Source organism: Streptomyces sp. NPDC051576 (genome assembly GCF_040681835.1).
Classification (GTDB): domain Bacteria; phylum Actinomycetota; class Actinomycetes; order Streptomycetales; family Streptomycetaceae; genus Streptomyces.
In genome coordinates this window covers 959,712-1,015,558 of sequence record NZ_JBFAZO010000001.1, presented here as the reverse complement: position 1 = coordinate 1,015,558, position 55,847 = coordinate 959,712, and the positions used below count along the sequence as shown (strand labels likewise).

Annotated in this window: 55 protein-coding genes and 1 riboswitch (1 of these 56 only partly in view); of the genes, 26 read left to right on the top strand and 29 right to left on the bottom strand. The window is 70.1% G+C overall.

Annotated elements, in window-relative coordinates:
• Positions 1-130 precede the first annotated feature (130 nt).
• Both AB0M63_RS04835 and AB0M63_RS04830 read left to right on the top strand, forming a co-directional pair.
• Positions 131-1,033, top strand: a complete 903-nt coding sequence (locus AB0M63_RS04835; RefSeq protein ID WP_366018363.1) for a hypothetical protein — start codon at positions 131-133, stop codon at positions 1,031-1,033.
• Position 1,034: 1 nt separating this feature from the next.
• Positions 1,035-2,135 carry a helix-turn-helix transcriptional regulator gene (locus AB0M63_RS04830; RefSeq protein WP_366018362.1) on the top strand — a complete coding sequence of 367 codons (1,101 nt, stop codon included), beginning with the start codon at positions 1,035-1,037 and terminating at the stop codon, positions 2,133-2,135.
• A 103-nt stretch (positions 2,136-2,238) separates the two neighbouring features.
• Here AB0M63_RS04830 and AB0M63_RS04825 read toward each other — a convergent pair whose 3' ends face one another.
• The 4 genes from AB0M63_RS04825 to AB0M63_RS04810 form a co-directional block, all read right to left on the bottom strand.
• Positions 2,239-2,808 (bottom strand): Clp protease N-terminal domain-containing protein, encoded by a 570-nt coding sequence (locus tag AB0M63_RS04825; RefSeq protein WP_366018361.1) that lies wholly within the window; start codon positions 2,806-2,808, stop codon positions 2,239-2,241.
• Positions 2,808-3,017 carry a helix-turn-helix domain-containing protein gene (locus tag AB0M63_RS04820; protein ID WP_355917422.1) on the bottom strand — a complete coding sequence of 70 codons (210 nt, stop codon included), beginning with the start codon at positions 3,015-3,017 and terminating at the stop codon, positions 2,808-2,810. Before AB0M63_RS04820 ends, AB0M63_RS04825 begins: the two co-directional genes overlap by 1 nt.
• Before the next feature lie 108 nt (positions 3,018-3,125).
• The gene (locus AB0M63_RS04815; protein ID WP_355917425.1) at positions 3,126-4,091 is read right to left on the bottom strand and encodes a zinc-binding dehydrogenase; all 966 of its coding nucleotides are present in this window, start codon (positions 4,089-4,091) and stop codon (positions 3,126-3,128) included.
• A 311-nt stretch (positions 4,092-4,402) separates the two neighbouring features.
• On the bottom strand, positions 4,403-5,626 hold the full coding sequence (locus AB0M63_RS04810; RefSeq protein ID WP_355917428.1) for an NADP-dependent malic enzyme: 1,224 nt from the start codon (positions 5,624-5,626) through the stop codon (positions 4,403-4,405).
• Positions 5,627-6,126: 500 nt separating this feature from the next.
• Here AB0M63_RS04810 and AB0M63_RS04805 point away from each other — a divergent pair, with 500 nt between their 5' ends.
• Genes AB0M63_RS04805 through AB0M63_RS04795 form a run of 3 tightly spaced genes read left to right on the top strand, consistent with a single transcriptional unit; the run spans position 6,127 to position 8,858 of the window.
• Positions 6,127-7,083, top strand: a complete 957-nt coding sequence (locus AB0M63_RS04805) for an ABC transporter substrate-binding protein (RefSeq protein ID WP_355917431.1) — start codon at positions 6,127-6,129, stop codon at positions 7,081-7,083.
• A gap of 33 nt (positions 7,084-7,116) precedes the next feature.
• Complete coding sequence (locus tag AB0M63_RS04800) at positions 7,117-8,055, top strand: amino acid ABC transporter permease (RefSeq protein ID WP_366018360.1); 939 nt, start codon at positions 7,117-7,119, stop codon at positions 8,053-8,055.
• Positions 8,052-8,858 (top strand): amino acid ABC transporter ATP-binding protein, encoded by an 807-nt coding sequence (locus tag AB0M63_RS04795; protein WP_355917437.1) that lies wholly within the window; start codon positions 8,052-8,054, stop codon positions 8,856-8,858. The genes AB0M63_RS04800 and AB0M63_RS04795 overlap by 4 nt, the downstream gene beginning before the upstream one ends.
• Before the next feature lie 103 nt (positions 8,859-8,961).
• Here AB0M63_RS04795 and AB0M63_RS04790 read toward each other — a convergent pair whose 3' ends face one another.
• Positions 8,962-9,720: a class I SAM-dependent methyltransferase gene (locus AB0M63_RS04790; protein ID WP_366018359.1), complete on the bottom strand. Its 759-nt coding sequence runs from the start codon at positions 9,718-9,720 to the stop codon at positions 8,962-8,964.
• Between the two features lie 100 nt (positions 9,721-9,820).
• Here AB0M63_RS04790 and AB0M63_RS04785 point away from each other — a divergent pair, with 100 nt between their 5' ends.
• Entirely contained in the window at positions 9,821-10,450 is a 630-nt protein-coding gene (locus AB0M63_RS04785) for a CGNR zinc finger domain-containing protein (protein ID WP_355917442.1), read from the top strand.
• On the opposite strand, the gene sodX is transcribed toward AB0M63_RS04785, so the two are convergent.
• A complete protein-coding gene (gene sodX, locus AB0M63_RS04780; protein WP_355917445.1) occupies positions 10,354-10,788 on the bottom strand; it encodes a nickel-type superoxide dismutase maturation protease in 435 nt (144 codons plus the stop codon). The genes AB0M63_RS04785 and sodX overlap by 97 nt on opposite strands.
• 145 nt (positions 10,789-10,933) lie before the next feature.
• Between sodX and sodN the strand changes: the two genes are divergently transcribed.
• Positions 10,934-11,329: a superoxide dismutase, Ni gene (sodN, locus tag AB0M63_RS04775; RefSeq protein WP_020123534.1), complete on the top strand. Its 396-nt coding sequence runs from the start codon at positions 10,934-10,936 to the stop codon at positions 11,327-11,329.
• A gap of 114 nt (positions 11,330-11,443) precedes the next feature.
• Here the strand turns inward: sodN and AB0M63_RS04770 are convergent, their stop codons facing one another.
• The 8 genes from AB0M63_RS04770 to AB0M63_RS04735 all read right to left on the bottom strand — a co-directional run bounded on the left by AB0M63_RS04770 (position 11,444) and on the right by AB0M63_RS04735 (position 19,930).
• The gene (locus AB0M63_RS04770; RefSeq protein ID WP_366018358.1) at positions 11,444-12,325 is read right to left on the bottom strand and encodes a DUF6282 family protein; all 882 of its coding nucleotides are present in this window, start codon (positions 12,323-12,325) and stop codon (positions 11,444-11,446) included.
• Positions 12,312-13,034, bottom strand: coding sequence for an RraA family protein (locus AB0M63_RS04765; RefSeq protein ID WP_366018357.1), 723 nt, complete (start codon positions 13,032-13,034; stop codon positions 12,312-12,314). Before AB0M63_RS04765 ends, AB0M63_RS04770 begins: the two co-directional genes overlap by 14 nt.
• Positions 13,031-15,232 (bottom strand): isocitrate/isopropylmalate family dehydrogenase, encoded by a 2,202-nt coding sequence (locus AB0M63_RS04760; protein ID WP_366018356.1) that lies wholly within the window; start codon positions 15,230-15,232, stop codon positions 13,031-13,033. The genes AB0M63_RS04765 and AB0M63_RS04760 overlap by 4 nt, the downstream gene beginning before the upstream one ends.
• On the bottom strand, positions 15,229-16,020 hold the full coding sequence (locus AB0M63_RS04755) for a hypothetical protein (RefSeq protein WP_366018355.1): 792 nt from the start codon (positions 16,018-16,020) through the stop codon (positions 15,229-15,231). The genes AB0M63_RS04760 and AB0M63_RS04755 overlap by 4 nt, the downstream gene beginning before the upstream one ends.
• The gene (locus AB0M63_RS04750; RefSeq protein WP_366018354.1) at positions 16,017-16,952 is read right to left on the bottom strand and encodes a hypothetical protein; all 936 of its coding nucleotides are present in this window, start codon (positions 16,950-16,952) and stop codon (positions 16,017-16,019) included. The genes AB0M63_RS04755 and AB0M63_RS04750 overlap by 4 nt, the downstream gene beginning before the upstream one ends.
• Before the next feature lie 350 nt (positions 16,953-17,302).
• The gene (locus AB0M63_RS04745; RefSeq protein ID WP_355917463.1) at positions 17,303-18,229 is read right to left on the bottom strand and encodes a LysR family transcriptional regulator; all 927 of its coding nucleotides are present in this window, start codon (positions 18,227-18,229) and stop codon (positions 17,303-17,305) included.
• A 110-nt stretch (positions 18,230-18,339) separates the two neighbouring features.
• On the bottom strand, positions 18,340-19,608 hold the full coding sequence (locus AB0M63_RS04740; RefSeq protein WP_366018353.1) for a multidrug effflux MFS transporter: 1,269 nt from the start codon (positions 19,606-19,608) through the stop codon (positions 18,340-18,342).
• Positions 19,609-19,732: 124 nt separating this feature from the next.
• Entirely contained in the window at positions 19,733-19,930 is a 198-nt protein-coding gene (locus tag AB0M63_RS04735) for a 4-oxalocrotonate tautomerase family protein (protein WP_355917468.1), read from the bottom strand.
• Positions 19,931-20,138: 208 nt separating this feature from the next.
• Here AB0M63_RS04735 and AB0M63_RS04730 point away from each other — a divergent pair, with 208 nt between their 5' ends.
• The 3 genes from AB0M63_RS04730 to AB0M63_RS04720 are packed head-to-tail and all read left to right on the top strand — an operon-like array spanning position 20,139 to position 21,772.
• Positions 20,139-20,549, top strand: coding sequence for a helix-turn-helix transcriptional regulator (locus AB0M63_RS04730; protein WP_200687222.1), 411 nt, complete (start codon positions 20,139-20,141; stop codon positions 20,547-20,549).
• Between the two features lie 10 nt (positions 20,550-20,559).
• Positions 20,560-20,976, top strand: coding sequence for a VOC family protein (locus AB0M63_RS04725; RefSeq protein ID WP_355917472.1), 417 nt, complete (start codon positions 20,560-20,562; stop codon positions 20,974-20,976).
• Positions 20,977-21,019: 43 nt separating this feature from the next.
• The gene (locus tag AB0M63_RS04720) at positions 21,020-21,772 is read left to right on the top strand and encodes a VOC family protein (RefSeq protein ID WP_366018352.1); all 753 of its coding nucleotides are present in this window, start codon (positions 21,020-21,022) and stop codon (positions 21,770-21,772) included.
• Here AB0M63_RS04720 and AB0M63_RS04715 read toward each other — a convergent pair.
• The 6 genes from AB0M63_RS04715 to AB0M63_RS04690 all read right to left on the bottom strand — a co-directional run bounded on the left by AB0M63_RS04715 (position 21,759) and on the right by AB0M63_RS04690 (position 25,927).
• Complete coding sequence (locus AB0M63_RS04715) at positions 21,759-21,974, bottom strand: hypothetical protein (protein WP_355917478.1); 216 nt, start codon at positions 21,972-21,974, stop codon at positions 21,759-21,761. The two genes, AB0M63_RS04720 and AB0M63_RS04715, sit on opposite strands and share 14 nt — an antisense overlap.
• Entirely contained in the window at positions 21,971-22,312 is a 342-nt protein-coding gene (locus AB0M63_RS04710) for a DUF952 domain-containing protein (RefSeq protein ID WP_355917481.1), read from the bottom strand. The genes AB0M63_RS04715 and AB0M63_RS04710 overlap by 4 nt, the downstream gene beginning before the upstream one ends.
• 9 nt (positions 22,313-22,321) lie before the next feature.
• Entirely contained in the window at positions 22,322-22,519 is a 198-nt protein-coding gene (locus AB0M63_RS04705; RefSeq protein WP_355917484.1) for a hypothetical protein, read from the bottom strand.
• Between the two features lie 4 nt (positions 22,520-22,523).
• Entirely contained in the window at positions 22,524-23,129 is a 606-nt protein-coding gene (locus AB0M63_RS04700; RefSeq protein ID WP_366018351.1) for a GNAT family N-acetyltransferase, read from the bottom strand.
• A gap of 171 nt (positions 23,130-23,300) precedes the next feature.
• A complete protein-coding gene (locus AB0M63_RS04695; protein ID WP_366018350.1) occupies positions 23,301-24,407 on the bottom strand; it encodes a family 2 encapsulin nanocompartment cargo protein polyprenyl transferase in 1,107 nt (368 codons plus the stop codon).
• A 113-nt stretch (positions 24,408-24,520) separates the two neighbouring features.
• Complete coding sequence (locus AB0M63_RS04690) at positions 24,521-25,927, bottom strand: family 2B encapsulin nanocompartment shell protein (RefSeq protein WP_366018349.1); 1,407 nt, start codon at positions 25,925-25,927, stop codon at positions 24,521-24,523.
• 300 nt (positions 25,928-26,227) lie between these two features.
• Here AB0M63_RS04690 and AB0M63_RS04685 point away from each other — a divergent pair, with 300 nt between their 5' ends.
• Positions 26,228-26,818, top strand: coding sequence for an N-acetylmuramoyl-L-alanine amidase (locus tag AB0M63_RS04685; protein ID WP_355917495.1), 591 nt, complete (start codon positions 26,228-26,230; stop codon positions 26,816-26,818).
• A gap of 31 nt (positions 26,819-26,849) precedes the next feature.
• Positions 26,850-27,749 carry a pyridoxal-phosphate dependent enzyme gene (locus AB0M63_RS04680; protein ID WP_366018348.1) on the top strand — a complete coding sequence of 300 codons (900 nt, stop codon included), beginning with the start codon at positions 26,850-26,852 and terminating at the stop codon, positions 27,747-27,749.
• A gap of 4 nt (positions 27,750-27,753) precedes the next feature.
• On the opposite strand, the gene AB0M63_RS04675 is transcribed toward AB0M63_RS04680, so the two are convergent.
• Complete coding sequence (locus tag AB0M63_RS04675) at positions 27,754-29,349, bottom strand: Na+/H+ antiporter (RefSeq protein WP_355917500.1); 1,596 nt, start codon at positions 29,347-29,349, stop codon at positions 27,754-27,756.
• Between the two features lie 62 nt (positions 29,350-29,411).
• Between AB0M63_RS04675 and AB0M63_RS04670 the strand changes: the two genes are divergently transcribed.
• The 3 genes from AB0M63_RS04670 to AB0M63_RS04660 all read left to right on the top strand — a co-directional run bounded on the left by AB0M63_RS04670 (position 29,412) and on the right by AB0M63_RS04660 (position 31,484).
• Positions 29,412-29,672: a UBP-type zinc finger domain-containing protein gene (locus AB0M63_RS04670; RefSeq protein WP_355917503.1), complete on the top strand. Its 261-nt coding sequence runs from the start codon at positions 29,412-29,414 to the stop codon at positions 29,670-29,672.
• Between the two features lie 265 nt (positions 29,673-29,937).
• A complete protein-coding gene (locus AB0M63_RS04665; RefSeq protein WP_004925829.1) occupies positions 29,938-30,351 on the top strand; it encodes an anti-sigma regulatory factor in 414 nt (137 codons plus the stop codon).
• Positions 30,352-30,368: 17 nt separating this feature from the next.
• A complete protein-coding gene (locus tag AB0M63_RS04660; RefSeq protein ID WP_366018347.1) occupies positions 30,369-31,484 on the top strand; it encodes an RNA polymerase sigma factor SigF in 1,116 nt (371 codons plus the stop codon).
• A gap of 20 nt (positions 31,485-31,504) precedes the next feature.
• On the opposite strand, the gene AB0M63_RS04655 is transcribed toward AB0M63_RS04660, so the two are convergent.
• Positions 31,505-31,963 (bottom strand): hypothetical protein, encoded by a 459-nt coding sequence (locus AB0M63_RS04655; protein ID WP_366018346.1) that lies wholly within the window; start codon positions 31,961-31,963, stop codon positions 31,505-31,507.
• A gap of 116 nt (positions 31,964-32,079) precedes the next feature.
• Here AB0M63_RS04655 and AB0M63_RS04650 point away from each other — a divergent pair, with 116 nt between their 5' ends.
• Positions 32,080-33,048 (top strand): diacylglycerol kinase family protein, encoded by a 969-nt coding sequence (locus AB0M63_RS04650; protein WP_355917512.1) that lies wholly within the window; start codon positions 32,080-32,082, stop codon positions 33,046-33,048.
• A gap of 320 nt (positions 33,049-33,368) precedes the next feature.
• Positions 33,369-33,626 carry a WhiB family transcriptional regulator gene (locus tag AB0M63_RS04645; protein ID WP_006142322.1) on the top strand — a complete coding sequence of 86 codons (258 nt, stop codon included), beginning with the start codon at positions 33,369-33,371 and terminating at the stop codon, positions 33,624-33,626.
• Positions 33,627-33,783: 157 nt separating this feature from the next.
• Here AB0M63_RS04645 and AB0M63_RS04640 read toward each other — a convergent pair whose 3' ends face one another.
• Complete coding sequence (locus AB0M63_RS04640; protein WP_355917709.1) at positions 33,784-35,250, bottom strand: PAS domain-containing sensor histidine kinase; 1,467 nt, start codon at positions 35,248-35,250, stop codon at positions 33,784-33,786.
• A 350-nt stretch (positions 35,251-35,600) separates the two neighbouring features.
• On the bottom strand, positions 35,601-36,671 hold the full coding sequence (locus AB0M63_RS04635) for an SIS domain-containing protein (protein ID WP_366018345.1): 1,071 nt from the start codon (positions 36,669-36,671) through the stop codon (positions 35,601-35,603).
• Between the two features lie 206 nt (positions 36,672-36,877).
• On the opposite strand from AB0M63_RS04635, the gene nagB reads away from it, so the two are divergent.
• Positions 36,878-37,663: a glucosamine-6-phosphate deaminase gene (gene nagB, locus AB0M63_RS04630; protein ID WP_366018344.1), complete on the top strand. Its 786-nt coding sequence runs from the start codon at positions 36,878-36,880 to the stop codon at positions 37,661-37,663.
• Between the two features lie 75 nt (positions 37,664-37,738).
• On the opposite strand, the gene AB0M63_RS04625 is transcribed toward nagB, so the two are convergent.
• The 4 genes from AB0M63_RS04625 to AB0M63_RS04610 all read right to left on the bottom strand — a co-directional run bounded on the left by AB0M63_RS04625 (position 37,739) and on the right by AB0M63_RS04610 (position 42,927).
• Positions 37,739-39,688, bottom strand: coding sequence for a glycoside hydrolase family 3 N-terminal domain-containing protein (locus AB0M63_RS04625; RefSeq protein WP_366018343.1), 1,950 nt, complete (start codon positions 39,686-39,688; stop codon positions 37,739-37,741).
• 9 nt (positions 39,689-39,697) lie between these two features.
• The gene (locus AB0M63_RS04620; protein WP_355917524.1) at positions 39,698-40,561 is read right to left on the bottom strand and encodes a carbohydrate ABC transporter permease; all 864 of its coding nucleotides are present in this window, start codon (positions 40,559-40,561) and stop codon (positions 39,698-39,700) included.
• Positions 40,558-41,541, bottom strand: a complete 984-nt coding sequence (locus AB0M63_RS04615) for a sugar ABC transporter permease (RefSeq protein WP_355917527.1) — start codon at positions 41,539-41,541, stop codon at positions 40,558-40,560. Before AB0M63_RS04615 ends, AB0M63_RS04620 begins: the two co-directional genes overlap by 4 nt.
• Positions 41,542-41,640: 99 nt before the next feature.
• Entirely contained in the window at positions 41,641-42,927 is a 1,287-nt protein-coding gene (locus AB0M63_RS04610; RefSeq protein WP_355917530.1) for an extracellular solute-binding protein, read from the bottom strand.
• A gap of 332 nt (positions 42,928-43,259) precedes the next feature.
• Here AB0M63_RS04610 and AB0M63_RS04605 point away from each other — a divergent pair, with 332 nt between their 5' ends.
• The 5 genes from AB0M63_RS04605 (at position 43,260) to mctP (ending at position 48,429) form a co-directional block, all read left to right on the top strand.
• Positions 43,260-44,024, top strand: coding sequence for a GntR family transcriptional regulator (locus tag AB0M63_RS04605; RefSeq protein ID WP_355917532.1), 765 nt, complete (start codon positions 43,260-43,262; stop codon positions 44,022-44,024).
• Positions 44,025-44,112: 88 nt separating this feature from the next.
• Positions 44,113-46,260 carry a carbon starvation CstA family protein gene (locus AB0M63_RS04600; RefSeq protein ID WP_366018342.1) on the top strand — a complete coding sequence of 716 codons (2,148 nt, stop codon included), beginning with the start codon at positions 44,113-44,115 and terminating at the stop codon, positions 46,258-46,260.
• A gap of 4 nt (positions 46,261-46,264) precedes the next feature.
• A complete protein-coding gene (locus AB0M63_RS04595) occupies positions 46,265-46,432 on the top strand; it encodes a YbdD/YjiX family protein (RefSeq protein WP_366018341.1) in 168 nt (55 codons plus the stop codon).
• A 138-nt stretch (positions 46,433-46,570) separates the two neighbouring features.
• Entirely contained in the window at positions 46,571-46,822 is a 252-nt protein-coding gene (locus AB0M63_RS04590) for a DUF3311 domain-containing protein (protein WP_355917540.1), read from the top strand.
• Positions 46,819-48,429, top strand: coding sequence for a monocarboxylate uptake permease MctP (gene mctP / locus AB0M63_RS04585; protein WP_355917543.1), 1,611 nt, complete (start codon positions 46,819-46,821; stop codon positions 48,427-48,429). Before AB0M63_RS04590 ends, mctP begins: the two co-directional genes overlap by 4 nt.
• Here the strand turns inward: mctP and AB0M63_RS04580 are convergent, their stop codons facing one another.
• Positions 48,430-52,065 carry an NACHT domain-containing protein gene (locus tag AB0M63_RS04580; protein ID WP_355917546.1) on the bottom strand — a complete coding sequence of 1,212 codons (3,636 nt, stop codon included), beginning with the start codon at positions 52,063-52,065 and terminating at the stop codon, positions 48,430-48,432.
• A 117-nt stretch (positions 52,066-52,182) separates the two neighbouring features.
• On the opposite strand from AB0M63_RS04580, the gene AB0M63_RS04575 reads away from it, so the two are divergent.
• The 3 genes from AB0M63_RS04575 to AB0M63_RS04565 all read left to right on the top strand — a co-directional run.
• Positions 52,183-52,689 carry a GNAT family N-acetyltransferase gene (locus tag AB0M63_RS04575; protein ID WP_355917549.1) on the top strand — a complete coding sequence of 169 codons (507 nt, stop codon included), beginning with the start codon at positions 52,183-52,185 and terminating at the stop codon, positions 52,687-52,689.
• Between the two features lie 77 nt (positions 52,690-52,766).
• Positions 52,767-52,844, top strand: a riboswitch (cobalamin riboswitch).
• A gap of 144 nt (positions 52,845-52,988) precedes the next feature.
• Entirely contained in the window at positions 52,989-55,379 is a 2,391-nt protein-coding gene (locus tag AB0M63_RS04570; protein ID WP_366018340.1) for a ribonucleoside-diphosphate reductase subunit alpha, read from the top strand.
• Positions 55,379-55,847, top strand: partial view of a ribonucleotide-diphosphate reductase subunit beta gene (locus AB0M63_RS04565; protein ID WP_366018339.1) — the 5' end (the start) only. The gene runs 551 nt beyond the window's last position; only the first 469 of its 1,020 coding nucleotides appear in the window; it begins with the start codon at positions 55,379-55,381; the stop codon falls past the right edge of the window. Before AB0M63_RS04570 ends, AB0M63_RS04565 begins: the two co-directional genes overlap by 1 nt.

Sequence of the window (55,847 nt, the reverse complement as noted above, 5' to 3'; positions counted from 1 at the left end):
GGTGCCGTTGCCATGTCGGGACCACCTGATCGGGTGTCTTGACTTTCCGGATCCACGATATATCGTGTTTCACGGGAGACGCGATATGGCGCGTCGTGTCCCGCCCGGTTCGGTCGAGGAGGTCTGCATCATGTCCGAGTGGTCCGTCGCAGAGCCCAGGAAGCTCACGTTCGACGAGCCCGTGAGCGATCTCCACGTGCGCATCGTCAACGGAACGGTGAACGTCGTGGGGACCGACGAGGGTTCCGCCCGTCTCGAAGTCTCCGAGATCGACGGGCCGCCCCTGGTGGTGACCCAGGAGCGCGGCACGCTGACGGTGGCGTACGAGGACCTGCCCTGGAAGGGCTTCCTCAAGTGGCTCGATCGCAAGGGCTGGCGGCGCAGTGCGGTGGTCTCCCTGGCCGTTCCCGCGGGCACCCGGGTCGAGGTCGGGGTGGTCGGCGCCGCCGCCGTCGTCTCCGGGATCAGCGGCCCCTCGCTGGTGCGCGGGGTGACGGGCGACACGACGCTCGTCAGCCTCTCCGGCCCGGTCCGCGCCGAGACGGTCTCGGGAAACCTGGAGGCCCAGGCCGTCACCGGCGACCTCCGGTTCAACTCCGTCTCCGGCGACCTCACCGTCGTCGAGGGCTCGGGGCCCTCCGTGCGCGCCGAGTCGGTGAGCGGCTCCATGATCGTGGACCTCGACCCGGACGGCCCGACCGATGTCCGGCTCAGCAATGTCTCGGGCGAGATCGCCATCCGGCTGCCGCACCCGGCGGACGCGGACATCGAGGCGAACACGGCGAGCGGTTCGATCTCCAACGCCTTCGAAGGACTGCGGGTGCACGGCCAGTGGGGCGCCCACAAGATCACCGGCCGCCTGGGCGCGGGCACCGGGAAGCTGAGGGCCACCACCGTCTCCGGCTCCATCGCCCTGCTGCGCCGCCCGGCGGCGGAGGACGAGGACGGGCCGTGGGAGGCGGACACCCCTGGGGACGGGGTTCAGGGCGAGTCGGGGGACAATTCCGTTTCGACCGACAAGAAGGTGCTCTGACATGCCCCCCGTCTTCGCCCACGGCCGCCTCCGCCTGTACCTGCTGAAGCTGCTGGACGAGGCCCCACGCCACGGCTACGAGGTCATCCGCCTCCTGGAGGAGCGCTTCCAGGGGCTGTACGCGCCGTCGGCGGGCACGGTCTACCCGCGCCTGTCCAAGCTGGAGGCCGAGGGCCTGGTCACCCACACCACCGAGGGCGGCCGCAAGGTGTACGCCATCACGGACGCCGGCCGCGCCGAACTGGCCGACCGCAGCGGCGAGTTGGCCGACCTGGAGCTGGAGATCCGCGAGTCCGTCGCCGAACTGGCCGCCGAGATCCGGGCCGATGTCCGAGGCGCGGCGGGCGATCTGCGGCGCGAGATGCGCGCGGCGGCCACCGAGGCACAGCGGGGAGCCAGGACCGGGCGGGGCCGGACGGGCGAACACGACAGCCCCGCAGGGGACTTCACGGACTTCGGCGACAAGGAATCGTGGCGCGCCGCCAAGGAGGAGATGCGCCGCGCCAAGCAGGAGTGGAAGGAGCAGGCCCGGCGCGCCAAGGACGAGAGCCGGCGGGCCCGCGAGGAGGCCCAGCAGGCCCGGCGTCAGGCCAAGGAGGCGCAGGCCCGGGCGTGGGCGCAGGCCCAGGAGGAGATGCAGCGCATCGGCCGTCAGGTCCAGGAGCACGCGCAGGACCACTTCGCGCGCGGCGACTGGCCCACGGGGGTGCGGGAGAGCCTGACCGAACTGGCCAAGGAGTTCGGCGACTTCGGGAAGGGGTTCGGCAAGGACTTCGGGTTCGGCCGGCCGGGGACGGGGGCCGGGACGGGCAAGTCGACCTCGACACCGGCACCGGCACCGGCACCGGGCGCATCGGCGCCCGAGTACAGCCAGACCCCGGAGGACTTCCCCGCGGAGTACGAACCGGCCTGGGCCCACGAGGACTCCACCGGCGACCCGGCCCGCGACCTGGACCGGCTCCTCGACCGCTTCCGGGACGACATCCGGGACGCGGCCCGCGACCGCGGCGTCACAGAGGACCAACTCCGCGACACCCGCCGCCACTTGTCGGCGGCGGCGGCGCACATCGGGGCGGTGCTGCGGGCCGGTCGCACATCCTGAGCCGACGCCGACACCGACGCCGAGGACCGGAACAGACCGGGCCGGCTCGCAGGCGGTGCGCCGGGACATCACCCCGAGTCGCACCGCCCCGGCGCCGCGCTCCTCAGCCCGCCTTCGCCTCTCCCCCGCCGTACAGCACACGCGTCGCCGCCTCGTGGGTCACCCCGTGATCGGCGAGCACCTCGCCCGGCACGCCGGGGAGGATGGTCAGGGCGAGGAGCAGATGCTCGTCTCCGATGTGCCGGTCGCGGTGGGCCACGGCGATGCGCAGGGACTTCTCCAGGACGTTCTTGGCGCCGCGGCCGAAGGTGCGCCGGCCCGACCACCACTCCTTGTCCTTGCGGTCGCCGGACATCGCCCCGGCGCCGTGCGCCTCCTCGACCCGGGCGACGATCTCCGAGACGTCGATACCGAGCCCCGCGAGGGCGTCGGCCTCGGACTGGGAGAGCCCGGCCCGTCGGCGCGCGTCACCCAGAGCCTGGCGTACGGACTCCGTGCGTTCCTCGGCGGCGAGGCCGAGGGCGGTCAGAGCGAAGGAGGCCCGGCTGCCCCGGCGGTCGAGGAGGGCCAGCAGCAGGTGTTCGGCCTCGACGGACCCCGCCCCCGTCCGCTCGCAGTGCTCCACCGCGCCCCGCACCACGGCCCGGGCGTCCTTCGTGAACCGTTCGAACATCACTGCCTCCCGTACTTCTTGTGGACGGCCTGCCTGCTGACACCGAGTTCCGCGGCGATCTCCTGCCACGACCAGCCCTGGTTGCGCGCGCTGCGCACCTGCACCGCCTCCAACTGCTCCAGCAGTCGGCGCAGCGCGGACACGGCGCGCAGGCCGACCCGTGGATCACGGTCACCGGCGCGTTGGGCGAGATCCGTTGCTTCGGTCATGACGTCAACTTACGTTGACATACCCTCATCTGTCAATCGAAGTTGACATACGCAGACGGCCGACCCGTAAACCGGGCCGGCCGTGAGTCAGGCAGAGAGGATGAGTTGCTAGCCGTTCGTGAGCACGATCTTGCCGAACTGGTCGCCGGAGTCGAGCCGTTCGAAGCCCTCGCGGGCGCGGTCCAGCGGGAACACCTCGTCGATCACCGGGCGGACACCCGTCGCGGCGCAGAAGGCGAGCAGGTCCTCCAACTCGTCCTTGGTGCCCATGGTCGAGCCGACGACCTTGAGTTCGAGGAAGAAGATGCGGGTCAGTTCGGCGTGCGAGGGGCGGTCGCCGCTCGTGGCCCCGGAGATGACGAGCGTGCCGCCGGGCTTCAGCGACTTGACCGAGTGGGACCAGGTGGCGGCGCCGACGGTCTCGATGACGGCGTCCACCCGCTGCGGCAGCCGCGCACCCGGCTCGACCGCCTCCACGGCGCCCAGTTCCACCGCCCGCTTCCGCTTGGCCTCGTCGCGGCTGGTCGCGAAGACCCGCAGCCCGGCCGCCTTGGCGAGCACGATGGCGGCCGTGGCGACACCGCCGCCGGCGCCCTGCACGAGGACCGAGTCGCCGGGCCGTACACCGGAGTTGGTGAAGAGCATGCGGTACGCCGTCAGCCAGGCCGTGGGCAGACAGGCGGCCTCCGCGAAGGACAGCTCCTTCGGCTTCGGCAGCACGTTCCACGTCGGTACGGCTACCTGCTCGGCGAAGGTGCCCTGGTAGTGCTCGGTGAGGATGGAACGGGGTTCCCTGGGGCCGACGCCGTGACCGGTCTGGCCGATGACGGAGTGCAGGACGACCTCGTTGCCGTCCGCGTCGACGCCGGCGGCGTCGCAGCCGAGGATCATCGGCAGCTTGTCCTCGGCGAGGCCTACGCCGCGCAGGGACCACAGGTCATGGTGGTTGAGGGAGGCGGCCCTGACGTCGATCGTGCTCCAGCCCGGCCGGGCCTCGGGGGCGGGACGCTCCCCCAACTCAAGGCCGGAGAGCGGCTGGTCGCGGTCGATTCGGGCGGCGTAGACGGCGAACATGACCTTGACGATAGGCTCCGCCGGTTGCGCGGGGAACTACCTTGCGGTGTGACACATGCCCTCTTGTCAGGGGCGGGGGTGTTGGGGCGACCGTCTGCCGGGGGCCGCGCCCCCAGACCCCCGCTTCGGCTGAACGGCCTCGTCCTCAAGCGCCGGACGGGCTGCGATCGCCGACCGGCGCCGATATGGTCCCGGCAGCCGCCGACGGGACCCAGCCCCCCACGTACAACGCCCACCCCTCAATCACCCGAACGGGCGGGCGGGTGGGCAAAGAAAATGGCCCCGCCCAAAACAGGCGGGGCCAATTCGACTCAGCGCCGGGCAACACCCTCCGCCCGCGCCGCCGCGGCCACCGCCGCCGTGACCGCGGGCGCGACCCGCTCGTCGAAGGGCGACGGGATGACATAGTCCGCGGCGAGATCGTCGCCGACGACACCCGCCAGCGCCTCCGCCGCCGCGATCTTCATGCCCTCGGTGATCCGCGACGCCCGCACCTGGAGCGCGCCCGCGAAGATGCCCGGGAACGCCAGCACGTTGTTGATCTGGTTCGGGAAGTCGGACCGGCCCGTCGCGACGACCGCCGCGTACTTGTGCGCCACGTCGGGGTGCACCTCGGGGTTCGGGTTGGCCATGGCGAAGACGAACGCGCCCTCGGCCATCGAGGCCACCGCCGGCTCCGGGACCGTACCGCCGGAGACGCCGATGAAGACGTCCGCGCCGGCCAGGGCGTCCTCCAGGGAGCCCGTGAGACCCGCCTTGTTCGTCAGCTCGGCCAGTTCGCGCTTGACCGGCGTGAGGTCCTCGCGGTCGCGGGAGACGATGCCCTTGCGGTCCGCGACGGCCACGTCGCCGAGACCCGCCTCCAGCAGGAACTTGGCGATGGCCACCCCGGCCGCGCCCGCGCCGGAGATGACGGCCCGCAGGTCGCCCAGCTCCCGCCCGGTCAGCCTCGCCGCGTTGCGCAGCGCCGCCAGCGTCACGATCGCCGTACCGTGCTGGTCGTCGTGGAAGACGGGGATGTCGAGCCGCTCCTGGAGCCTGCGCTCGATCTCGAAGCAGCGCGGCGCCGAGATGTCCTCCAGGTTGACACCCCCGAAGGAGGGCGCGAGGCGTGCCACGGTCTCGATGATCTCGTCGACGCCGGTGCAGTCCAGCGCGATCGGCACCGCGTCCACGCCGCCGAACTGCTTGAACAGGATCGCCTTGCCCTCCATCACGGGGAGGGAGGCCTCGGGACCGATGTCGCCGAGTCCGAGCACGGCCGTACCGTCCGTCACGACGGCGACGACGGACGACTTCCAGGTGTAGTCGTGGACGAGTTCCGGCTGCTCCGCGATCGCGGTGCACACGCGCGCGACGCCGGGTGTGTACGCGAGGGACAGGTCGTCCTTGTCGCGGATCGGCACGGTGGCCTGCACGGCCATCTTGCCGCCGCGGTGCAGCGCGAACGCCGGATCGAAGGAATCGAGGGGCTCGGCCCCGCCGTCCTGATCCGTACTGCTGTCGCTGCGAGGATTGACGATCTCCGCTGCCACTTTGTCTTACCCCTTAGGTCTTCATTGATTTGAGGGTGGCCACTCCCTGGTGAGGGGTGGGCGGGCACCGCGCAGAGCCCTGAGAGTTGATGCGTACGAGCACCTGCGCGACGGGCGCGCCGCACACGCGCCCTGAGCCCCGGATGAGGGGTGTAAAGAACCTTCTTACCGGACGGACGGCACCGAGGACGAGTCCAATAGGCGCAAGGTCACATCCCGTCCGCCGAAGGCGGAACGATGATCGATCACATGGCGAGACATGCTGAAGATCTTCCGGCCGGAGGGAGTGATTCCCGTAGATGGTCCGGGCCGAGGCCGTCCTGATGTACCGACCTGATGCGATTCGGGGGTCACCCGTTATCCGATTTTGACATAGCGGGTCCCCTGAATGGTTCAGTCCGAATGGCAAGATGCCCTAATCACACGAGGTCGCGACACCCGAAGGTGTGTGTTCTCGTCGACCCGTCGGCACCGCCATCCATCCGCCGGAGGAATCCACCATGACCGCAAGCTTCACCCGTCGTACGACCGCCGCGCACACCCGGCTCACAGCGGTCGGTGCGATCGCGGTCGCCGGCGCCCTGCTGCTCACCGGCTGCGGTGACCAGACCAAGAAGGACAGCGACTCCAGCAGCGCGTCCACCAGCTCGGCGCCCCTGGCGAGCAAGCTCCCCGCCTCGATCCGCAGCGCCGGGGTCGTCAAGGTCGGCTCGGACATCGCGTACGCGCCGGTCGAGTTCAAGGACAACTCCGGCAACGTCGTGGGCATCGACCCGGACCTCGCGGCCGCGATGGGCAAGCAGCTCGGCGTGAAGTTCCAGTTCGAGAACGGCACCTTCGACGCGCTGCTCACCGGTCTGCGGTCCAACCGCTACGACATCGCCATGTCCGCGATGACCGACAACAAGAACCGCCAGGAGGGCGTCGACCCCGACACCGGCAAGAAGGTCGGCGAGGGCGTCGACTTCGTCGACTACCTGACCGCCGGTGTCTCGATCTACACGCGCAAGGGCGACACCGGGAACATCACCACCTGGGCCGACCTGTGCGGCAAGAAGCTCGCGGTCGAGCGCGGCACGGTCTCCGAGGACCTCGCCAAGACCGAGACGAAGAAGTGCACGGGCGGCAAGAAGATCACCATCGAGGCCTTCGACGACGACCAGCAGGCCCAGACCCGGCTGCGCTCGGGCGGCGCGGACGCGGCCTCCTCCGACTTCCCGGTCGCGGCCTACGCGGTGAAGACCTCCGGCGGCGGCAAGGACTTCCAGCTCGTCGGCGACCAGGTCGAGGCGGCACCGTACGGTATCGCGGTCGCCAAGAGCGACACCCAGCTCCGGGACGCGCTGCAGGCCGCGATGGACGCCGTGATCAAGAGCGGCGAGTACGAGAAGATCCTGACCAAGTGGGGCGCCGAGGACGGCGCGGTCAAGTCGTCGGTCATCAACGGCGGCAAGTGACCGCGGTTCCGCAGTCGCTGAGAGGCAACATCCGTGACTTCTGACATCGACAAGACGGCGGGGCCGAAGGACACACCCCCGGCCGGCCCGAAGGCCATCAAGGCCATTCCGGTCCGGCACTACGGGCGCTACGTCTCCGCCGTCATCGCGATCGCCGTGCTGGTCGCGATCGTGTACGCGTTCGGCCAGGGCAAGATCAACTGGCATGCCGTACCGGACTACTTCTTCGACCACCGGATCATGACCGGTGTCTACAAGACCCTCCTGCTGACGGTCCTGTCGATGCTGATCGGCATCGTCGGCGGCATCGGCCTCGCGGTCATGCGGCTGTCGAAGAACCCGGTGACCTCGTCGATCGCCTGGTTCTACATCTGGTTCTTCCGCGGCACCCCGGTCCTGGTCCAGCTCTTCCTCTGGTTCAACCTGGGCCTGGTCTTCGAGTACATCAACCTCGGTCCGATCTACAAGAACTACTGGTCGGACTTCATGACGCCGCTGCTGACGGCGCTGCTCGGCCTGGGTCTCAACGAGGCCGCGTACATGGCGGAGATCTGCCGCGCCGGCCTGCTCGCGGTCGACGAGGGCCAGACCGAGGCCTCGCACGCGCTGGGCATGAGCCACGCCAAGACGCTGCGCCGGATCGTGATCCCGCAGGCGATGCGGGTGATCGTGCCGCCCACCGGCAACGAAGTGATCAACATGCTGAAGACGACCTCGCTCGTGGCGGCCGTCCAGTATCCGGAACTCTTCCGCTACGCCCAGGACATCGGCCAGAACTCCGGTGCCCCGGTGGAGATGTACTTCCTCGCCGCCGCCTGGTACCTGATCATGACCTCCGTCCTGAGCGTCGGGCAGTACTACGTCGAGCGGTACTACGCCCGCGGCTCCAGCCGTGCGCTGCCGCCGACCCCGCTGCAGAAGATCCGGGCGAACCTGCTGTCCATCGGCCGTCCGAAGGGAGCAGCGGCATGACCGACAAGCTCACCAAGTCCGAGTCCGCGACGACCGACCCGTCGGTCGCCATGGTCAAGTCCGAGGGCGTTCACAAGTCGTTCGGGCCGGTCGAGGTCCTCAAGGGCATCGACCTGGAGGTGAAGTCCGGCGAGGTGTTCTGCCTCATCGGCCCCTCGGGCTCCGGCAAGTCGACCTTCCTGCGGTGCATCAACCACCTGGAGAAGATCAACGCCGGGCGGCTCTACGTCGACGGCGAACTCGTCGGCTACCGCCAACAGGGCGACAAGCTCTACGAGTTGCGGGACCGCGAGGTCGCGGTGAAGCGCCGGGACATCGGCATGGTCTTCCAGCGCTTCAACCTGTTCCCGCACATGACGGCCGCCGAGAACATCATCGAGGCGCCCGTGCAGGTCAGGGGCGTCAACAAGGGCCAGGCCAAGGAGCGCGCGATGCAGCTCCTGGAGCGGGTCGGGCTGGCCGACAAGGCGCAGAGCTACCCCTCGCAGCTCTCCGGCGGCCAGCAGCAACGGGTCGCCATCGCCCGCGCGTTGGCGATGGACCCCAAGCTGATGCTGTTCGACGAGCCGACCTCGGCCCTCGACCCGGAGCTGGTCGGCGACGTCCTCGACGTCATGCGCGACCTCGCCGAGTCCGGCATGACGATGATCGTCGTCACCCACGAGATGGGCTTCGCCCGCGAGGTCGGCGACAGCCTCGTCTTCATGGACGGCGGCGTGGTGGTCGAATCCGGCCACCCGCGCGACGTCCTGACGAACCCTCAGCACGAGCGCACCCAGGGCTTCCTGTCCAAGGTGCTCTAGCGCTACGGCAGTTGAAGTAGGGACATTGAAGGGGCGGTACGAGATCCTCGTACCGCCCCTTCACCGTCCGGTCCTTCCGGTGCCCTTCAAGAAGCCCAAGGGCCTACTTCACCGCGAGCAGGAGGGTGTCCGAGGGCGAGCACCACACCGGCCGGGCCTCCCCGAACCCTGCCGCGCGCAACGTCTCCGCATGCCACCCCGGCGAGGGCATGTCGCCGTCCGCGTGCTCGCCGTAGATCTCGAAGCGCCTGGCGGTCGGTCCGGCGAGGACCGGGTCCTGGGCGGCGAGTTGCCACCACTCGGCCCAGTCGAGAGCGCCGTTCCGCTTGGCCTGATCCATCTGTGCGTGCCGCTGGGCGCGCTCCGCCGCGTTGATCCTGGGCGTCGACTCGTCGATCATGTGGTCCGCGTTCATGAAGACACCGCCGTCGCGGACGAGCCCCGCGACCTGACCGTAGAGAGCCGCGAGGGGTTCGCTGTGCAGCCAGTGGAGGGCCGTGGCGGTCAGGACGGCGTCGTACGAGTCGTACGGCAGCCTCGTCGTCCACTCCGGGTCCTTGAGGTCGGCGGTCACGAAGGTGACCCGGCCGTCCTCCGCGAAGGTGCCCTCGGCGATGGCGAGGAGGGCCGGGTCGAGGTCGACGCCGGTGCTGGTGGCGTCGGGGAGACGGGCGAGCAGCCGGGCGGTGATGCTGCCGGTGCCGCAGGCGAGGTCGAGCACGCGGGGTGCGGGGCCGGTGAGGGCCTCGACCATGTCGAGCATGATCCGGAAGCGGTCCTCCCGGTCGGGCATGTACCACTCCTGCTGCCGGTCCCAGCTCTCCTGCCAGGTCTGCCAGTCGGTTCCGACACCGGTCGTCATGAGGACCCCCTGTCCACTCGCTGTCGTAATACCCTGGAAGCACGATCAGGTGTTACCCGACCGCAACCACGACCATAGAGCGCCTCCGTAAGGACTACAAGTGGAACTGGCCTATTACTCGGACTACGCCGTCCGCCTCGTCAACACCGAGGAACCGGCCCGGGGCAAGGACGTCCTGACCTCGGTCGAGGCCGTGCGGGACCTGTTCGCCGCCAACAAGGAGGCGGCCCGCCGCGCCACCGAAGCCGACGTCACGCGCTTCCGCTCGGTCCGGGCCCGGCTGCGGGCGGTCTTCGAAGCAGCCGACGGCGGCGACGAGACCCTCTCGGTGAACCTGCTGAACTCGCTCCTCCTGGAGTTCCCGGTGAGCCCGCAGATCTCCGGGCACAACCACCGGGACGCGGACGGCCGCCCGCTGTGGCACATGCACCTCGCGGACCACCCGTCGAACGCCACCTCCGGCTACGCGGCGATCGCGGCGATGGGCCTCGCCTTCCATCTCACCGAGTACGGCGTCGACCGCCTGGGCCTGTGCGAGGCGGCGCCGTGCCGCAACGCCTATCTGGACACCTCGACCAACCGCTCCCGGCGCTACTGCTCGGACCGCTGCGCGACCCGCGCCAACGTGGCCGCCTACCGGGCCCGGAAACGCCTGGAGGCCGACCGGTCGGGGAAGACGGGCCTGGCGGCCGAGAGCGCCCAGCGCACAAGCGCGAACGGCGAGCGCTGACCGGCTTTCGGCGGCCGGTACCGGAAGCGCACCCTGCCCAGCACCAGATCCTCGGGCACGGCGCCGTAGTCGGTGCTGTCACCACCCGCGAACGCGTTGTCCCCCAGCACCCACCACCCCCCGTCACGGCGCTCCGCGGCCCGCTTCACGACCAGCAGGTCCTGCTGGAACGGATGCCGCAGCACCACGATGTCGCCGGGCCTGATCCGCGCGCCGTACTGCACCACGAGCAGATCCCCGTGCAGCAGCGTCGGCACCATGGACGGCCCGGTCACCTCGGCCGTCCCGAAGGGCAGTACGGCCCTCCCGCGCTCGGTCTCCTGCGACAGCTCCGGCATCCCCGGCACCTCCCCGGTCCTATCCTCCACCAGTCTGAGTCCGACCCTGGACTTTTGTCCTAAGCCCATGGGGGCACTCGCGAAATCAGGTTCCCCAGGGAGTAATGTCCCACCTGAGAAGACGATCACGAGGAAGGAACGCTCCATGCTTTCCCGCCTGTTTGCCCCCAAGGTGAAGGTCAGCGCGCACTGCGACCTGCCCTGCGGTGTGTACGACCCGGCCCAGGCCCGCATCGAGGCGGAGTCGGTGAAGGCCGTCCAGGAGAAGATGGCCGCCAACGACGACCCGCACTTCCAGGCGCGTGCCACCGTCATCAAGGAGCAGCGCGCCGAGCTCGCCAAGCACCACGTCTCGGTGCTCTGGAGCGACTACTTCAAGCCCCCGCACTTCGAGAAGTACCCCGAGCTGCACCAGCTGGTCAACGACGCCCTGAAGGCCCTCTCGGCCGCCAAGGCGTCCACCGACCCGGCGACGGGCCAGAAGGCGCTCGACTACATCGCCCAGATCGACAAGATCTTCTGGGAGACCAAGAAGGCCTGACGATCCGTCAGGCCTGGGTGACCGGCGATCGGTGCACCATCGCGGGTCAGTTGGCAAGGTGAAGGGGTCCGGCCGATTCTTCGGCCGGACCCCTTCAGCGCGTTCCCGGGTGGTTCACGCTCCGAGCATCCGCAGCGGAGCGTCCCGGGTGATCTCCGTGATCCTTGCCTCGTCCAGGCCCGCCTTGGTGAACCAGCTCTCCGTGTTCGTCTGCCACTCCTCGATGTCCATCTGGGAGGTCTGCCCCAGGTCGGAGCTGTAGACCAGCCTCGGGACACGGGCGAGGACCGCGGAGAAGTCGTCCCAGTCCTGGTAGCCGAGGAGGTGGGTGAGCGCCGTCTGCTCGGTGTAGACCTGCCGCGCCGACGCGAGGTCGAGCAGGTCGGCGCAGGTCAGACCGGTCAGCGGGTTGGCCGGCTGGTTGAGCATCAGGCGGGGGGTGTCCAGCCGTACCGCCTCCTCGACGAGCAGGCGCACCTCACGGCCGTCGGCGTGGCCGGTGGAGATCACGATCGGCAGGTCGCGGGCCATGCGCAGCAGTTCGCGCACCTCTGTCCGCAGGGTGCCGTCCTCGCCCGTGACGGTGAGCGGGCGCAGACCGTCCGCCAGCAGCAGGTGGGAAGGGGTGCGGGCCAGCCGGCTCCTGTGGGCGCGTCCGGTCACCGTCGGGAGGTGGACGATGAGCCGCAGGCCGCTGTCCTCTCCGTGCTGGACGACCGCCTGCCGCACCGCCCGGAGGTCCAGGCCGCCCGCGATGTCGTTGAGCACGACCGACCCCGACACCGGCAGGCCCTGCCGACGGGCCTCCCAGGCCTGGGCCGCCGTGGAGCCCAGGTGGTTCTTCAGCACCACCCAGCCGCCGAGCCGCGCGTAGCGTTCACCGGCCTCGGACGCCGTCCAGCGCCGGACGTAGGCGTCCGGGCCGGAGTGGTAGTGGACATCGATGAACCGGGCCCGGGCGGCGGAAGGCGCCGGGCGTACGTCAGTCGACGTCATCGTGGCCCCGGTCCTCCCACGGTCGCGCGTAGCCGAAGCGGGAGCGGGCCTCGTCCAGCCGGGTGCCGTCCGTCGCCGCCTCGCGGATACGGCGTTCCGTGCGCTCTACGGCCTCTGCCCTGCGGACGACCTCCTCGACCAGGTCGGCGGGGACGCGCAGCGCTCCGTTGTCGTCCGCGAAGACCAGGTCGCCCGGGGTGACGAGGGTGCCGGCGAGGTCCAGGGCGACGCCGGTGCGGTCCAGCACGACCCGGTTCTTGCCGCTCACCATGCTGACGGCGGTGCTGAAGAGCGGGTAGCCGGCCTCGCGGCTCTCCCGTACGTCCCGGACGGATCCGTGCACGACGGTGCCCGCGACCTCGCGACGCAGCGCCACCGAGGTGAGCAGGGAACCCCAGTTGGTGCAGGCGTGGCTGCCGCCGTTGTCGACGACGACCACGGAGCCGGGCGGGACGTCGTCGATGTAGTTGGCCGCGTTGTGGAAGGCCCCGTCGTTCTCGACCGGCCGGTAGCGGACGGTGAACGCCGGGCCGAAGGCGACGGTGCCCGGAGTGCGCGGCCGGATGCCGGGCAGCACGCACGGCGCGGCGCGCAGGCTGTCGACGGCGTCGGACAGGGCGGCCGTGTCCAGCCGCGCGAGCCGTGCGCGCAGCGCGCTGTCCAGGGAGTCCGGGATCTCCGGGAAAGTGACGGCGGGCGCGGTGGTCATACGGTCTCCTCCGTGAGCCGGCGGGCGATGGTCCAAGCGGCGAACTGGGCGGCGTAGTCGGCGACTTCGGGGCCCCGGTTGGGGACGGTCAGCTCGCCGGTCCGCTCCCCCGACCCGTCGCGCACGGTGCAGCGGAGCCGGACCGTGCCGGTGTGGTGCTCCCGGCTTCCGGTGTCCCAGGTCGCGTCGAGCAGCGCGGCGAGCGTCCCGCCGGACTCGGCCTCGAACTGCCCTTGTACGGCGGCCAGTTCGGCCCCGAGTCGGCCGCCGGTGACCCGGTCCTCCAGGTCGAGTGCCAGCGCGCGGGCCGCGAGCAACCCGGCGAGTTCCTCCACGGCGGTCCGCTCGCGGTCGGTGACGACGTGTCCGGCGAGGACGGCGTCCAGCCGCTTGGCCAGTTCCCCGGCGTCCTCGGCCGGGCAGTCGACGCGGATGTCCACGTACGGGTAGTGCCAGCGGTAGGCGGGCTTGACCCTGAGCCCCTGGTCGCGGACCACGGCATCGACCGCGGCGGCGGCGTCCGCCTCGATGAGACCCAGGGTGCGGCGGAACACGGCGCTCACGGCCACCGGTTCGGGCAGGTGGCCGAGGCCGTCGCGGAGCACGGTGTCGAGCATGGGCAGGCACTCGCGGGGCGGGCCGGGAAGCATCACCACGGTGGTGCCTTCGACATCGACGCGGCAACCCCACGCCGTACCACCGGAGTTGGGCAGCAGGAGCGCGCTCTGCGGGAAGAGGGCCTGGCGGCGGTTGTCCTCGTGGACGGCGACCCCGAAACGGGTGAGCCGCTCGACGACGCCCTGCCAGGCCTCCTCGCGGTGTTCCAGCGGGCGGCCCAGGGCGCGGGCGACGGCGACCCGGGTCACGTCGTCCGAGGTGGGGCCGAGCCCGCCGATGACGACGACCACGTCGTCCCGGCCCAGACCGGCCCGCACGGCGTCGGCGATCGCCGCCTCGTCGTCGCCGACGGTGTGCCGGATCCGCACGGGCAGCCCCCGGGCGGCGAGCCTGCGGGAGGCCTCGGAGGCGTTGGTGTCCTCCAGAGCGGCGCGCAGCAGTTCGTCCCCGACGGTGACGACGGCGGCGGTGTGCGCGCCCGGTGCCGTACCGAGGGCGTCGAGCACGGACGCGGCGCACTCTCCCGTGGTGGCCGTGCCGCCGAGGTCGTACGTCACCCGGTCGCGGCGGCGTGCGACATGGGCGACCGCACCCCGTACCTCGTCCGCGGCCCCGGTGAACCCGAGGTGCTCCAGGAGGAGCCCGACGGTGAGGAAAGCGGCGAGCGGGTTGACGCGGCCGGTGCCGGCCAGGGCCGGGGCGCTGCCGTGCACCGGCTCGAAGTAGTTCCCGTGCTCGCCGATGTTGGCGCTGGGTGCGAGGCCCAGCCCGCCCATGACTCCGCCGCCGAGGTCGGACAGGATGTCGCCGAACATGTTCTCGGCGACGATCACGCCGAAGCGCTCCGGGCGCCGTGCCATCCACAGGGCCACGGCGTCCACGTTGAGGATCTCGTACGCGATCCCGGGGTACCCGGCGGCGATCTCCTCCAGCCGCTCACGGGCGAACGCACTGCTGTGCCGCAGGACGTTCGGTTTGTCGGCGAGCGTGACCAGGGGGTGGCCGTGGGCGCGGGCGTGCTCGAAGGCGAAGCGCAGGATGCGGTCGAGGCCGTGCCGGGTGAGCATCCGCACGCTCGCCGCGGTGCCGTCCGGGCCGCTGCGTCGGGCGTTGGGGTGCTCGGCGACGAGCGGCCACATCGGCTCGGGCACCCGGCTCCAGTCGAGGCCGGCGTAGAGGCCCTCGGTGTTCTCCCGCACGACGCAGAAGCGGTACGGGGTGCCGCCGAGGTGGTTCTCGACGGGGCGGAGGTTGGCGAACAGGTCCAGCCGCTGGCGGAGTTGGATGATGGGCGACACATAGCGCGGCGCCCGCTCGCGCAGGTGCGGTTCGAGGTCGTCGAGGGCCTCGCGGCCCGGCTTGCTGGTGGTCGCGCCGAGCAGTACGGCGTCGCTGCGGCCGATCAGGTCCCAGGTGCGCGGTGGCACCGGGTCGCCCTCGGTGCGCCAGAACTCCCAGCCGATGTCGCCGTGTTCGAGGTCGACGGGCAGACCGAGGGCGTCGATCACCGGGAGCGCCGCGTCGAGGACTTCGGGGCCGATGCCGTCGCCGGGCAGCACCGCCACGGTCTTCCTGCTCATATGTCCTTCTCCGTCAGGGGGTGGCCGAGGAACTCCGTGATGGCCCGGCGGGTGGCTTCCGGCTGGTCGGCGTGGGGGCGCATGCCGGCCCGCGGGATGCCGACGCGGGTGTGCCCGGGGCCGGTGGCGAGGTGGTGACCTCGTACGAGGCGGGACTCGGTGCCGTAGAGGTGCAGCAGTTGCCCGGGGAACGCCTCGACGTACCGGCGGGCGTCGGCGCCGCGCAGCAGTCGCAGCCCGGCGGCCAGCCTCCGTCCGGCCGCCGGATCGTCTTCGAGAGGCACGGAGCCTTCCGGGGATTCCGGGCCGCGGACCACCTGGTGGAGCAGGCGCAGCGCGGTGGCCATGCCGTGCGAGGACACGGCGGCGGCGACGCGTTCCAGTGCCGCGTCGAGCGGGCCGTCGGCCACGGTGGGCGCGGAGAGCAGGACGACGCGGGCCCGCCGGGTGCACGGCCGGCCGAGGAGGTGCTGGACGACCGCGCCTCCTAGGGCGTTGCCCGCCAGCAGGTCGGGATCCTCGGCGTCGAGGACCTCCGCCCAGCGGGCGGCGAGCGCGGTGAGGTCGTCGCCGTCCCGCAGCAGGGACAGGGTGTCGTACACCGTCACCCGGTGACCCGCCGTCAGCGCCCCCGCGACGGGGGCGAGGAAGGCGCCCCGGTCCCAGGTCGGCATGACGGGGGCGAAGACGGCCGCGGTACGCGGGGCCCGCTCGTCGCCGAGTCGTACGGCGACCGGCGCCGGCGCGGTGGAGTACGCCGGCAGCGGTGTCGCGAGGTGCGAGGTCACGCCGCGACCGCCGCGGAGGTGAGTTCGCGGGCGGCGCTGAAGGCGGCGCCGATGTGGTGGTCGGGCAGTTTGCCGCGCTCCTCGACGGACAGGTCGAAGTGGCCGAGGACCAGGTCGGGCAGCGGCAGCGAGGGCGTGGCCTCGGGGATCTCGGTCTCCATGCGGTGGGCGAGGGTGAGGATCCGGCCGAGGTCGTAGCGCTCGGCGCCCTCGGCCCGCGCCAGGTAGGCCAGCCACTGCTCGGTGATCAGGTTCCCCGGCCCCTTGCCCATGCCCAGGACCGACGAGTCGATCCAGGTGGCGCCGGCCTCGACCGCCGCGATGGAGTTGGCCAGGGCGAGGCCGAGGTTGTTGTGGGCGTGCAGACCGATGGCCGAGCCGGTCACCGAGCGCACCAGGGTGACCAGTCTGGAGACCTCGTCCGGCAGGAGGCTGCCGTTGGAGTCCGCCAGGTAGATCACGTCCGCCCCGGCGTCCTCGGAGAGCGCGGCGAGTTCGACCAGCCGCCGGCGGTCGAGCTGGCTGACCCGGGTGAGGTTGACGGTGGTGGTGAAGCCGAGGTCGGCGGCCTTGCGGAGCATGGCCAGCCCGGGCTCGGGGGTCTTCGACGGCAGGCAGAACCGGACGAGCCGCACACCCGCCTCGTACATCAGCGTGAGGTCGTCGTCCTCGATGTTCTTCGGGTGCAGGATCATGCAGATGCGCTCGGGCGGGATGACCTCGGCGACGGCCCGTATGTAGTCGTCGGCGCCGACGCCGGTCGGTCCCACGCCCGGCTTGGGTTGGAAGGACCCGTTCCGGTAGCCGATCTCGACCCATTCGACGCCGGCCGCCACACTCTCGCGGGCGTGGTGCAGCGCGTAGTCGAGCGGGAAGTCGAAGTTGTTGCGATAGCCCCCGTCGCGCAGCGTCACATCAAGGTTGGTGACCATGTGTCTCCTCCATTGGCTGTCCGTGGTAGCGGTGATGAGCACGGGAGGGCTCGTCGTTGAGCCTGCGGTCGCGGTCGATGGGTCGCATCGTGAACCGCGACGGAATATCAGCAGCACGGCGCCGATATACTTTTCCCCCGTTACCGTTTCACACTGCAACGGGCCCGTATTACGGATCGGCGGATTCGCGGAAGGAATCACTGCCGAGCGGGCCCGGAGTTCTCTGCGGTGCAGTTTCTGCCTTTTCGTATCACTGAACGTGACCCCCCAAAGGCATCACGAACGTTAGCATCGCCGTTATCGGCGGAGCAAGCGCTGCCAGTTTACGGCCGCATGAAATCCAAGCGCACTCAGTACAGTCCTCCGAGAATGACCGAATTCTCCTCGGCGACCTGACGGCGAACCCGGGAACAGGCCTCGGAAAGCATCGAGGACCACCTCTGGTCGCTGTCCGGGCGCAGCGCCAATGACATTCGCATGGTGATGGGAAAATTGACGAGCCTTTTAAGCGCGATACGTCGTGAGGACACCGCGCTCACCGCCGTCGGGTACATCAGGGTCCAGCCGGTCGAACCGGCGCCGATCTCGGCCAGGGTGTCCTGGAGGCCGGTGAAGGGCGGCCCGATCACCGGCTGGAAACCGGCCTCCCGGCAGGCCTGCACCACCGAGTCGTAGAGCACCTCGTTCTGCGCCCGCTCGGCGATGCGCAGCGGGACCTCGGCGAGATCGCGCAGGTCGAGGGCGGGTTTTTCGGCCAGCGGGTGCGCTGCGGGGAGGGCCACCATCAGCGGGTCGTACCAGAGGGTGAGCAGGGTCAGACCGGGCACGCTCTCGACGCCGCGGACGAAGGCGGCGTCCAGCGCGCCGGCCCGCAGTTCCTCCAGACGCTCCTGCACGCCGAGTGTCTGGAATTCGAAACGGGTGCTCGACCCGTGCCGGGGCAGGGCGTCCAGAAAATAGTCGAGACGCCGCCCGAGCGCCGAACTGATACCGAGCCGGAATGTGTCGCTCTCGCGCGCCACTACTTTTCTGGCCTTGGCCGAAAAAGAATCCACCGCACGCAGAATCTCTTTCCCTTCGGCCAGGAGTTCCCGGCCGACGGGAGTGAGCTGAACAGTGCGACGGGATCGGTCGAAAAGGTCTGTTCGCAGTTCTCTTTCCAGCCGCCGGATCTGCTGGCTCACGGCCGGCTGCCCGATGTTCAGCCGCTCGGCGGCCCGGCCGAAATGCAACTCTTCGGCCACCGCCACGAAGTACTGGATCTGACGCAATTCCACTGGGCCCCCGTACCCCCCTGCCAAGCAGGGTCGCTGTCACGGAGGTGATCTTCTCATGGCTCACAGGATTCGCGGCAGAAATTTACTATCCATATACGTGGCCTGGCCCACTACCTGCTCCCGCCCACCATCTGCGGGCCCGCTCCCGCCGGAGCGGGCTCCCCGGCCGGTGCCGGGGTCCGCCGTGCGGCCAGCGTCAGGAAGAGGCGGAAGGCCGCGATTCCCAGCAGCGAAGCGATGACGACGTACCAGCCGAGGCTGAACAGGTCCCCCGCGGGGAGCCGGCTGACCGTGAAGATGCCGAGCGAGGCGCCGAGCAGTTGGAGCGCGCCCATCAGCCCGGAGGCAGAGCCCGCCGTGGAGCGGAAGGTGGTCACACCGGCGCTCATGGACAGCGGCAGCAGGAATCCGTTGCCGAAGGTCATCACCGGCATGAGGACCAGGACCAGCAGCCCCCACCGGCCGCCCGCGCCGCTGAATCCGAGCGTCAGCATCATCAGGGCGCCGGCGAAGAAGAATCCGTGCCCCCACCACAGCAGCCGGTCGATCGCCCGGGTGCGCACCAGGGCGCGCGAGGTCAGATTCCCCGCCACATAGGCGACCGAGACGGTGATGTAGCAGTAGCTGGTGGTCACGGTGGCCAGACCCATCCGCTCGAAGATCAGCGGGGAGGCGGCCAGGTAACCGAAGTAACCGCCGTACGCCACCACCAGGTTGAGGGTGTAGGCCCAGAACAGGGGACGGGTGAGCAGCCGCGGGTAGCCGCGCAGGGTGGCGCCCAGGTGCCGGCTGCGCCGCTCGGGCGGCAGGCTCTCGGGCACCCAGCCGACCATGACGACCAGGGTCAGGGCGCCGATCAGCGCGGTCACCACGAACGGCGCCCGCCAGCTCACGTACGTGGTCAGATAGCCGCCGACCAGGGGGGCGACCGAAGGGGAGACGCCCACGATCGGCATGACCGTGGCGAACATCCGGGCCGCGTCCTTCTCCTCGTACAGATCGCTGATGACCGCGCGGCCGATCACCATGCCCGATCCGGCGCCCAGCGCCTGGAGCAGCCGGCCGGCGCCGAAGAACCCGATGGTGGGCGCGGCCGCGCAGACCAGGGAGGCGACGACGAAGAGGCCCAGGCCGGAGACGATGACGCGCTTGCGGCCGTAGGCGTCCGACAGCGGCCCGTACACCGCCTGGGACACGGCGATGCCGATCATGAAGGCGCTGAAGGTCCACTGGACCGACGAGACGGGGGCGTCGAAGGCGTGCGCGGTGGCGGGAACGCCAGGGAGGTTGATGTCGGAGGCGAACAGGCCGCCTGCGTTGAGCGAACACAGCACGGCGAGGAGCAGCGCGTACGGCGTGCGGGCCGGGATGGTCGTCATGTACGGCTTCCCTGAGGTGTGGGGTCAAGAGGCAGGCGGGCGGCCGGTGTTCGGCCGTGGTCCCGGAGCCGGTCCGGACCGGAACGGGGGAGATCGGGTCCGGACCGGCGGTCCGCGGAAGGTGTCAGCTCCGGGCGGCGCGAGCCGCGAGGGTCTCCCCGGCGATCGACCAACTGTCGGTGGCGATCTCCTGCACGGTGACCCAGACGCTCTCCGGCTTCGCGCCGGTCGCCCGCACATAGGCCTCGGTCAGCTCGCGCACGAGCTCGCTCTTCTGCTCGGTGGTCTTGCCGGGGGTCTGCGACACGTGGATGAGGGGCATGGAGATCTCCGATCGGGCCTGGCGGGGAGTACGACGGGGTCCTCGCCACGCACCTGGGCGGCGGCGCTCCGTCATGGATCAAGTCCAGCACCGACGGGCGGCCCGTCCCAGACGCGATCCCGTCCGACGACGATCACGATTCGTGATGACCGGCCACCGAGCCTCACGCCCCTCTACCTCGGCTCCCCGACGTGCCATCCTGGACCCCGTGAACCGCGACGACCTCGTACGGCTGCGCCAGGCCCGCGACCGGATGAACCGCGAGTACGCCGAACCGCTCGACATGGCGTCGATCGCGCGGACCGCGCTGATGTCACCGGGCCACTTCCAGCGCAGCTTCCGCGCCGCGTACGGGGAGACGCCGTACAGCTACCTCATGACCCGGCGGATCGAGCGCGCCAAGGCGCTGCTGCGGCGCGGCGACCTGAGCGTGACCGAGGTGTGCATGGCCGTGGGCTGTACGTCCCTCGGTTCCTTCAGCTCCCGCTTCACCGAGCTGGTCGGCGAGACCCCGAGCGCCTACCGGGCCCGCTCCCACGAGGCCGGCGCGGTGATCCCGTCCTGCGTGGCCCGCACTTTTACCCGGCCCAACAGGGCGGGACCGCCGCCACGGCCCTAGCCTTTCCCGTATGGATCTCAAACTCCGCCAGTGCTTCATCGCCGTCGACGACCACGACAAGGCGCTCGCCTTCTACTGCGACGTCCTGGAGCTGGAAATCCGTAACGACGTCGGTTTCGAGGGCATGCGGTGGGTGACCGTGGGGTCGCCTGCGCAGCCGGACGTGGAGATCGTCCTGGAGCCGCCGGCCGCGAACCCGGACGCCTCCCCCGCCGACAAGCAGGCCATGGCCGAGCTGCTCGCCAAGGGCACCCTGCGCGGGGTCAACTTCACCACCACCGACTGCGACGCCCTGTTCGCCCGCGTCCGGGAGTCCGGCGCCGAGGTGATCTCGGAGCCGACGGACCAGCCGTACGGCGTCCGCGACTGCGCGTTCCGCGACCCGGCCGGGAACATGCTGCGGTTCATGCAGCGCGGCGAGGACTGAAAACCGCGCGGCCGGGGTGGGGCGTCCCGCTTACGATCACGCGATGAGCATCCCCGCCGGCATCCGCTGGACCCACGCCTTCGTCGACCGTCCGCTCGGTGACTTCGACTCCGCCTGCGCATTCTGGACGGCTGTCACGGACACCCGGCTGTCCGAACCGCGCGGTGAGCAGGGGGAGTTCGTCACCCTGCTGGCGGAGGGGGCGGACGCCTGCGTGAAGGTCCAGGGGGTCGAGTCGGGTCCGGGCGGCGCGCATCTCGACTTCTCGGTGGAGGACGTGCCGGCGTTCGTGGCGTCCGCGCTGCGGCTCGGCGCGGACACCGTCGCCGAGCACGACGGTTGGGCCGTACTCCGGTCCCCCGCAGGGCAGTTGTTCTGCGCGGTCCCCTGGCACGGCGAGTCCGTACGGCCGCCCGTCGTGGCCGGCAGCCGCCTCGACCAGGTGTGCCTGGACATCGGGCCCGGCTCCTACGACGCCGAAGTCGCCTTCTGGAGCGCCCTGTTGCCCGACTGGGCCTCGCTGTCGGGTTCGCTCCCCGAGTTCCATGTGCTCAAGCCGCCGCCCGGGCTGCCGATCCGCGTCCTGCTCCAGCGCCTCGGCGAGGAACGCCCCGCCTCCGCCCATCTCGACCTGGCCTGCGCGGACATCGAGGCGACCAGGACCCGGTACGAGGGGCTCGGCGCGAGTGTCGTCTCCCACGGCAGGCACTGGACGGTGATGCGGGACCCGGCGGGCGGCACGTACTGCCTGACGGGCCGCGACCCGGAGACGGGCGGACTGCCTAGCCGTCCTTGACGCAGACGACGATCCGCCGGGGGTCGTCGTACCGCGAGTCCGTGGGCGTGGGACAAGCGGCGGCGTCCTGCCTCAGCGACGGCGTCGGTGTCACCCCGGGCTCGCGCGCATCACCGGAGTCCCGCAACCACAGCGTCAGCCCGCCCCCGACGACCACGGCGACCGTCCACGCGACGAGGGCCCGGCGCCATAACCGGTTCACGCCGTCCACGCCTCCACATCCACCACCGCGTCCACCGGGATCGGCCCGTACACGTGCGGGAACTCCTCGCCGCCCGGCTCGGGCGCCTCGTACTTCAGCGGTGCCGTGAGCCGTGCCGGGTCCACGACCAGGACCACCAGGTCGTCGGGGCCGTCGTAGGAACCGTACAAAAAGGCTGCCACGCGCGGGAGTTGGGCACGGGTCGAGCAGTGGATGAAGCCCTCCTCCTGGAGGGTGCGGCCGCGGGTCGACCACTCGAAGGCGCCGCGCTCGCGGGCCGCGTCCCAGAGGGCTCGCTCGGTGATGTGGAGGATGGTGGTGGGTTCGTTGTCAGGCATGGGATCACGCTACGACGTCGGCCCGGCCGAGGTGCGCGCCCCCGGCTCATCGGGCTCTGCGCCCTCGGGGACGTACGCCTCGCACTCGGGGTTCCGGCATGGGCCGTCCACCCACTTCGGTACCCATGCGCCGAGCGTCTTGTACCGCCGGACGACCGTGCTCACGTGCTGTCCGCAGACGGGACAGGTGTGTTCTTCGCTGCCCATGTCCTCAGCGTAGAGCCGTGCGGGGCTCGCGCCACATCGGATACATGCGCGGGCCGTCCGGGAGGTCGAGGGTGCGGTCGGTGAACGCGTAGCCGAGCCGTTGGTACAGCTTGGTGCTGCGCTCGCTGCTCGCCTCCAGATACGCGGGCAGGCCCTCGCGGTCGCAGCGGTCCAGGACGTGCCGGATGAGCGCGGCGCCGAGGCCCTCGCCCTGGCGGGCGGGTTTCACGGCGATCATCCACAGGTACTCGTGGGCCCGGTCGGCGGGATGCCCGGCCTCCATCAGCCGGGCGATCGTCTCGACCCGCTCGTTGCCCGGGTCGACCGCCTCGCGCAGTTGTACGGCTTCGTCCGGGCCGTCCTGCGGATGCGCCTCGCCCGGTACCGACAGCCACAGCGCGCAGGCCGCGCCGTCCTCGGCGAGGTCGATGCGGCCGTCGGCGAGGACGGCGTCGGTGAAGGCGGCCATCAGCTTGGGGTGGGTGGTGCGGCGGTACTCGGCGTCGGGGAAGATCCAGCCGCTCACCGGATCGTCCTGGAAGGCCTCGTCCAACAGCCGGACGACCAGCTCCCGGTCGCCCTCGCCCGCTGCCCGTATCGCCACGCCCATGTCCCGCCCCCACGTCTCAACAGTCGTATTCCGTACGGGTGTTGAGCCTATCGGGATTTCGCCGGACGGGAACGGGCCCCGCGCACCGTGGGGATGCGCGGGACCCTTCCGTCCGGGGCCCGGTGGTCGCGCGGAGTCAGGGCCGCGCGGCCTTCGAAGGCCCCGGAGTCATCAACTGCTGCGCCGGGTCACGAACTCGGCCAGCGCGAGCAGACCGCCCGCGTCCTGCGGATCCGGGATCGCCCGGGCCAGCTCGTGCACGGCCCGCGCCATCCGGTCGGCCGCCTGGGCCTGCGCCCAGTCCCGGCCGCCCGCCCGCTCGACGGCGAGCGCGGTGCGCTCCAACTCCCCTTCCCCCCCTTCCCGGTATGGCGCTCCGTACAGCTCCGCGAGCTCGGCGGCCGCCGGTGTGCCCGAGGTGAGGGCGGCGACCACGGGCAGGGACTTCTTGCGTACGGCGAGGTCGGCGCCGGCCGGTTTGCCGGTGCGGCCGGGGTCGCCCCATATGCCGATGACGTCGTCGATCAACTGGAAGGCGAGCCCGGCCTGGCGGCCGAACGCGTCCAGCGCCTCGACGTCCTCGGCGGACGCCCCCGCGTACAGCGCGCCCACCGCGCAGGCGCAGCCGAGCAGCGCGCCGGTCTTGGCCTCGGCCATGGCGAGCACCTCGTCGAGGGTGACCTCGCCGGGGCCGAGTTTCTCCATGGCCGTGTCCGCGTGCTGGCCCGCGCACAGTTCGACGACGCAGTCCGCGAGCCGGGCGGCGGCGGCCGAGTGCGCGGGGTGCGGGTCCTCGGCGAGCAGCCTCAGGGCCAGCGCCTGGAGCGCGTCCCCGGCGAGGATCGCGTCGGGGTCGCCGAACACGGTCCACGCGGTGGGCCGGTGGCGGCGGGTGGTGTCCCGGTCCATCACGTCGTCGTGCAGCAACGTGAAGTTGTGGACCAGCTCCACCGCCGCCGCGGCCCGCAGCGCGCCCGCCCGGGCCCGCTCGCCGCCGAGCGCGGTGGCCGCGGCCAGGACGAGGGCGGGGCGGATCGCCTTGCCTGCGTTGCCCGCCGCCGGTGTGCCGTCCGCGTGCTCCCACCCGAAGTGGTAGAGCGCGATCCGGCGCATCGAGCCGGGCAGCGAGTCGATCGCCGAGCGCAGCTCGGGGTCGACGGACGCCCGGGCCCCCTCCAGGATCACCGCCGCCTCGTGCCCGTCGAGCGGCCGTGTCCCGTCCGTGTGCTGTGGTGTCCCCGTCCCGAACTCGGCGGTCTCCGTCCTGAACTCGGCCATCGGGTCCCCCTCGGAGAGTCCGCGCACGGCGGCGTCCGTGCCACGGCCGCCGGCATACGACCGGGGTGTACCCGCCCCGACGGGCGGGGACACGGTGTCCAGCTGGTGAAACGTCACCTCCAGCGGCCGATCTCGACGTTCTCCAGAACGCCGAGGGCGTCCGGCACGAGGACGGCCGCCGAGTAGTAGGCCGTCACCAGGTATTTGATGATGGCCTGTTCGTTGATGCCCATGAAGCGCACCGACAGGCTCGGCTCGATCTCGTCCGGGATGCCGGCCTGCTGGAGGCCGATGACGCCTTGGTCGGCCTCGCCGGTACGCATGGCGATGATCGAGGTGGTCCGGCGGTCGCTGACCGGGATCTTGTTGCACGGGTAGATCGGCACCCCGCGCCAGGTCGGGATGCGGTTGCCGCCGATGTCGATGGACTCCGGGACCAGTCCGCGCTTGTTGAGTTCGCGGCCGAACGCGGAGATCGCGCGCGGGTGGGCGAGGAGCATCCTGGTGCCGCGCCGCCTGCTGAGCAGTTCGTCGAGGTCGTCCGGGCTGGGGACGCCGTCGTGGGGCTGGAGCCGCTGGTCGTACTCGCAGTTGTTGAGCAGCCCGAACTCGCGGTTGTTGATCAGCTCGTGCTCCTGGCGCTCCTTCAACGCCTCGACGGTGAGCCTCAGTTGCTGCTCGGTCTGGTTCATCGGCTGGTTGTAGAGATCGGCCACGCGCGAGTGGATGCGCAGCACGGTCTGGGCGACGCTCAGTTCGTACTCGCGCGGCCGGGCGTCGTAGTCCACGAACGTGTGCGGGATGTCCGGCTCGCCGGAGTGGCCCGCGGCGAGGTCGATCGCTTTCTCGCCGTACTTGTTGGTGCGCTGCTCGGGGATCGCGCGCAGCCGCGTGAGGTGGTCGCGCAGGGTGTCGGAGCGCTCCGCGACCTGCTCGACGTCCCCGCGGGCCAGCACGAGCACCGTGCAGGCGGTGTCCGCGCGGGCCGTGTACTCCCAGATGGCCTCCGGGTCGAGCAGTGCCTGGTCGCCGAAGTAGGCGCCGTCGGCGAGGACTCCGAGGACCGTGTCGTCGCCGTACGGGCCGGTGCCGACCTTCTCCACCCTGCCGTGTGCCAGCAGGTACACCTCGTCGGCCTGGCTGCCGAACGACGCGATCGCCTCCCCCGGGGCGAACTCGCGCTGGCGGCAGCGGGTGGCCAGCTCCGAGAGGACCTCCTCGTCCTCGTAGTCCCGCAGCGCGGGCAGTTCGCCCAGTTCCGCCGGGATGACCTCGACGCGGTCGCCGGTCTTCACGAATGTCACCCGGCCGTCGCCGACGGAGTAGCTCAGCCGTCGGTTCACCCGGTATGTGCCACCCTGCACGTTCACCCACGGCAGTGTGCGCAGGAGCCAGCGGGAGCTGATCTCCTGCATCTGCGGCGCGGACTTGGTGGTCGTGGCCAGGTTCCGCGCAGCCGCCGTGCCAAGGCTCTGCTGCGGCTTGTTCTGCTCCGCGCGGACCTCTTCGCCTACCGACATAGAGAAATGCCCTCCCCATTGCATGCCCGGCACCTGTGCGCCCGGCATCGTTCTCGCGCACCAGCCTTCCTCACGGAACGTGCCGGTGGTATTACCCGAAAGAGCGGGAATGGATCATCATCCCGCTGGGCACGGGGCCTGTTTACGTCGAATGTTGTTCGAGTTGCCGCCGGGGCCGCTGGTGTCCGGATCGGCTCGCACGCCGTACGAACAAGTCGTCCGTACCGGAGTTTTTCGGTACAAGCAGCGATAACAGGCGGCCGTGCACGTCGGCCGTCGCACAGCGCGAAGGAGGCGTTCATGGCCTCACCCATGTCCGCGGGCGGCTTTCTGGCCGGTCTGAAGGCGGAGGGCGTCACGGTCGTCGAGGTCGGCGACTGGGAGCACCACAACCGCAACCACAAGGGTCCGTGGGGCCCCGTCCACGGCGTGATGATCCACCACACGGTCACCAAGGGCAGCGCCCACACGGTGGACCTGTGCCGCGAGGGCCGCCCCGACCTGCCCGGCCCGCTGTGCCACGGCGTCATCACCAAGGACGGCCGTCTCCACCTGGTCGGCTACGGCCGCGCCAACCACGCGGGGCTCGGCGACGACGACGTGCTGCGCGCGGTGATCGCCGAGAAGGCGCTGCCGCACGACAACGAGGCCAACACCGACGGCAACCGGCACTTCTACGGCTTCGAGTGCGAGAACCTCGGCGACGGCGAGGACCCGTGGCCCGAGGCCCAGTTGGCGACGATCGAGAAGGTCGCCGCGGCGATCTGCCGCCACCACGGCTGGTCGGAGCGGTCGGTGATCGGGCACCTGGAGTGGCAGCCCGGGAAGGTGGACCCGCGCGGGTTCACGATGGCGTGGCTGCGCGAGCGGGTCCGCGACCGGCTGAAGTAGCCCCCAGCGGGACCCGGGCGACAATGGTGCCGTGACCAGCCCCGACCCCGCCGCCTTGCGGCCCCGGCTCCCGTCACCGGTGGAGGAGATCGCGGACGGGCGCTTCGGCCGGCACGGCATCCGGCTGCTGCTCAAGCGGGACGACCTGATCCACCCCGAGCTGATCGGCAACAAGTGGCGCAAGCTGGCGCCGAACCTCGCGGCGGCGGCCGGACGTACGGTCGTCACGTTCGGCGGCGCCTACTCCAACCACCTGCGCGCCACCGCCGCCGCGGGCCGCCTCCTGGGTCTGCGCACGGTCGGTGTGGTCCGCGGCCAGGAGCTCGCGGACCGCCCGCTCAACCCGTCGCTGGCCCGGTGCGCGGCCGACGGGATGCGCCTCCGCTTCGTCGACAGGTCGACGTACCGGCGCAAGACCGAACCGGAGACCCTGGCCGCCCTCCTGCGCGCGGCGGACGCGCAGGACGCGTACGTGGTGCCCGAGGGCGGCAGCAACTCCCTCGCGGTACGCGGCTGCCGGGCCCTCGGCGAGGAACTGCGCGCGCGTGCCGACGTCGTCGCCCTCGCCTGCGGAACCGGCGGCACACTGGCCGGCCTGGCCGCCGGCCTGGCTCCCGACCAGCGCGCCCTGGGGATACCAGTGCTCAAGGGGGGCTTTCTGACCGCCGACATCGAGAGCCTTCAGGAGCGCGCCTTCGGCGGCAGCCGGGGCGACTGGTCGCTCGACGACCGCTTCCACTTCGGGGGCTACGCGCGCGTGCCGGCCGAACTCGATGCCTTCGCAGAGGACTTCGAGCAGCGCCACGGGCTGCCGGTCGAGCGTCTCTATGTCGCCAAGTTGCTCTACGGACTTGTGGTCCTGGCGGAGGAGGGCGCGTTCCCGCGCGGGACGACGATCGCGGCGGTCGTCACCGGCCGGCCGTTCCCGTGAGTTCCTACGCCGCCTCCCGATAGGCCGCCGCCTCCTCCAGGTCGAGGCGGCGGAGCAGGGTGCGGAGCATCTCGTCGTCGATGTAGCGGCCGTCGCGCAGGCGCACGAACATCGAGCGCTCGGCGCTGATCATCTCCCGGGAGAGGCGGCGGTAGGTGTCGTCGACGGTCTCGCCGGTCACGGGGTTGGTGGCGCCCAGGCGCTCCCAGACGGCGTTGCGGCGGCGCTCCAGGACCTCGCGGAGGCGGTCGGCGAGCGGAGGGGGCAGGGCGTTGCGTTCGTCCTCCAGGAGGGCCTCCAGGCGTTTCTCGGCCACTCTGGAGGCCTGTGCCTGGGCGTTGGCCTCGGCGAGCGTCTCGGCCTGGGCGTCGCGGCCGGGGAAGTTCAGCAGGCGGATGATCGGCGGCAGGCTCAGCCCCTGCACCACCAGCGTCCCGATGACCGTCGTGAAGGTCAGGAACAGGATGATGTTGCGCTGCGGGAAGGGGTCGCCGCCGTGCACCGTGAGCGGGATCGAGAAGGCGATGGCGAGCGAGACCACGCCCCGCATCCCGGCCCACCCGGTGGTCATCGCCCCCTTCCAGGTGGGGTTCTCCTCCCGCTCCCTGATCCGCCGCGACAGCATCCGGGGCAGGAAGGCCGCCGGGAACACCCACACGAACCGGGTCGCGACGACCACCGCGAAGACCGCGATCGCGTACCAGGCGGCGTCCACGCCCTCGTACTCCCCAAGGCCCTTGAGAACGACCGGCAGTTGCAGCCCGATCAGGGCGAACACCGCGGACTCCAGCACGAAGGCGACCATCTTCCACACGGCCTCCTCCTGGAGGCGGGTCGCGAAATCGACCTCCCACGCGCGGTGCCCCAGATAGAGCGCCACGACCACGACGGCCAGCACCCCGGAGGCGTGCACCTGCTCGGCCACCGCGTAGGCCACGAACGGGATCAGCAGGGACAGCGTGTTCTGGAGCAGCGCCTCCTTGAGGTGCGTGCGCAGCCAGTGGATCGGCACCATCATGATGAGCCCGACCCCGACCCCGCCGACGGCCGCGAGCAGGAACTCCCCGATACCGCCGGCCCAGGTGGCACCCTCGCCGACCGCGGCCGCGAGGGCCACCTTGTAGGCGGTGATCGCGGTGGCGTCGTTCAGCAGGGACTCGCCCTGGAGGATCGTCGTGATCCGCGAGGGCAGTCCGACCCGGCGGGCCACCGCCGTCGCGGCGACCGCGTCCGGTGGCGCCACCACCGCGCCCAGCACCAGCGCCGCGGTCAGCGGCAGCCCCGGCACGATCTCGTACGCGGCCCACCCGACCACGAAGGTCGCGAACAGCACGTATCCCACCGACAGCAGCGCCACGGGCCGCACTTGGGCGCGCAGATCGAGATACGAGCTGTCGGTGGCCGACGTGTACAGCAGCGGGGGCAGCAGCAACGGCAGTACGACCTCGGGGTCGAGGGTGTAGTCGGGCACCCCCGGGACGTACGAGACGACCAGCCCGACCGCGACCAGCAGCAGCGGTGCCGGCACCGGGGTGCGCCGGGCCGCCGCGGCCACCACGGCGCTCCCCGCCACCAGCAACAGCAGTGGCATCACGTCCATCGTCCTCGCCCGCCCTCGTTTTTCCGCGCGGCCAACCGCACACCCGTCGTAATCTGGCAATCATGAAACAGTGCACGCACGCCGACGCGCTGCCGCTCCCCGAGCCGGGACCCCAGAGCGAGACCTGTCTGGAGTGTCTGGCGGCCGGCACCCACCCCGTGCAGTTGCGACTCTGCCTCTTCTGCGGCCATGTCGCCTGCTGCGACTCCTCGCCCGCCCGCCACGCGACAGCACATCACAAGGAGTCCGGACATCCGGTGATGCGGACGTTCGAGCCCGGGGAGAGCTGGCGCTGGTGCTTCGTGGACCACGTACTCCTGTGACTCGTCATCCGACCGCCGGTTTCGACGGTTCGACCGTCTGACGTCTGGGTACGTCAACCCGGCGCGCGCTCTTCCCAATTGGGCCCGCAGGACCCCTAGCCACGGAGCGTATCCGTAGGTTTACTATGAGTGACAGCATGGGGTTGGGGTCCCGGGGACAGAAAAGTTCGGAGCGCGGTAGCGTCACCGCTGAACCAAGTATCGCGTTACCCCGGGGGGCGACCCCTGGGCCCCCGAAAGAGCTTGTACCACCTTGGAGGTGAGGGTGTCCCAGATCGCAGGCGAGCCCGCGACCCAGGACTTCGTGGAAGTCCGGCTGCCGGCTGCGGGTGCCTACCTGTCGGTGCTGCGTACGGCCACGGCCGGTCTCGCGGCCCGTTTGGACTTCACCCTCGACGAGATCGAGGACCTTCGCATCGCGGTGGACGAGGCGTGCGCGATCCTGCTCCAGCAGGCCGTGCCGGGCTCGGTGCTCAGCTGTGTCTTCCGCCTCGTGGACGACTCGCTGGAAGTCACCGTCTCCGCCCCGACGACGGACGGTCACGCCCCCTCGCGCGACACCTTCGCCTGGACCGTGCTCTCGGCCCTCGCGGGCAAGGTCTCATCGGCAGTCGACGAGGACAAGACCGTTTCGATCAGCCTCTACAAACAGCGCGGCGCGGGACCCGGGCCGGCGTGAGGAACGGGGACGGGCCGGTGCGGGACGAAGAGCGCGGCACACGGGAGCTGCCGGCCGAGGGCGGCTCAGACGGATCCCGCCGCACGGCGGACAGCGGTTCCCTCGTGCCCCGCGGCGGAATTCCCGAGCAGGCCCGGCCGCACCCGGAGGAAGAACCCTCGGAGGCCGGTTTGATGGACGACGGTCAACGTGAGCAGGACGGTGCTGTGCGTATTGGTGGGGCCTCCCCCGCACCCGGGGGTCCCCCCGCTCAGGCCGGTTCGAGCGTGGGGGAGGAGGCGAGAGCGCGGGGAAGGGCGACAGGCGGGACGATGAGCGAGCACGAGCGGAACGCCGAGGACAGCGTGCAGAGCACACCGAGCGTGCACAGCACGCGGCACGAGGACCGCAGCGGGGCGCGCGCACTCTTCATCGAGCTGCGCACCCTCAAGGACGGCAGCGTCGAGTACGCGGAGCTGCGCAACCGGCTGGTCCGTATGCACCTGCCGCTCGTCGAGCATCTCGCGCGTCGCTTCCGCAACCGCGGCGAGCCGCTGGACGACCTGACCCAGGTCGCCACCATCGGCCTGATCAAGTCGGTCGACCGCTTCGATCCGGAGCGCGGCGTCGAGTTCTCGACCTACGCGACCCCGACGGTCGTCGGCGAGATCAAGCGGCACTTCCGCGACAAGGGCTGGGCGGTGCGGGTCCCGCGCAGGCTCCAGGAGCTGCGCCTCTCGCTGACCACGGCGACGGCGGAGCTCTCGCAGCGCCATGGCCGCTCCCCCACGGTCCACGAGCTGGCCGAGAAGCTGGGCATCTCCGAGGAGGAGGTCCTGGAGGGCCTGGAGTCGGCCAACGCCTACTCCACGCTGTCCCTGGACGTTCCCGACACGGACGACGAGTCCCCGGCGGTCGCGGACACACTGGGCGCGTACGACGAGGCGCTGGAGGGCGTCGAGTACCGGGAGTCGCTCAAGCCGCTCCTGGAGGACCTGCCGCCCCGGGAGAAGCGGATCCTGCTGCTCCGGTTCTTCGGCAACATGACGCAGTCGCAGATCGCGCAGGAGGTCGGCATCTCGCAGATGCATGTGTCCCGGCTGCTGGCCAGGACTCTGGCCCAGCTCCGGGAGAAGCTCCTCGTGGAGGAGTAGGCCGAGGAGCAGGCCGGGGTCTAGCCCTTCGGCTCTTCGGTACGACGACCGGGCCCTCGGATTCCGAGGGCCTGTGTCGTCGCCGGGTTCACCAGCAGTACCAGCGAGGCCACCGCGACCACCGCGAGCGCGATACCGGCCGGGATGGCCACACTGTCGGCCTGGAGCAGGTTGTAGGCCACGGGCAGCGCCATGACCTGCGTGATGACGGCCGGGCCCCGGCTCCAGCCGCGTCGGCCGAGCAGCCCGCGCGCGGCGAGCAGCGGCAGCAGCGCGAGCACCACCAGGGTCACCCCGCCGGTCACCGCCTGCTGCCGGTCGTCCGGTTCGCCGGTGATGCCCAGGACGAGCATCCACACCCCGGCGACGGCGAGCGCGAGCCCCTCCAGCGCGACGAGGGCCGCCGCGTAGGTCAGCCGGCGCGGACGGGGTCCGTCGGGGCCTGCGGTCTCCGGGGCGGGGGTCTGCTGAGCGCTCACCCCAGAAGGGTAGCCCTCGTGAAACGGCCCCTGGTGTTCAGGCTCACGCCGTCTCCTCTTACCCAACCCCTACCTCGGTATGGGCCGAGTACCACCCAGTAGGTACGCTGCAACCCATGCGTGCACTTCTCGTGGTCAATCCGGCGGCAACCACCACAAGCGCACGTACGCGCGACGTATTGCTCCACGCGCTCGCGAGCGAGATGAAGCTCGAGGCGGTCACCACCGAGTACAGAGGCCACGCGCGCGACCTCGGCCGGCAGGCCGCGGAGAGCGGGAACGTGGACCTGGTCGTGGCCCTCGGCGGCGACGGCACGGTCAACGAGGTCGTCAACGGTCTGCTGCACACCGGTCCCGACCCGGAGCGCCTGCCCGGTCTCGCCGTGGTCCCCGGCGGCTCCACCAACGTCTTCGCCCGCGCCCTGGGCCTGCCCAACGACGCCGTCGAGGCCACCGGCGCCATCCTCGACGCCCTGCGCGAGGGCAGCGAGCGCACGGTCGGCCTCGGGCTGACCTCCGGCACACCCGGCACCGAGGACGAGGCGGTGCCGTCCCGCTGGTTCACCTTCAACGCCGGGCTCGGGTTCGACGCGGGGGTCGTCGGGCGGGTCGAACAGCAGCGGGAGCAGGGCAAGAAGTCCACGCACGCGCTGTATGTACGCCAGGTGGTCCGGCAGTTCCTCGGTGAGCAGCACCGCAGGCACGGGACGATCACCCTGGAGCAGCCCGGCGAGGACCCGGTCACCGATCTGGTGGTGGCCATAGTCTCGAACACGTCGCCCTGGACGTACCTGGGTAATCGCCCGATGTACACGTCACCTAAGGCGTCGTTCGATAAAGGCCTCGACGTACTCGGACTCAGCCGCCTGTCCAGCGCCGCGGTTGCCCGGTATGGCACCCAGTTGCTCACTTCGTCCCCCGAGCGCGGACCCCATGGCAAGCACGCTGCGGCTCTGCACGACCTGAGCGAGTTCACCTTGCATTCGAAGGTCCCCCTGCCCCTCCAGATGGACGGCGACCACCTCGGACTGCGTACGAGCGTGACGTTCACAGGCGTACGCCGTGCACTGCGTGTGATTGTGTGAGCAGAAAGGGCTGAAGTCCTTTCACTCGAACGTTTAGACCAGGGTCCACCCCATGGAAGTACGGCTGTGACCTAGTCGACACCGAGGAATCAAAAAAAACTTTCCAGAAGGGGTTGTATCCGCCGCTGAGGTTTGCGAGTCTCTACGTGGCGGTCGGGACAGCCCGCAACACCGGCGTCCTCGGATCACCAGAACCCCTCTTCAACTCACAGGACCACATCAGGGAAACCTGATGGGCGGCCCTTCACTTGTTGAGGGATTCGTGAAAGCGTTCACATTCACAAGCAACCCGCACGTAATACCAAGGAGAGGTAGCAGCCATGGACTGGCGTCACAACGCCGTTTGCCGCGAGGAAGACCCCGAGCTCTTCTTCCCCATCGGCAACACCGGTCCTGCGCTGCTGCAGATCGAGGAAGCCAAGGCCGTCTGCCGTCGCTGTCCCGTCATGGACCAGTGTCTGCAGTGGGCGCTTGAGTCCGGCCAGGACTCCGGCGTCTGGGGTGGTCTCAGCGAGGACGAGCGCCGCGCCATGAAGCGCCGCGCCGCTCGCAACCGGGCCCGTCAGGCCTCCGCCTGACACGCACCCCGTTCGACAGCCTGAGCTTGGCGGCGCGTACAGCGCGTACGCATCTCCCGCCCCCGAGCCGCAGCGCGCAGTACCCCCGATGCGCATAGCAACGAGCGACTGGCCCCGGATCACCCAGTGATCCGGGGCTCTTTGCTTGTCTGACCGCTTACTTGTGCGCCTGCACCGGCACATCCAGGATCACCCTGGTCCCCCGCTCCGGCGCCGCCACCATGTCGAAGGTGCCGCCCAACTCGCCTTCCACCAGCGTCCGTACGATCTGCAGGCCCAGGTTGCCCGAGCGGTGCGGGTCGAACCCTTCGGGGAGTCCTACGCCGTCGTCCTGCACGGTGACCAGCAAGCGGGCGTCCTTCGCGCTGCCGCCGCGCACGGCCGATACCTCCACCGTGCCGGTCTCGCCCTCACGGAAGCCGTGTTCCAGCGCGTTCTGCAGGATCTCGGTGAGCACCATGGAGAGCGGGGTCGCGACCTCGGCGTCCAGTATCCCGAAGCGACCGCTGCGCCGGCCGGTGACCTTGCCCGGGGAGATCTCGGCGACCATCGCGAGCACCCGGTCGGCGATCTCGTCGAACTCCACCCGCTCGTCCAGGTTCTGAGACAGCGTCTCATGCACGATCGCGATCGACCCGACCCGTCGTACGGCCTCCTCCAGCGCCTCCCGGCCGCGCTCGGAGTCGATCCGGCGGGCCTGGAGGCGGAGCAGGGCGGCGACCGTCTGGAGGTTGTTCTTCACCCGGTGGTGGATCTCCCGGATGGTCGCGTCCTTGGTGATCAACTCCCGCTCGCGGCGACGCAGTTCGGTGACGTCCCGGAGCAGCACCAGTGAACCGACGCGGGTGCCCTTGGGTTTGAGGGGGATCGCCCGGAACTGGATCACACCGTCGTGCGCCTCGATCTCGAACTCCCGTGGCGCCCAGCCGCTGGCGAGCTTGGCGAGCGCCTCGTCCACCGGGCCCCGGGTCGGGGCGAGTTCGGCGGTGGTCACGCCCAGGGGCTGGCCGACGAGGTCGGTGGCGAGACCCATGCGGTGGTACGCCGACAGCGCGTTCGGTGAGGCGTACTGCACGATGCCGTCGCCGTCGAGGCGGATCAGTCCGTCGCCGACGCGCGGCGAGGCGTCCATGTCGACCTGCTGGTTCGGGAACGGGAAGGAACCGGCCGCGATCATCTGGGCGAGGTCCGACGCGCTCTGCAGATAGGTCAGTTCGAGTCGGCTCGGGGTGCGCACGGTGAGCAGGTTGGTGTTGCGCGCGATGACACCCAGGACGCGCCCGTCCCGTCGTACCGGAATCGACTCGACCCTGACCGGGACCTCCTCGCGCCACTCCGGGTCGCCCTCGCGCACGATCCGGCCCTCGTCGAGGGCGACGTCCAGCATGGGGCGGCGGCCGCGCGGGACGAGGTGGCCGACCATGTCGTCCTGGTACGAGGTGGGGCCGGTGTTCGGCCGCATCTGGGCGACGGAGACATAGCGGGTGCCGTCGCGCGTGGGAACCCACAGGACCAGGTCGGCGAAGGAGAGGTCGGAGAGCAACTGCCACTCCGAGACCAGCAGGTGGAGCCACTCGAGGTCGGAGTCGTCGAGTGCGGTGTGCTGGCGTACGAGTTCGTTCATGGAGGGCACGTCTGCGAGCGTACCCGCCGGTCTGTACCTGTCCTAAAAACACCCGCGGGCCGCGGCGCCTGGGAGGGACCCTCAACCCTCCCGGCACCGCAGCCCGGAGCAGCAACGGCCACGGGGTGTGCGGTCCCGATCGGCCGATGGATGAGGAGCCGGGGCAGTCAGGGCAGAGAGCCTCGGTTCCTCGGTCCGTCCTCCTGTGCGGGGAAGACGGGGGCTTGCGCCTTTAACACATACACATTCTGGACTAGACCACTATCCGTGTCCATGCGTTGAAGGATGTTCGTTGGAAGCCTAACGGTGTTGAGTCCTGTGCGGGGCTGGATGGTCTTGGCATTTTTCCATCAGCGGGTCTCCGTCACCTTGGCCAGGGCGCGAGGCGCGTCGGGGTCCTGGCCCCGGGCGATGGTGACCTCGTAGGCGAGGAGCTGGAGCGGGAGGATCTCCAGGATGGGCTGGAGTTCCTCGGGGACGCCCTCAACGGGCAGGACGAAGCCGGCCGAGGCCTGTTCGACCTGGCCGGCCGGGCCGATGACGACGAGGTCGGCGCCCCGGCCGCGGAGTCGGTCGAGCACGGGCTGGAGGGCTGCGCCGCCCTTGCCGTCGGTCACGACCGCGATCACCGGGGAGACGTTGTCGACCATGGCCAGGGGGCCGTGCAGGAGATCGGCGCCGGAGTAGGCGAGGGCGGGGATGTAGCTGGTCTCCATCAGCTTGAGGGCGGCCTCCTTGGCGGTGGGGTAGCCGTAGCCGCGCGAGGTGATCACCATGCGTTCGGCGAAGCGGTAGCGGGAGGCGAGGGCGCGGACCTCGTCCTGCCGGGCGAGCAGCTGCGCGGCGAGGTCGGGCAGGGCCTTGGCCGACGCGCCGTCGCCGCCGCGCAGGCCCTCGACGAAGAGGTAGAGCGCGAGGAGCGAGGCCGTGTACGTCTTGGTCGCGGGGAGGGCCTTCTCCGGCCCGGCCATGATGTCGATGTGGTACTCGGACACGGCGGCCAGCGGTGAGTCCGGGTTGTTGGTCACGGCGACCGTGATCGCGCCGGCCTCGCGGGCGGCCCGGGTCGAGGCCACCAGGTCAGGGGAGCCGCCGGACTGACTGACGGTGACGACCAGGACGTCGGTCAGGTCGGGGCGGGCGCCGTAGGCCGTGGTGGTCGACATCGAGGTGAGTCCGCAGGGCAGGCCGAGGCGGATCTCCAGGAGGTACTTGGCGTAGAGGGCGGCGTTGTCGGAGGTGCCGCGGGCGGTGAGCAGGACGAAGCGGGGTTTGCGGGCGGCCACGTCCTGGGCGACCTGGCGGATGCGCGGGGCGCCCTCGTCCAGGATGCGGCGCAGGACGGCGGGCTGTTCGGCGGTTTCGCGGGCCATGATCCGGCCCGGTACGTCGTTCTGGGGGGTCGGGGTCGTGGCGGTCATGCGGGTTCCTCCGGAGGTGGGCGCGGGGATGTCCGAGGGGCCGGTCAAGTGTCCGTCGGGTCCATTGGACTCCCCCGTCGGTGGCCGCGCCCGCGCGGGGTGCGGGAGCCCCGGCCACCTGGGCGGCCGGAACCGATTCTGTTAGATTGAGCCTCGATCACGATTGGTCTAAACCACATGGCTCACTTCAGATCGGCAGGCCCAGCGTGGAAGTTGTCATCGTTCCGGACGCCAAGTCGGGCGGCGAGCTGATCGCCGAGGCCATGGCACAACTGCTTCGGGGCAAGCCGGACGCTCTCCTCGGCGTGGCCACCGGGTCGACGCCGCTGCCCATCTACGAGGCACTCGCGGCCAAGGTCCGGGCCGGGGCCGTGGGCACCTCGCGGGCCCGGATCGCGCAGCTGGACGAGTACGTAGGACTGCCCGCCGAGCACCCGGAGTCGTACCGCTCGGTGTTGCGCCGCGAGGTGCTGGAACCGCTCGGGATCGGGATGGAGGCGTTCCTCGGGCCGGACGGGACCGCCGAGGACGTGCAGGGGGCGTGCGAGGCGTACGACCGGGCGCTGGGTGAGGCCGGCGGAGTGGATCTGCAGGTGCTGGGGATCGGGACCGACGGGCACATCGGGTTCAACGAGCCGTGCTCGTCGCTGGCCTCGCGGACCCGGATCAAGACGCTGACCGAGCAGACGCGGGTGGACAACGCGCGGTTCTTCGACGGCGACATCGAGCAGGTGCCGCATCACGTCATCACGCAGGGCATCGGCACCATCCTGGAGGCCCGGCACCTGGTGCTGCTCGCCACCGGTGAGGGCAAGGCGGACGCGGTCGCCGCGACGGTGGAGGGGCCGGTCGCCGCGGTGTGCCCGGCGTCGGCGCTGCAGTTGCACCGGCATGCGACGGTCGTGGTCGACGAGGGCGCCGCGTCCAAGCTGAAGCTCGCGGACTACTTCCGGCACACGTTCGTCAACAAGCCCGACTGGCAAGGGATCTGAGGCGCGGGTTCCTTCGGCCTACGTGCCGGTGCCGGGCGATCCTCGTGGGGTCGCCCGGCACCGGTGTTCTCGGGGTCACTCCCCTGCGATGACCTCCGCCGCCGCACGACCGCAGACCCGGGCCGCGCCGTGCGTCGCGATGTGGAGGGCGCCCCGGGGCGGTGCCTGGGGCACGCCCATCTCCACCACGATGGTGTCGGGGCGGGCTGCCAGCAGGGTGTCGAGGGCGGCCGCCATCCAGGGGTGCCGATGTTCGTCCCGGACCACGACCACGACCCGCCGCCCCTCGGCCGCCTTCAGCACCGCACTCCCCGCACCCTCGCCACCGAAGCCGCCCGTCTCCGTACCGGGCAGGAGCCGACCGAGTTCCGCGGCCACACCCCAGGGGGTCTCGTCACCGACGGCGATGTTGGCGACGGGGGTGAGGAGGGCGACGTAGGGCGGTTCGGTGAGCGGGGTGAAGTCGCCGGCGCCGGTGACCGCGAGGGCGCGGCGGGCGGCGACGAGGCCGATGTCGACGCGCGTCATCTCTGCGGCGGGCGTGGGGTTCTCGCCGGCGGAGTGCGGGTCCGGTGCTGGGCGCTCGTCCGGTGCGAGGCGCCTGCCCGAAGCCGGGCTCCCGTCCGAGTCCCTGCCTGCTTCCGACGCCGAGCCCGGGTGCGCGGCGGAGCCCGCTTCCGACCCCGAGCGCGCGCCCGAAGCAGACCCTGCGGGCGGACCCGAGGCCCCGCCGGAAGCTCGATCCGCATTCGGCGCCGAGCCCGCGTGCGCGACAGAGCCCGTGTGCGAAACCCGGCCCCGGCCCGAAACCCGATCCGCCTCCGAAGCAGGACCCGCTTCCGTGGCGGAGCCGGTGAGCGATGCCGAGCCCGCGTCAGACCCCGCGCCTGCGGCGGAGCCCGCGCGCGAAACCGCGCCCACGTCAGAAGCGAAGCCCGCGCCCACAGCCGATCCCGCCTCCGAGGCTGAGCCCGCCCCCGAAGCCGACACCGACGCCGGTCCTGACACCGGCGCCGAAGCCGCCCACCGCGCCAACCCCCGCACCCGCTCCGCCGCTTCGGCCAGCCGTTCCTCCGGCAGCTCCCCCGCGCGCACCGCCCCCACCAACGCGTCCCGCAGTCGTCGTACCGTCTCGTCGTCCGCGAGGCCGCCGCCCACGCAGAGCGCGTCGGCGCCGGCGGCGATCGCGATGACGCTGCCGCGTTCGATGCCGTAGGTGGCGGCGATGGCCTGCATTTCCATGGCGTCGGTGACGATGAGGCCGTCGTAGCCGAGTCGGCCGCGGAGGAGGTCGGTGAGGATGCGGAGGGAGAGCGTGGCGGGGTGGTCCGGGTCCAGGGACGGGACCAGGATGTGGGCGCTCATCACCGCGCGGGTGCCGGCGGCGATGGCCGCGCGGAAGGGGAGCAGTTCCCGGTGCTCCAGGACCGACGCCTCCGCGTCGATGCGGGGCAGCGCGTGGTGGGAGTCGACCGCCGTGTCGCCGTGGCCCGGGAAGTGTTTCGTGCAGGCGGCGACGCCCGCCGACTGGAGGCCCTTGACGTAGGCCGCGGTGTGGCGGGCGACCAGTTCCGGGTCGGCGCCGAAGGAGCGGACGCCGATGACCGGGTTGGCGGGGTTGGAGTTCACGTCCGCGGACGGGGCCCAGTTCAGGTTTACGCCGCACTCGGCCAGGCGGCGGCCCAGCTCCTGGGCCACCGCCCTCGTCAGGTCCACGTCGTCGACCGCGCCCAGTGCGTGGTTGCCGGGGAAGGACGAGCCCGTCCGCACCTCCAGGCGCGTGACGTCTCCGCCCTCCTCGTCGATCGCGACCAGGACGTCGTCCCGTTCGGACCTCAACTGGGCGGTCAGGGAGGACAGTTGTTCGGGTGAGGCGATGTTGCGGCCGAACAGGCCCACCGAGGCCAGGCCCTCGCCGAGGCGGCGGAGCAGCCAGTCGGGGGCCGTGGTGCCGGGGAAGCCGGGTTGCAGGACGGTGAGGGCGTCGCGCGTCAAGGTGTCTGTACCGCTGGCGAGTGTCGTCATCGGTGGGCGTTATCCCTTCACGGCGCCGGCGGTCAGACCCGCGGCCATCTTGCGCTGGACGATGAGGAAGAGGACGACGATCGGCACGGCCATCATCGTGGCGCCGGCCATCATCGGGGCGTACTCGGTGCCGTGCTTGGTGGTGAAGTTGCCGAGCCACACGGTCGCCGTCTGGTGCTCCTGGCTGAGCAGCATGAGGGCGTACAGGTACTCGTTCCAGGCCTGGATGAAGCCGTAGACCGAGGTCGCGACCATGCCGGGGGCGAGGAGGGGGAAGACCACTCGGATGAAGGCGCCGGTGCGGGAGCAGCCGTCGACCATGGCCGCCTCCTCCAGTTCCTTCGGGATGTTGACGATGAAGCCGCGCAGGGTCCACACCGTGAACGGGAGGATGAAGGTCAGATACGTGATGACCAGGCCGGAGAGCTTGTCGTACTGGTCGAGGTCGTTGAGGAGCAGGAAGACCGGGATGATCATCGAGACCAGCGGGACCATCTGGACCGCGAGGATGCCGACGATCACGATCTTGCGGCCGCGGAAGGCGAAGCGGGAGATGGCGAGCGCTGCGAGCAGGCCTACGACCACTCCGATCACGACCACCGAGAGGGACACGATGAGGCTGCGGCCCACCGGGCCCCAGAAGTCGGCGATGTCCAGTGCCCGGCGGAAGTTGTCGAGGGTGATGCCGGTGGGCAGCAGGCTCGGGTCCGGGTCGATGGCGTCCTTGGCCGGTTTGAACGCCGTGTCGAGCATCCAGTAGAGAGGGAAGCCGACGACGACGAAGACGAGCAGGCCGACGAGGTTCCAGCCGAGCTTGGACTTCTTGCGCCCGCCGGTCGGCCTGCGGGGCGCATCGGTCGTGAGCGCGCTCATTCGACCTCTCCGATCTGAAGCATCTGACGCATGTACACGGCGACGACACCGAGCAGCAGCACCACGGTGACCAGGGCGATCGCCGAGCCCTGCCCGTAGTCGTTGACGACGAACGCGCGGTCGTACGAGTAGGTGCTCAGCAGCTGGAACTCGGCCTCGGGGTGGCCGCCGCGCATCACGAACACCTGGGGGAAGACGCCCATGTCCCAGATCACCGACAGGGTCGTGAGCATCACGATGATCGGCTTGAGGATGGGCAGGGTGACGTACCGGAAGACGCCCCAGGCGCCGGCGCCGTCGAGGCGGGCGGCCTCCTCCAACTCCTGGGGGACCTGGGTGAGTCCGGCGCTGAGGGTGATCACCACGAAGGGCACCGCGCCCCACACCACCAGCAGCATGATGACGAGGAGGCCCTGGGGTCCGCTGGCGAACCAGTTGTGGCCGATCATGTCGACCCCGGGGAGCTTGCTGAGCAGGGCGTTGAAGATGCCGTAGTCCGAGTCGAAGAGCCACTTGAAGACCGTGGTCGCGACGATGACCGGCATGCCCCAACTGGCCACCAGGACAATGTTGATGAGGGTCTTCATCCAGCCGGAGACCCGCTGCTGGAGCAGGGCGAGAGCCATGCCGGCGACCATCGTGAAGACGACCGAGCCGCCCGCGAAGACAATCGTGCGGACGACGACGCCCCAGAACTCGCCGTCGCCGAGGACGCCGGAGAAGTTGTCGAAGCCGACCCACTCGGCGGGCTTGAAGCCCCAGAGCTGGGACTGCCCGAAGGACTGGAAGGACAGCGTGACCAGCCGGACCAGCGGATAGCCCATGACCAGGGCCAGGATCAGCAGGCAGGGGGCGAGCAGCAGCCACGGGATCCCGGCGCCGTTCGATGGACGCCGTCTGCGGGTCGCGCCGGATACGCGCGGTGGGGGCGCCTGCCGCGGTGGCGGCACCTTGGCGGGGGTGGTCGTGTCGGCACTCATCGCGCGCTCCTCAGCGGTCCCTCTGGTCGTACGGCCGTACGAGAAGCAGGGCCCTGTCCCGAAGAAGTCCCCGGGGGTCCAACAGGGCCCTGCCTCAGGTCACTTGGTGTTGATGACCTTGTCGATCGCGGTGTCCGCGGCCTTCGCGGCGTCCTCGACCGACTGCTTGCCGGTGCCGATGTTCTGCAGCATGGTCTGCAGGATCTGGGCCTTCTCGACCTGGCCCCAGCCCGGTGCCATCGGGACGAACCAGTTGGACTCGGCCGCGGTGGCCGGGACCGCCGTCGCGGGGTCGCTCTTCAGCGTCGCGAGGTCGGTCTTGTTGTTCGGCAGGTTGCCCTTGGCCATCAGGCCCTTCTGGCCGGACGGGCCGGTGAAGGCGTTGATCCACTCGGCGGCGAGCGCCTGCGCCTTGGACTTCACCGGGATCGCGAGGTCCGAACCGCCCAGGAACACGGGCATGTTCTTGCCGGACGGGCCGGGCATCACGAAGTTGACGAGATCGGTCTTCAGCTTGCCGCCGGTCTTGTCGTTCTTCGGGTCGGCGGCGGTCGCGCCCTCCCACGCGGCGGCGAAGATCATGGACGCCTTGCCCTGGCCGTAGACGATGTAACGGTCGGACTCGTCCTTGGTCTTGTCGCCGTGCATGTACTTGTCGATGACCGACTTCCACTCGTTGAGCCCCTTGATGGACTCCGGCGAGGAGAAGTTGGCCTTCCAGGTGCCGCCCGAGTCGACGGCGATGGAGCCGCCGGCGTCGTAGACGAAGGACATGGCCGCGTACCAGTCACGGGTGGGCTGGTACCAGGCGCTGAACTTGTCGCCTTCCTTCTTCTGGATCTTGTCCAGGTCGGCGGTCAGCTCGGTGTACGTGGTCGGCGGGGCCTTGATGCCGACCGAAGCGGCGATGTCCTTGCGCCAGTTGGCGACGCGGCCACCGGCGTAGTAGGGGACGCCGTAGGTCTTGCCGTCGTAGGTCACGGAGGCCTTGAGGCCGTCCAGCCAGGCGGAGGAGTTGGTGAACTTCGCGGGGTCGACGGGTGCGAAGGCGCCCTTGACCATGTAGCCCAGCATCTCGGTGTTGCCCATCTCGACCACGTCGGGGGCCTTGTCGGTGGCGAGGACCGCGTCGAGCTTGGTGTTCTTGTCCGGCCAGCCGTAGTACTCGTGCTTGATCTTGACGCCGGGGTGCGCCTTCTGCACGGCCGCGTCGGCTGCCTTCACCAGTTGGGGCCAGTTGTTCTGCGCGTCGACGGTGAGCCAGACGGTCAGCTCCTTGGCGTCGGCGCCGCTGTTCGAAGAGCTCTTGTCGTCGTTGCCCCCGCACGCCGCGATGGAGACCATCATGCCCGCGATACCGATCGCGGCTATGAGCTTGCGCTTCACGCCACCCTCCTCAGGGATGCCTGCCACACCTCCCGCCCATGGGCCGGGACCTGAACCAATGGTGTAGACCAGTACCGGGAGCTTGGACCAGACCAGAGGGCCTGTCAAGGGTCCCCGAAACCCCCCTGACCAGCCGTTATGGGACCTACATATGCAGGAACCTTTAAGTAAGAAGGCAGCGAAAACAGCCGTGCCGGAGTACTCTCGTCCGCTAGACCACTTGGCGCTGTGGACTAGACCAAAAGCGGCTCGCGACGGTATACAGAAGGGATCACCAAGTGAGTCGCGAGCGAGTCGCGAGTGACCCTCATCCGGAGCCGGGAAGGCAGAGCATGAGCACCGACGTCAGCAGTGCGGAGAACGAGGGTGGGGCCACCGTCCGCACCGCGCGTGTGCCCAAGTACTACCGCCTGAAGAAACACCTGCTCGACATGACGGACACGCTGCCGCCCGGCACACCGGTCCCGCCCGAGCGCACCCTGGCCGCCGAGTTCGACACCTCGCGCACCACCGTCCGCCAGGCCCTTCAGGAACTGGTCGTCGAGGGCCGCCTGGAGCGCATCCAGGGCAAGGGCACGTTCGTCGCCAAGCCGAAGGTCTCGCAGGCTCTCCAACTCACCTCGTACACCGAGGACATGCGCGCCCAGGGCCTGGAGCCGACCTCGCAGCTCCTGGACATCGGCTACATCACCGCCGACGACACCCTCGCCGACCTGCTCGACATCACCGCGGGCGGCCGGGTCCTGCGCATCGAGCGACTGCGCATGGCCAACGCCGAGCCGATGGCGATCGAGACCACCCACCTCAGCGCGAAGCGCTTCCCCGCGCTGCGCAGGTCCCTGGTCAAGTACACGTCCCTCTATACGGCGTTGGCCGAGGTCTACGACGTCCATCTCGCCGAGGCCGAGGAGACCATCGAGACCTCGCTGGCCACCCCGCGCGAGGCCGGCCTGCTCAGCACCGACGTCGGCCTGCCGATGCTGATGCTCTCCCGCCACTCCCTCGACAAGGAGGGCAAGCCGGTGGAGTGGGTGCGGTCGGTGTACCGGGGGGACCGGTACAAGTTCGTGGCGCGCCTCAAGCGACCGCAGGACTGAGCCGGTCGAGGTGATGCACGCGGTGTAGCGCAACTCCCGCTCCTGCTCTACGTTCCTCCCGTCGCCGCATGGACGGGAGGACACCCCGGTGCGTACCGCGAACGTCCGAACCATCGTCGTCTGGACCCTCGTCGCGCTCGTCGCCGCGGCGGGCTGGTCCGTCCTCGCGCTGGCGCGGGGCGAGAACGTGTCGGCCGCCTGGATGGTCGCCGCCGCGCTCGGCTCGTACGCCATCGCCTACCGCTTCTACGCCAAGTTCATCGTGTACAAGGTCCTGAAGGTGGACGCCACCCGGGCCACCCCGGCCGAACGCCTCGACAACGGCATCGACTTCCACCCCACCGACCGCCGCGTCCTGCTGGGCCACCACTTCGCCGCGATCGCCGGCGCCGGACCGCTCGTCGGACCCGTACTCGCCGCGCAGATGGGCTACCTGCCCGGCACGATCTGGATCATCGCCGGTGTCGTCTTCGTGGGCGCGGTCCAGGACATGGTGGTGCTGTTCTTCTCGACCCGGCGCAACGGCAGGTCACTCGGTCAGATGGCCCGCGAGGAGATCGGCCCGTTCGGCGGCGCGGCAGCCCTGATCGCCACCTTCGTCATCATGATCATCCTGCTCGGGGTGCTGGCCCTGGTCATCGTGAACGCGCTGGCCTCCTCCCCCTGGGGCACCTTCTCCATCGGCATGACCATCCCGATCGCCCTGCTGATGGGCTTCTATCTCCGGGTCCTGCGCCCCGGCCGGGTCTCCGAAGTCTCCCTGATCGGCGTGGCGTTGCTGCTGCTCGCGCTGGTCGCGGGCCGCTGGGTCGCCGAGTCGTCCTGGGCCGGCGCCTTCACCCTCGCGCCCTCGACGCTGGTGATCTGGCTGGTGGCGTACGGCTTCATCGCCTCGATCCTGCCGGTGTGGACGCTGCTCGCCCCGCGCGACTACCTCTCCACCTTCATGAAGATCGGCACCATCGCCCTGCTGGCGATCGGGGTCGTGGTCGCCCTGCCCGCCCTGAAGATGCCCGCCGTCACCGACTTCGCCAAGCACGGCAACGGCCCGGTGTTCGCGGGCTCGCTCTTCCCGTTCGTCTTCATCACCATCGCCTGCGGTGCCCTGTCCGGCTTCCACGCGCTCATATCGAGCGGTACGACGCCGAAGATGATCCAGAAGGAGACCCAGATCCGGATGATCGGCTACGGCTCCATGCTGATGGAGTCGTCCGTCGCCGTGATGGCCCTGGTCGCCGCGAGCATCATCGACCCCGGTCTGTACTTCGCGATGAACGCCCCCTCGGGCGCGATCGGCACGACGGTGCAGAACGCCTCGCAGGTGGTGAGCAGTTGGGGCTACCACATCTCCCCCGCCGACCTCGCGCAGGCCGCGAAGAACGTCGACGAGTCGAGTCTGCTGTCCCGCACCGGCGGTGCGCCCACCCTCGCGGTCGGGGTCTCGGAGATCTTCGCCAAGGTCACCGGCGGGAGTCTGCGCGCCTTCTGGTACCACTTCGCGATCATGTTCGAGGCATTGTTCATCCTGACCGCGCTGGACGCGGGCACGCGGGTGGGCCGGTTCATGCTCCAGGACATGCTGGGGAACGTCTACCGGCCTTTCAGGAACGTGAGTTGGCGGCCGGGCCTGGCGCTGACCAGCGCGATCGTGTGCGCGCTGTGGGGCTACTTCCTCTGGGTCGGCGTGCACGAACCCCTCGGCGGGATCAACCAGCTCTTCCCGATCTTCGGCATCTCCAACCAGCTGCTCGCCGCCGTCGCCCTCGCCGTCTGCACCACGCTCCTGGTGAAGTCGGGGCGTCTCAAGTGGGCCTGGATCACCGGGATCCCACTCGCCTGGGACGCGACGGTCACCCTGACCGCGAGCTGGCAGAAGGTGTTCTCCGGCGACCCGAAGGTCGGCTTCTTCAAGCAACGGTCCGTGTTCCAGGACGCGATCGACGCGGGCAAGGTCCTGCCGCCCGCCAAGAACATGGACGACATGCACACCGTGGTCATCAACTCCACGGTGGACGGGGTACTTTCGGCCATTCTCGCGGTGCTGGTCGTGGTGGTGATCGCCGACGCGCTCCGAGTCTGTCTGCGCCACCTCCGCCGTCCCGCGCTCTCCACGCTGAGCGAGGCGCCGTACGTCGAGTCGAAGATCGTGGCACCGGCCGGGCTGATCCCCACCCGGGAGGAGAAGGAAGAGGAGGCGGCGGCGCGTGACGCGGTCGGCGTTCAGGCGGGCGGTTAGCGGAGTGCGGTGGTACGTCCGGGAGTTGACCGACGAGTCGGCGTACGAGCGGTATGTGGCGCACGTACGCCGGGACCATCCCGAGGCGGAGGTGCCCGGCCGCCGCGAGTTCGAACGGATGCGGACGGAACGCCAGGAGAACGACCCCAGGCAGGGTTTCCGCTGCTGCTGACACCGATGTCAGACCCGATGTCGGACTTTCACGGAATCGACATGCCGATATGCGGACGAGGCCTTTCGCTCCGGTGACCCCGTGACCTACATTGCCTGCGCATTACACCGGTGATCAGCAAGGAGACGGAGCCGCGACATGTCAGATGCGCCCGAAGTGAGACAGCCGGTGGTCACGCCGGTACGCGTGATCATCGCCGTCTGCCTGCTCGCGCCCTTCGTGGCGCTGCTCTGGGTCGGCTCCTACACCAAGACGGACCCGACGTTCATCGGCATCCCGTTCTTCTACTGGTACCAGATGCTGTGGGTGCTGATCTCGACGGCACTCACGATGACCGCCTACAAGCTCTGGCAGCACGACCAGCGGACCCGCCACGGAGGCACCCGGTGAACGACGGCGTGAACGGCGTCGCCCTCGGCGTCTTCATCTTCTTCTTCCTGGCCGTCACGGTCCTGGGCTTCCTGGCCGCCCGCTGGCGCCGGGCCGACAACGAGCACAGCCTCGACGAATGGGGCCTGGGCGGACGGTCGTTCGGCACCTGGGTCACCTGGTTCCTGCTCGGCGGCGACCTCTACACCGCCTACACCTTCGTGGCCGTCCCCGCGGCGATCTACGCGGCGGGCGCGGCCGGCTTCTTCGCGGTGCCGTACACGATCCTGGTGTACCCGCTCATCTTCACGTTCCTGCCCCGCCTCTGGTCGGTGTCGCACCGGCACGGCTATGTGACGACCTCGGACTTCGTGCGCGGCCGCTTCGGCTCGAAGAGCCTGTCGCTGGCGGTGGCGGTCACCGGCATCCTCGCGACGATGCCGTACATCGCGCTCCAACTGGTCGGCATCCAGGCCGTGCTGGACGTCATGGGGGTGGGCGGCAGCGCGAACTCCAACTGGTTCGTGAAGGACCTGCCCCTGCTGATCGCCTTCGCCGTGCTGGCCGCGTACACCTACTCGTCCGGGTTGCGGGCGCCCGCGCTGATCGCGTTCGTCAAGGACGGGCTGATCTACATCGTCATCGCGGTGGCGATCATCTACATCCCGATCAAGCTCGGCGGCTTCGACGACATCTTCAGCGCGGCGGGCGCCAAGTTCAAGGCGGCCGGAGCGGGCGGTATCGTGCCGGCCCCGGCAGGCCAATGGACGTACGCCACCCTGGCGTTGGGCTCGGCGCTGGCGTTGTTCATGTACCCGCACTCGATCACGGCCACGCTCTCCTCCCGGAGCCGCAACGTGATCCGTCGCAACACCACGATCCTGCCGCTGTATTCACTGATGCTGGGGCTGCTCGCGCTGCTCGGCTTCATGGCGATCGCGGCCGGAGTCAAGGTCGACAACGGGCAGTTGGCGATCCCGCAGCTCTTCGAGAACATGTTCCCGGACTGGTTCGCGGGCGTGGCCTTCGCGGCGATCGGCATCGGCGCGCTCGTCCCCGCGGCCATCATGTCCATCGCGGCCGCGAACCTCTTCACCCGCAACATCTACAAGGACTTCATCAAGCCGGACGCGACCCCGGCCCAGGAGACGAAGGTCTCCAAGATCGTCTCGCTGTTGGTGAAGGTGGGCGCACTGGTCTTCGTCCTCACCATGGACAAGACGGTCGCCATCAACTTCCAGCTCCTGGGCGGCATCTGGATCCTCCAGACCTTCCCGGCCCTGGTCGGCGGCCTCTTCACCCGCTGGTTCCACCGCTGGGCCCTGCTCGCCGGCTGGGCGGTCGGCATGATCTACGGCACCCTCGCCGCATACGGGGTCGCCTCGCCGACACAGGCCCACTTCGGCGGCTCCTCCAAGGAGATCCCGGGAATCGGCGAGATCGGCTACATCGGCCTGACCGCGTTCGTCCTCAACGTCGTCGTCACGGTGGTCCTCACCTTCGCCCTGAAGGCGCTGAAGGCCCCGGAGGGCATCGACGAGACAAGCCCGTCCGACTACACGGCGGATGCGGGGGACCCCGGGGTGGAGGTGGAGTTGCCGCCGGCGACGGCGGGAGCGGCCCACTAGTCAGTCGCGCGTGCGCCCGGCCATCGCTTCCCAGAAGCGGTCCAGCTCCCGGACGCGCATGCTGACCCAGTGCGGCGTCTTCCGGCGCAGGACCCTGGGCAGACAACGACGCACGCGTCCCGGCAACAGTGCCTGTTGCTGGCGGCAGAACGGCTCGCGGATCTCACCCCGGGGCACACAGCCCCGGGGCGGGTACGGGCAGAGCTGGAACTTGCAGTCGGGCAGACAGCTGCTGCCCGGTGCGGGCGGGACCGAGGTACCGGCCCGCAGGTCCGGCCGCAGCGGCTCACGGTTCGTACGGATGCACGGCGGGAGCGGCATGCCGGGCTGCTCCATGCGGGCCAGCCGCTCCTCGACCTCGTCCGGATGCCCGTCGCGCTCGATGAGGTTCAGCATGACCAGGACGTCGGCGACGAGGTGCTGGGCCCGGGCGTCCAGGGTGCTCCAGCCGACCGACGGCGGAATCCACAGGTTGTGCCGGCGATATCCCCCGGGGTACCGGGTGCGGGAGCCGATGGTGTCCGTGGCGCCCTTCTCGTCGATCCACAGATACCGCTCGGGCTGCCCGGTCTCCAGCGCGAGGGCCACCAGATCGGCCGCCTCGGCGACGAAGGGATGCAGGGACCGTCGGGCCGGGGCACCGTTCGCGTCCGACCGTCCGGGCGCCCCGTTCACGGTGCCCGTCATCGACAGCCAGCGCTCCACGGTCTGTACGGCGGTCATCCCGCCGATCGCCTCGGAGAGTTCGTGCACCACGTGGCCGTCGCCTTCCGGGCCCGTCGCGGTGTCGTCGTGGTTCGCGTGGTCATGGTGGTGGCCCGCCCTGTCCGGCAGCTCCCACAGGCACAGCGCCTGGAGCAGGCTCACCTGCGCGTACCAGCAACGGGACTGCTGCAACACCTTCTCCGCCTGCCGGATGAGATCGGCGCGACCGCGCGGGTACGCGTGCGGGTGGCGTTTGCGCCGGTTGGCCGCGTACTTGAAGCCCTGGGCCAGCGCGGCCTCAAGGGCCAGCGGCAGGTCGGGGGCGCCGCCCGTGAACTTCGGGTCGAGGTGGCGCAGCCACTTCGTGAGTCGCTCCCGGGCCTCGTCGCGGTGGGCGTCGTCGACCGAGCCCAGGAGCATGGGGATCATCCAGGCCCGCATCACGAACTCCCGGAAGAGGGCGACCCGGCGCCGCCGGTACTCCCGGTTGAGGTCCTGCCGTTCGTGTTGCAGCTGGTCGATGCGCTCGGACAACGCGGCGCGCGAAGGCGGGCGATCGGTCCTCGCGCCCGCCATCTTCCTGGCCCACGTCTCGAACTGCCGCCGCTTCCACAGCCTCAGCTCACCGACCCTGTCGTTGTACTCCTGCACTGGATCGCTGTTCAGGCCGATCCGTTCGCGGATCATCGCGAACGCCTCGTTGCCACCGCTGCCGATCTCCTGCGCCGCGGCCAGGCGCAGCGAGGAGGAGGGCTCCTCGATGCCCATCCGGAAGAACTGGTAGTACAGCGGAGTGGTGTCGATCTTGCCCGACACCGAGCGCAGTGCCGCCCCGAGCCGCTTGAGCAGGCGCCGTTTCGCGTCCTCCAGCGTGCGTTGGTCCCCCTTGACGCCGGCCCAGCCGGCGCTGACCATCCTGACGATGTCGCTCATCATTCTCGGGTCCTGCTCCGCGCATTCGACCTCCAGGGCCGCCGCATAGAGGTCCAGGGCCTTCGGGTCTCCCGTGCGGTGCTTCGCGGCCGTGCAGAGCCGTTGGGCCAGGCTGCGCCCGCTCACGGGAACCTGCCGCCACAGCTCCTTCATCTCCTTCTTCGCCTCGGCCCGGACGCTCCCTCCCTCGCCCCCGCGTTCCGCCGCCCGCCGACGGGACAACAGGACCAGGGCGATGAGCAGTTCACGGCTGGGTCCGGGCGGCTGCAGTGCCTCCTCGACCAGCTCCCCGACCTCCCGCTCCCCGAGGTCGGTCAGTGTGCGGAAGCCGAAGTAGGCCTGGAAGATGCTGTGCGGGAAACGGACCCGCTTCTCGAAACCCTCCACCAGCCCGAGCCTGTTCGCGTACCCCGCGAAGCGCGCCAGCACGGCGTGGCACTGGCCCAGATTGCCCTCACGCAACAACCTGCCCTCCTCATGACCGAGCCGGTTGCAGAGGGTGTGCCAGATCTGCTCCCGGTGCCACTCGGAGAAGACGTTCTCCCGTTTGCCGTACCGGTCGAATCCGCGTTGTTTGGTCCACAGGTGCTCGGCCTGCGCCCAGGTGCGGCGGGCCAGACCGGGGTGCACGTCGAGGGCGAGCAACTCCGCGAAGCCCACCTCCAGTTGGTCCTGGAGCAGCCCGATGCAGGCCAAGGCGGACACCACTTCGAGAGTGTCGCGGCGCTGCTGCGGTGTCAGCGCGACCTCATCGCGCAACCGGCCCTCGCACAGGGCCCGTTCCCAGGTCTGCAGCAACCACAGCCGCAGCGTGCTGCGATCCCAGCTGCGCGTGTCCAGCCGCTGTGCGTCGCCCCGCGCACCGTCGCGTTCCAGGGCGCCGTGCCGGTGCAGTCCACGGGCGATCTGCAGGTAGATCGGCGACTCGGTGACCTCCGCCGTCTCCACGATCCAGTCCACGCGACGCTCGTCCGTGTCCGGGACCCGCGCCTCCACGAAGTGCAGCGCCTCCTCCTCGCTCAGCGGTTCCAGCTCCACGATCGCGGCGAGGGTGCTCTCCAGTGGACTGTGCGGCCGGGAGGCGATGACCAGGGGCAGCTTCTCCTCGTAGGCACGCTCGATGGCCCGGCGGATGATGTTGTCCCGGTTCTGTTGGAGGTTCTCGTCGAGGAGGGCCTCCTCCAGACCGTCGGCGATGACGACCGGCTTGTCGTCGGCGAGCAACTGCTGCCAGACCCGCTCGGTCTTGCCGCGCGCGAGGATGCCCTTGGGCGACTCCTCGGCGAAGCGCTGCTTCGCCATGCGCTCGAAGTTCAGGTCGGCCCCGTCGGCCGCGTCCCGCAGCCGGACCGGCACGGGGACGGCGTTCTGCCGGGCCAGCAGTTCGGTGAGCCGCACCAGGACGGCGGTCTTCCCCACGCCGACGCCGCCGACGAGGAGATAGGGCCGACGGGTGTCGCGGTCCCGCAGCCGTTCGGCGATGACCTGGGCGACCTCGTCGCGGCCCACGATCTCGGCGGCCTCCTGCCCGGCGGTCAGCACCAGTTTCTGCGGGTCCGAACGCGCCTTGACGAGGTAGCGCCGCTTGGTCCAGGCATACCACCAGAACAGAAAGAGCGCGGCGGCGATCGAGGCGGTCAGGACGGGGCCGACGAAACGGAGGAGGGCGTCGAACCCCTGGTTGTGCTGCCGCCATTCCTCGAAACGGGTCGAGTGGTGCTCGACGAGGATGTACAGGCCCTCCGCGCACCAGGCGAGCACCGAGAGCGCGGCGGCCAGCCAGAGGACCCTGGTGACGTTCGTGTACGAGATCCACCTGCGCCACTTCTTGAGGCGCGTCGTGCCCCGGCGCGCTTCCAGACGGATCGTCAGGGTGTGCCAGTGACCGAGCAGGAACCGCCTGACCCGGACCCCGGCCCGGCGCAGATCCAGCGTCGCCATCGGTGCGTCGCGCAGTCGCTCCCTGCCGGGCGGATGACGGACGACCCTGGTCATCATGCGTTCTCCCTCCGAGAGCGACTCTCGGGACAGAGGACCACGCGGGCACCGGCACCTCTTTCCATGGAATCACTCCCGGGACACCCCGCAACTCGGCCGTCGGGCAGACTCGAAGCCATGGACATCGTGATCCGCCGGGCGACCCCCGACGAGTACGAACCCCTCGGCGCCCTTACCGCCCACGCCTACCTCGACGACGGTCTCCTCGACTACGGCGAGGAGGACGAGTACCTGCCGGTGCTGAAGGACGTCGCGAGGCGGGCGGCCGCCGCCGAGGTCCTGGTCGCCGTGGACGGCGACCGCCTCCTCGGCGGAGTCACCTTCGTCCCCGGGCCCGGCCCCGTCGCCGACATAGCCCTCCCCGGCGAGGCCGAGATCCGCGCCCTCGCCGTCGACCGCGCCGCCCGCGGCCGTGGCGCCGGCGAAGCCCTCGTCCGCGCCTGCGTCGACCGCGCCCGGGCCACAGCGAGCTGCACAACCGTCGTCCTGTCGACCCAGCGCTCCATGCACGCGGCCCACCGCATCTACGAACACCTGGGTTTCGTCCGCACACCCGACCGGGACTGGAATCCCGTGCCGCACCTGGACGATCTCACTCTGCTCACCTATCAACTGACGCTCTGAAACCGCCGCGACACAACATCTGGGGTTGCCACGACAGCCCGGCACAAGATGTATGCTCATGCTCGCTGTCGCCGCAGGGGAATCCGGTGCGAATCCGGAACTGTCCCGCAACGGTGTACTTGTGCGTATACGCGCACCTGGTCAGTCCGAGGACCTGTCGACGGCGTGCCCGGCCAACCCGGTCCGGGCGATGACGTCCGGGCCTCGTGGAGTGGGCCGGTGGACGCGACGCCCCGTGCGCTCGTGAGCTGCCGTCTGCCCTCCGCAAGGCCCCGTGCCGAGCGAGGGAGAGCCCCACCGTGACCATCGCGCCAGCAGAGCCGGCCTCAGCGACCCAGGCGAACGAGGACACCGCGACCGGAGCCGACGGCCCCGGTACCGCGATCCTGCGGACCCTGACCGAGCTGACCGCCGACCTTCCCGACGCCGACCCGGGCCGGGTCGCCGCCGCCACCCTGCGCGGCCGCTCCGCACACGCGGACGAGACGGAACTGCGCGAACTGGCCACGGAGGCCGCCGCCGGCCTCATCTCCGAGGACCCGGTCTACTCCCGGCTGGCCGCCCGGCTGCTGACGATCAGCATCGCCGCCGAGGCCGCCTCCCAGGGCGTCACGAGCTTCACCGGGTCCGTCGCCGTGGGCCACCGCGAGGGCCTGATCGCCGACCGCACCGCCGAGTTCGCCCGGCTCCACGCGGCCCGCCTCGACGCGCTGATCGACACCGAGGGCGACGACCGCTTCGGCTACTTCGGGCTCCGTACCCTGCACAGTCGCTACCTCCTCCGGCACCCGATCACCCGCAAGGTCATCGAGACACCCCAGCACTTCATGCTCCGGGTGGCCGCCGGTCTCGCCGAGGACGACAGCGTCCGCGCGCTCGACGAAGTCGCCGCGCTCTACCGGCTGATGAGCCGCCTCGACTACCTCCCCTCCTCCCCCACCCTCTTCAACTCCGGCACCCGGCACCCCCAGATGTCGTCCTGCTACCTCCTCGACTCCCCGCTGGACGAGCTGGACTCCATCTACGACCGCTACCACCAGGTCGCCCGCCTCTCCAAGCACGCCGGCGGCATCGGTCTGTCGTACTCCCGTATCCGCAGCCGCGGTTCGCTGATCCGCGGGACGAACGGGCACTCCAACGGCATCGTGCCGTTCCTGAAGACGCTGGACGCCTCGGTCGCCGCGGTGAACCAGGGCGGCCGGCGCAAGGGTGCCGCCGCGGTCTACCTGGAGACCTGGCACTCCGACATCGAGGAGTTCCTGGAGCTGCGCGACAACACCGGTGAGGACGCCCGCCGTACGCACAATCTGAACCTGGCGCACTGGATCCCGGACGAGTTCATGCGCCGGGTGAACGAGGACGGCGTCTGGTCGCTGTTCTCCCCGGCCGACGTGCCCGAGCTGGTCGACCTGTGGGGCGACGCGTTCGACGCGGCCTACCGCAAGGCGGAGGCCGAGGGCCTCGCGCGCAAGACCATCCCGGCCCGTGACCTCTACGGCCGCATGATGCGCACCCTCGCGCAGACCGGCAACGGCTGGATGACGTTCAAGGACGCGGCCAACCGCACCGCCAACCAGACGGCCGAGCCGGGCCACACCGTCCACTCCTCGAACCTCTGCACGGAGATCCTGGAGGTCACGGACGACGGCGAGACGGCGGTCTGCAACCTGGGTTCCGTGAACCTGGGGGCATTTGTCGATACGGCGACCCGTGACATCGACTGGGAGCGGCTGGACGAGACGGTCCGTACCGCCGTCACCTTCCTCGACCGCGTGGTCGACATCAACTTCTACCCGACCGAGCAGGCGGGCCGTTCCAACGCGCGCTGGCGCCCGGTGGGCCTGGGCGCCATGGGCCTCCAGGACGTCTTCTTCAAACTCCGCGTCCCCTTCGACTCCCCGCAGGCGCAGGCGTTGTCCACGCGGATCGCCGAGCGCATCATGCTCGCCGCGTACGAGGCCTCCGCCGACCTCGCCGAGCGCAACGGCCCGCTCCCGGCCTGGGAGAAGACCCGTACGGCGAAGGGTGTTCTGCACCCCGACCACTACGGCGTGGAGGTGACCTGGCCGGAGCGCTGGGCGGCGCTGCGGGAACGGATCGCCCAAGTCGGCATGCGCAACAGCCTGTTGCTGGCCATCGCCCCCACGGCCACCATCGCGTCCATCGCGGGTGTCTACGAGTGCATCGAGCCGCAGGTCTCGAACCTCTTCAAGCGCGAGACCCTGTCCGGCGAGTTCCTTCAGGTCAACTCCTACCTGGTGGCCGAGTTGAAGCAGCTCGGCGTGTGGGACGCGCAGACCCGGGAGGCGCTGCGCGAGGCCAACGGCTCGGTGCAGGGCTTCACTTGGGTCCCGCAGGACGTCCGCGACCTGTACCGCACGGCCTGGGAGATCCCGCAGCGCGGTCTGATCGACATGGCCGCCGCCCGCACCCCGTTCCTGGACCAGTCCCAGTCCCTGAACCTGTTCCTGGAGACGCCGACGATCGGCAAGCTCTCCTCGATGTACGCGTACGCCTGGAAGCAGGGCCTGAAGACGACGTACTACCTGCGCTCCCGCCCGGCCACCCGCATCGCCCGCGCGGCCCAGGCACAGGCCCAAGCCACCGTCCCCGTACAGCAGTCGACGCCCGACGAAGACGCGGTCGCCTGCTCCCTGGAAAACCCCGAGTCCTGCGAGGCCTGCCAGTAATGACCACCCCGAACACCGAGAAGAACCTCCTCGACCCGGGCTTCGAGCTGACCCTGCGCCCCATGCGCTACCCGGACTTCTACGAGCGCTACCGGGACGCGATCAAGAACACCTGGACCGTCGAGGAGGTCGACCTCCACTCGGACGTCTCCGACCTCGCGAAGCTCAGCCCGGGTGAGCAGCACATGATCGGGCGGCTGGTCGCGTTCTTCGCGACGGGCGACTCGATCGTGGCGAACAACCTCGTGCTGACGCTGTACAAGCACATCAACTCCCCCGAGGCGCGGCTGTACTTGAGCCGTCAGCTCTTCGAGGAGGCGGTGCACGTCCAGTTCTATCTGACCCTGCTGGACACCTACCTCCCCGACCCGGAGGACCGCGCGGCGGCGTTCGACGCGGTGGAGAACATCCCCTCCATCCGCGAGAAGGCCGAGTTCTGCTTCAAGTGGATCAACGAGGTCGAGAAGC

Bases quoted from the DNA above. Each gene is read 5' to 3' on its own strand.
- AB0M63_RS04835 (WP_366018363.1), top strand. From the start codon at position 131: ATGTCCGAGTGGTCCGTCGCAGAGCCCAGGAAGCTCACGTTCGACGAG.
- AB0M63_RS04830 (WP_366018362.1), top strand. From the start codon at position 1,035: ATGCCCCCCGTCTTCGCCCACGGCCGCCTCCGCCTGTACCTGCTGAAG.
- AB0M63_RS04825 (WP_366018361.1), bottom strand. From the start codon at position 2,808: ATGTTCGAACGGTTCACGAAGGACGCCCGGGCCGTGGTGCGGGGCGCG.
- AB0M63_RS04820 (WP_355917422.1), bottom strand. From the start codon at position 3,017: ATGACCGAAGCAACGGATCTCGCCCAACGCGCCGGTGACCGTGATCCA.
- AB0M63_RS04815 (WP_355917425.1), bottom strand. From the start codon at position 4,091: ATGTTCGCCGTCTACGCCGCCCGAATCGACCGCGACCAGCCGCTCTCC.
- AB0M63_RS04805 (WP_355917431.1), top strand. From the start codon at position 6,127: ATGACCGCAAGCTTCACCCGTCGTACGACCGCCGCGCACACCCGGCTC.
- AB0M63_RS04795 (WP_355917437.1), top strand. From the start codon at position 8,052: ATGACCGACAAGCTCACCAAGTCCGAGTCCGCGACGACCGACCCGTCG.
- AB0M63_RS04790 (WP_366018359.1), bottom strand. From the start codon at position 9,720: ATGACGACCGGTGTCGGAACCGACTGGCAGACCTGGCAGGAGAGCTGG.
- sodX (WP_355917445.1), bottom strand. From the start codon at position 10,788: ATGCCGGAGCTGTCGCAGGAGACCGAGCGCGGGAGGGCCGTACTGCCC.
- sodN (WP_020123534.1), top strand. From the start codon at position 10,934: ATGCTTTCCCGCCTGTTTGCCCCCAAGGTGAAGGTCAGCGCGCACTGC.
- AB0M63_RS04770 (WP_366018358.1), bottom strand. From the start codon at position 12,325: ATGACGTCGACTGACGTACGCCCGGCGCCTTCCGCCGCCCGGGCCCGG.
- AB0M63_RS04765 (WP_366018357.1), bottom strand. From the start codon at position 13,034: ATGACCACCGCGCCCGCCGTCACTTTCCCGGAGATCCCGGACTCCCTG.
- AB0M63_RS04760 (WP_366018356.1), bottom strand. From the start codon at position 15,232: ATGAGCAGGAAGACCGTGGCGGTGCTGCCCGGCGACGGCATCGGCCCC.
- AB0M63_RS04750 (WP_366018354.1), bottom strand. From the start codon at position 16,952: ATGGTCACCAACCTTGATGTGACGCTGCGCGACGGGGGCTATCGCAAC.
- AB0M63_RS04740 (WP_366018353.1), bottom strand. From the start codon at position 19,608: ATGACGACCATCCCGGCCCGCACGCCGTACGCGCTGCTCCTCGCCGTG.
- AB0M63_RS04735 (WP_355917468.1), bottom strand. From the start codon at position 19,930: ATGCCCCTCATCCACGTGTCGCAGACCCCCGGCAAGACCACCGAGCAG.
- AB0M63_RS04725 (WP_355917472.1), top strand. From the start codon at position 20,560: ATGGATCTCAAACTCCGCCAGTGCTTCATCGCCGTCGACGACCACGAC.
- AB0M63_RS04720 (WP_366018352.1), top strand. From the start codon at position 21,020: ATGAGCATCCCCGCCGGCATCCGCTGGACCCACGCCTTCGTCGACCGT.
- AB0M63_RS04710 (WP_355917481.1), bottom strand. From the start codon at position 22,312: ATGCCTGACAACGAACCCACCACCATCCTCCACATCACCGAGCGAGCC.
- AB0M63_RS04705 (WP_355917484.1), bottom strand. From the start codon at position 22,519: ATGGGCAGCGAAGAACACACCTGTCCCGTCTGCGGACAGCACGTGAGC.
- AB0M63_RS04700 (WP_366018351.1), bottom strand. From the start codon at position 23,129: ATGGGCGTGGCGATACGGGCAGCGGGCGAGGGCGACCGGGAGCTGGTC.
- AB0M63_RS04695 (WP_366018350.1), bottom strand. From the start codon at position 24,407: ATGGCCGAGTTCAGGACGGAGACCGCCGAGTTCGGGACGGGGACACCA.
- AB0M63_RS04690 (WP_366018349.1), bottom strand. From the start codon at position 25,927: ATGTCGGTAGGCGAAGAGGTCCGCGCGGAGCAGAACAAGCCGCAGCAG.
- AB0M63_RS04685 (WP_355917495.1), top strand. From the start codon at position 26,228: ATGGCCTCACCCATGTCCGCGGGCGGCTTTCTGGCCGGTCTGAAGGCG.
- AB0M63_RS04675 (WP_355917500.1), bottom strand. From the start codon at position 29,349: ATGGACGTGATGCCACTGCTGTTGCTGGTGGCGGGGAGCGCCGTGGTG.
- AB0M63_RS04670 (WP_355917503.1), top strand. From the start codon at position 29,412: ATGAAACAGTGCACGCACGCCGACGCGCTGCCGCTCCCCGAGCCGGGA.
- AB0M63_RS04650 (WP_355917512.1), top strand. From the start codon at position 32,080: ATGCGTGCACTTCTCGTGGTCAATCCGGCGGCAACCACCACAAGCGCA.
- AB0M63_RS04645 (WP_006142322.1), top strand. From the start codon at position 33,369: ATGGACTGGCGTCACAACGCCGTTTGCCGCGAGGAAGACCCCGAGCTC.
- AB0M63_RS04640 (WP_355917709.1), bottom strand. From the start codon at position 35,250: ATGAACGAACTCGTACGCCAGCACACCGCACTCGACGACTCCGACCTC.
- AB0M63_RS04635 (WP_366018345.1), bottom strand. From the start codon at position 36,671: ATGACCGCCACGACCCCGACCCCCCAGAACGACGTACCGGGCCGGATC.
- AB0M63_RS04625 (WP_366018343.1), bottom strand. From the start codon at position 39,688: ATGACGACACTCGCCAGCGGTACAGACACCTTGACGCGCGACGCCCTC.
- AB0M63_RS04620 (WP_355917524.1), bottom strand. From the start codon at position 40,561: ATGAGCGCGCTCACGACCGATGCGCCCCGCAGGCCGACCGGCGGGCGC.
- AB0M63_RS04615 (WP_355917527.1), bottom strand. From the start codon at position 41,541: ATGAGTGCCGACACGACCACCCCCGCCAAGGTGCCGCCACCGCGGCAG.
- AB0M63_RS04605 (WP_355917532.1), top strand. From the start codon at position 43,260: ATGAGCACCGACGTCAGCAGTGCGGAGAACGAGGGTGGGGCCACCGTC.
- AB0M63_RS04590 (WP_355917540.1), top strand. From the start codon at position 46,571: ATGTCAGATGCGCCCGAAGTGAGACAGCCGGTGGTCACGCCGGTACGC.
- AB0M63_RS04580 (WP_355917546.1), bottom strand. From the start codon at position 52,065: ATGATGACCAGGGTCGTCCGTCATCCGCCCGGCAGGGAGCGACTGCGC.
- AB0M63_RS04575 (WP_355917549.1), top strand. From the start codon at position 52,183: ATGGACATCGTGATCCGCCGGGCGACCCCCGACGAGTACGAACCCCTC.